Genomic DNA, 56,028 nt, shown 5'->3' with positions numbered 1-56,028 from the left:
ACCGCGCCAATTTGTAAATTTGTCGTGTATGCTTTTGGAAATTTGAGCATGTGGCCCCATTTTTTTGAAGCCTTTTGCGTCAAATCGCCTCTCACCGAAAAGTGTTGGTTGCGCGCCCATGAAGCGTACAAATAAGGCGTCCTGCCACCATATAAAAAAAGTCGCAGGCAATGGCTGCCATGCGACTGTTACCACTCATCACAAGTTCTTCACACCAGCGTCAGCAAGAATCGCCAGTAACTATTTCGCAATCTGCTCCCTAGCTGCTTCGCCAGCGATCCGCCCGGAATTCCAAGCGAACGCACAGCTGATGCCTTCCATCGTTGGATAAGAGGTATCGTACATCCCGTTGGCGTCATTGCCAGCGACATAGGCGCCTGGAATTGGCTTGCCATCTGTGGTCAGCACTTGCATGTGCGCATCTGTGGCCACACCACCGATGGTCCCAAGCGAGGTCGACTGCGCTTTGACCGCGTAGAACGGACCCTTTTCAACCGAAAAACGCAGATAGTCGCTCGGCTTGTAGAAGGTTTCGTCATCCTTCGCCTTCACCGCTGCATTATAATCGGTCACCGCGGCCGTTACTGTAGCAGCAGAGACGCCCAGCTTTGCCGCTAACTCGTCAAGGGTATCTGCATGGCAAGCAGCGCCTTGGGTCTCAGCATCTTCGAGATCGGCAGGAAGATCCGGGAATGGCCCCACTTGGTGCGTCACCGGTGTATGCGCGAGGCTGGTAAAGGTCCGCTCAAACGAGTCGGTCCAATCAAGCTTGTTGGCGCGCAGATAATCGACTGTCGCCTGGTCGAGCACGTAGTAATAGTACCCGCCTTGCGTGTAAGTAATGTTGCCCCACAGCGCGAAATCGTAGCAGATGCTTTCATCCACAAAACGCTCCCCACGCCGATTGAGCCAAAGAAACGGCAGATTAGTCAACGTAAAGATGGTCTGATTGTGCCACTTCGGATCTTTGGTCGATACCACAGAAGCCGCGTGGTTTTCAAAATTGCCCAGCTTGCGCGTATCCGCACCAATCGCGTTGAGCATCTTGATCCCATCACCGGTCGCCTTGCGCTCACCCATGCTATAAAGGTTCGAGGGATCGATCGCGAGGTTTGCATTGACCATCTTTTTACTGCCAATATAACCACCATCTGCGACAATCACGGCCTGGCAGCTGATGGTCCCAGTGCCATTTTTGCCATCGATTTTCACAGCGGACACGTGGCCGTCCGTTGCCGTAATCTCGGTCGCATAGGTCTCCAGCAGCAACTGGCCGCCCTTGTCCTTGAATCCTTGGGCCAGGCGATCGAACCCGGCGAACTTGTCGATGTACTGGTGGTAAACCTTGGGCCGGCCTTGGTGGACCTCTTGGGTATTATTGACCAGCTCGGTGCGCAGCCCGTGAGCCGCCAGCCAGTCGATCGTGTCGGCAGACTTGCTGAGAATGGCCTTCGTGATGGCTGGATCGGAACGGTAATGCGTATAATCCATCATTTCCGTGTAAGCTTCCTTCACGGTAAAGTCACTGCCGGCCTCTTTCTGTGCACGACTGCCAACCGCAAACAGGCCTTGGGCGCCGAACATGCCGGCACCGCCGTACTTATTGCCCTTCTCCAGTAACATGACGTGCTTTCCCGCGTCAGCCAGGGTGATTGCAGCGCCAAAACCAGCGGCACCTGCCCCAATGACAACGACATCTGTTGTATAGTCCATTTCAATGGAACCTCCTTCGCATTACCGGGTTATTGTAAGCGAAACCATTTAAAAATGCGAATACGGTTTCACAGGCAAATGAACCCTCATCAAAAAAAGAGCCTCATCTGAGGCTCTTTCTGGACTAATCTTCTCTTCACGATTCTCTTATTGCTGCCAGACTGCGCTCGGCCTGCCGAATCTTTTCGACAAATTTGTCTGCCTCACCTTTGAGAAAGACACTATTGTAGCTCTCAAAGTACTGCCCAAACTCCGCCTCGTCTACCGAATAACCCCGGTAATCATTGGCCAGTGTGATCAGCAGCGTTGGTTTACCGTCAATCGAGCGTATCGCTGATCCAAAGGCATTTACTAGCTCGCCTGGATAAGTCACGATCCGGAACCCCGGCATGTCGATTACCTCACTCGTGGTCTGAAAATGAGTATGGCCAAAGTACCTGATATGCCGATAGGTGCTCAGAAAACCAGCCAGTTCAGCGCGCCGATCTCCCGTAGCGTTGTCGTAATCGTCGTTGACCTTACGCCACAATGCGTCAGCCTGAGGCGCAGTGATGGGATCATAGTCGCTGCCAAACGGAACAATTTTGACCTGCATTTTTTCCAAAGAGACGCGTTTCTCACGATACGTCGCTAAGCTATCGACCAAGGCTTTGGCTTTAGTGTCGACTTCTGCGAAAGAACTTTCTTTGCGCGTGTAGCGCGTGCTGGTATCCCCGCAATCAGTCAACATAACCAGTGGCCTGATTCCATATACCGCCTGGTAATAATGGCGCACACCGCCAACAAGGTCAGCCGTGATCTGGGTATTTTTGGCATTCATAATGGTCGGATGCGAGCCCAACAGGAACAGGCTTGCCTGAAGCTTTTGATCTGCCGTCAGCACGACCAGCTGCACGATATCTGGGTTATAAGGAAGATCCTGCCGATTCCTGTTGGCATAAATACCTGCCGGCACCTTTGAGACACGCAGCGCCAGCTCCCCTGGGCGAGGATCTGCGGCCGCCCGCTCTGCCGCCTTGACTGCTGCTGCGGTCACCTTAGCCCAATAGCCTTCATCAATGTGGGGACTGTCTAATAGAAGATCTGTGACGGTCGGGCCGGAATGCGTATGAATCGCTGAAATGATGACCTGCTCCGGAGCTAAGTCCATCTGCTCCTGCAGTGCGCGCTTGATCCGGTCAACGCGGTAACTCGGGACCGCCACCATATCTAACGCAATGAACAGCAATCTGGTTGACTGCGCCTCCAAGTACAGCGCAGAGACAGACAAGTCGTCATGAATTCCTGTGGCGAACCGACTCTCGTACCCTTCCATCTCACAGCCAACTTCTGGATTAATGATCTCGTAGTGCGAACCTGCCAGCATTGAGAATGCCTCCTTCATACAAGGACAGTCTAAGCTAACTGAGCAAAAATATCAACTTTAAATTTATACTTGATATTTATATCAGTGCTGATATACTGACGTTGTAAAGGGTTCCAAAAGATGCTAGGAGGCATGGTTATGAAAAGCATGAACCGCTTCTTTGAAAGATTCCAGTCGTTTATGGAAGCGAAAATTGTTCCAGTTGCCAACCGCATCTCAAATCAGCGGCACTTAGCTGCTCTTCGAGACGGTCTGACAAACTTGGTTCCATACACTATCGTTGGTGGTATCGCGTTGATGATCGCAAATCCACCAGTCAACACGCAACTCGTCAAGCCGACCAACTTCTTCAACGATTTTCTGCTGGCTTGGATGAATTGGGCGCACACGTATTACAACGTTCTTACCGTGCCGTTCAACCTGTCGATCGGTGTGATCTCACTTTATGTTGTCCTTGGGGTCTCATTCCAGTTGGCTCGTTCCTACAAGATGGCCGCTTTTCCAAACGCACTGGTTGCGCTGATGACCTTCTTGGCGGTTGTTGCAACACCGGCAACCGTGAAGGGCAAGCTCCAGATCGACACCACGTTGCTGGGTTCGAATTCTATGTTCGCTGCCATTATTATCGGACTTGCTGTTATTGAAGTGAACCGCTTCTTGATCAACCATAAAATCGCAATCAAGATGCCCGCTCAAGTGCCACAGGCCGTCGCGGCACCGTTCGAGGTACTGATTCCGTTGGTCGCAAACATCTTGCTGTTTGGGGCGATCAACGGCATCATGGGCCACTTTGGGACAAACATCGGGACTTTCGTCTTCGCGGTCTTCCAGCCACTGATGCACGCTGGGGCCACGCTGATCTCCATGATGATTCTCGTCGAAGTGGCGTTGATCTTCTGGTTCTTTGGGATTCACGGGGACAACATGATTTCCGCCGTCACCACCCCTATTTTCACCGCCGGTTTGGTTCAGAACCTGCAAGAATACGCGAACCACAAGCCGCTGACCAATATCTTCGTTGGTAACTTTACCTTCATCTTTGGTGAAGCCGCCGTCTACATTGCCATTTTGGTCAGCATGCTGGTCTTTGCTAAATCTGCCAAGTTGAAGTCCCTTTCTCGCTTGGCTTGGCCTGCTACTCTGTTTAACATCAATGAGCCTCAGGTGTTCGGTGTCCCGACTGTTATGAACCTGTTCACCTTCATTCCAAGTTTCATCTGCCTGCTCTTTGATATGCCAATTGCCTACTTCGCCACAACACTTGGCTTTATGAGCAAGACAGCGATGAGTGTTCCGTGGACCCTGCCAGCACCACTGTATGCCTTGATTTCGACGCTCGACTGGCACTCACTGGTGGTTTGGTTCGTCATCTTCGCACTCGACTTTGTGATTGTCGCACCATTCATGATTGCGTACGATCGCCAGTTGATCAAGGAAGATGAGGCCGCTACCGCCCAAGCTGCTAAGTAATTGACGCTTAAGCTGACCGCCCACAAGCCTTGCCGCTTGCGGGCGGTTTAATGCTAGAATGGGGCTATCATTGACGAAGGGTGATAGCGATGGATCTGGAAGAACGTATTGGTATTTATTACACAACACTGACAAAGACTGAAAAGAAGGTCTACCAGGCGGTCTTAGCCAATCCTAAGCCATCTCTGGAGATGTCGATTCAGGATGCGGCAAAAACTTACCGCGTGTCTGTCGCTTCAATTCAGCGCTTCGTCAAGAAAGTTGGGTACCAAGGCTACCCGGAATTCAAACTTGACGTGGCCAAGTTTATCAAAGAAGACGCCCAGACGCCCGTTTCAGAAACCCGGCTTCAGCGCGTCATGCGCGGGTACGTTCAGACCTTCCAGACCCTGGCGACGCTTGACCTTGAGCCGCAATTGACCGCACTGGCAAAAGCGATGCATGCCCACCAAAGCATCAAGGCCATTGGGATCGGCAACACTGGACTGTCGGCGGAGCAGCTGGCCTACTCCATGTATTCCGAGGAGCGCTTTATTGAGCCGGTCACCGACCGGATCCGCGTAGACTATCTGAGCCAGGCGGTAACCGATCAGGACCTGTTGATCATCTTTTCCGTAACAGGTTCCACCGCCTCGTATCAGACTCTTCTGACCGCTGCCAAGCGCAAGCACGCTGCGAGCTTCCTGATCACAATGAATCAAGAAACCCCGCTTCTGCGCCTAGCAGATGAACACATCATCCTGCCCTCAACACACATCAACGATGCCAACAACACCCCGTACCAAGTCGATAACCGCACCATTCTTTACGGGTTCTCAGAGGTCATTTCGTATTACTACGCCACCAGCAAGTCACCCAAACTAAATAGTGCAAAAGCATAGTTAGACGGTGAACACGTGATGCTCAGCCGCTTACTGAGCATCACATGTTCACCGTTGATAGTCCCCTTAGGGCTGTTGGATATCCGTAACTATCCGGCAGTCCTTTTTGGTATGGAAGATTGAAATTTCCAACTTGTTCGAGCAGCTAATGCGCCCCCAGATCCTATCCGCAATGTTTCCCGTGAAACAATAAAAAGGAATCACTGCCGAATTAATTTCAGTGGTGATTCCGATGCCTTTGGTGTAACCATATCGACTAACCGCTACCGGATCAACGCCCCAGTGCCGCCGCCATGGCTGACAAACGCTTCAACCTGCTCAGCGGTTGCCAGCGGACTGTCGCCAATCTGAGCATGGGCCAGTGCGGTGCTGGCAATCGCAAACGCCAGCACCTTATCGACTGCCCACCCAGCATTTAGCCCGTGGATGATGCCGGCCGCATAAGCATCCCCGCCGCCGATGCGGTCGAGAATGGTGAGCTCCTGCTCTGCTGACCAAGTCAGCCCGGCCGGTGTGCACAGGAACCCCCGGATGTAGGTCCGGCCGTCGCGCACACTGCGCTCGGTGCCAGCAAAGGCCTGCAGCTCGTGGTCCCGAACGAACTGACTGAACAGCGTCTCATCATTCTGCTGACGGTCGTAGCCCATCAAATCGGTCAGGTCACGCCGGCTGCCGAAGACCACAGTGCTTGGCTTGAGGATACGCTCATAGTAGGCCTTCATCTGCTCATGCGTGTTCGCAGCGTTCAGCGCGACGCGGTAATTGAAGTCAAAATACACAGGCACGTGGCCCGCCGCGGCTGCATCCGCGAGGGCAAATGCCGCCTCACGTGTGCCTTCACTTAGACTCAGCGAAATGCCGCAGATATGCAGCGCATCCAGCCCGGTTAACACTCCGGCAAAATCATAATCGGCCGTGGTACTGGTCCCAAACGCGCTGGCGAGGCGATTCAGATAAGTCACCTGCTCGGCACGATTGCCAAAGCCCAGCTCCACGAAAAAGCTGCCGATGTGATCGCCGCGCCGAACGATGAAGCGATCGCTCATCCCCAAACGGCGCAGCCCTGCAGCGGCGGCGTCCCCGACTCGGTTGGCCGGCAGCGCCGACACCAGCACCGTCTCGTGTCCGAAGTGCGCCAAGCTGGCCAAAATGTTGACCCCGGTGCCCGTGAAGCTCAGCTGGACCTGGTCAGCCTGCTCCAGGAGCAACTGGTCGGGCACAGTTAGGCGCATCATCACCTCGCCAAATGCCGCAATTTTCATCGCAAATCCCTCCCCAAAGTGACGACGAACGGTTTAGGCATTCGCCAGGACTTTTTTGACGATTTCGTACAGCTTGGCGACGTCTTCCGGCCGCGTATCGCCGGTCGCTTTGTCGATGATCGAGCTGTAAACATGCGGAATGATGCGGCGCACGCCAGCGGCCACGGCAATCTGCAGAATCTCCTCGAAGTTGTCGAGCGAGATGCCACCGGTCGGTTCCAGGTCAAAATCATTATCAGCGCAGGCCTCAGCGACGGCGCGGAACTCGGCCTCGTGGGCCAAGCCCTTCATTGGAAAATACTTGATTGAAGTGCCACCCATGTCCTTCAGCAACGCGATGGCAGTTGCCACTGGGACTTCGGCGGCCGCCTGCTGACTGCTCAGCGGGCCGGTAGCGATGTTGACGGTGCCCACGTGACCCGTCGGGGAGACCAGGCCATTGATCACAGTGTCGCCTTGTCCGAGCGCGGTGCGACTGGCCCCCACGCCGGTGAACACCTGGTTGACATGCTGCGGCTGAATCGCCGCGGCCACCCGGGTCACCATGCTGCTTTGATTCGGGTCGCCAGCGCCGAGGTCAACGGAGACGGCGTTATCGATCGCCTGCTGGTACGGCTTCATGTCGGCGATCGCGGCCTCGTCCGTTGGGTAATTTTTAGTCAACACGCCCAGCACGACGTGACCCTCAGCGGCCTTGTAGCAGGCCTCAGCATTTTCCACCGAGTTAGCCAGTACGTTCAGCGCCACCCGGTCCTGATAGTAATTTGGTTTCAATCCAGCCATTAGTTTTCCTCCATGATTTGGCGTAGCCGCGCAACAATCTGCGCCATCTCGCCTTCGTCGACTGCACGGATGTCGAATTCAATGATGCCTTCGTTGGCCCGGTACTCCCGCGTGTAGATCGCGGGGTTGCCACTCTTTAAAGCCGCCGTCACCGCCTTGGCGTCCAGCGGCGCATCAGCGGCCACCTTCACGCTCGCGCGATATATCTCGCGGCCCGCACCATCCTGGGCCTGAGTCGCGGTCAGCCCGGGCACCTCGTTCAGCGCCGTTAAAAATGGCGCCAGGCGGGCCTTCATGTGTTCACCGTCCTCGGGGCCGTCCTGCAGGTACTGCTCGATTGCGGCGGTCAGCCCCAGGATGTTGTCCTTGCCAATTTTCATTGCCCGGCCGATGCCATGCGTCTGCATTTCGATCCAGTCGATGTACGGCTGCTTGCCAAACACCAGCCCAGAAGCCGGTCCTTCAATCGCCTTGGCACCAGAGAACACGACGATATCGACACCGAGCTGCACGTACTTGCGCAGGTCCTCTTCCGCCGCGGCATCAAGGATCAGCGGCAGCCCGTGCTTATGCGCTACGGTCAGCGCGTCTTCAATCGACAGCATGCTTTTCTGCACGGTGTGGTGGCTCTTCACATACAACACGGCGACGGTTTGGTCAGTGATCATCATGTCAACATGATCCGGCGTGCACATATTGGCGTACCCGGCCTCAACAACTTGCCCGACGCCAAGCTCGATCATGACCTCTTCAGGCGCGCCATAATCGACGTTGTGGCCCTTGGGCATCACGATTTCCCGCTTATTGAACCGCGGGGCGTTCGGGTGGTAAACATGATATTCGCTGCCCTGCCCGATCACGGCCGCGGTCGCCAGCGCCAGCCCGGCAGACGCCGAGTTGATCACCAGCGCGCCTTCCGCTCCCAGGAGTTTGGCGATGTGCTGGCCAGTTTTTTCGGTGAGAGCCGCCATTTCAAAAAAGTTCTGGCCGCCGACCTTCTGCGCCGCCAGCACCGTATTCGAAACTTTTGACACGCCCAGGATCGTCATCTTGCCGCTGGCGTTGATCACGTGCTTGAGTGAGTACCGCTGGTATACATCATCAGTCATGGTTGGCCTCCAATTCGTAGACGCTGCCGCCAACGATTGCATGCGTCGGCACGATCAGCGTGTCGCCGATGCGGTCGTTGTGGTTGGAATCCGTCAGCGTCGTTGTGCCCTTTTTCACTTCAAAAACCGTCACGTCGGCGTCGTAGCCGGGCGCCAAGTGGCCCTTGCTGCGCAGGTTGAAGTTAGCGGCCGGGGCGCTGGTGACCATCGGCACGACCTCGTTCAGTGAATACCCGAGCAGCAGCATTTTCTCCATTGTCGTCGCCATGTCGACCACCGGCCCGTTGGTGCGGTTCGTGTGGTAAATGTCAGTGCTCAAGGAGAACGGGTGCATGCCGGCTGCCTTGGCGACTTCCATGGTGTGGAAGTTGAAGCTGTCCGTGCCGTGGCCGACGTCAAAAATCACGCCACGGTTGTATGCCTGCCAGACAAAATTCTCGATGTTGCCCTGCGCATCCAGCATGCCATTTGGCTTGCCGTTATACGCGTGTGTCAGAATGTCGCCAGGTTCCATGAGCGCCAAGACATCGCTCAATTCCGGCGGATTCGCGCCGACGTGCGTCATCAGCGGCAGGCCGCCCAGTTCCTTCTGGATCCGCTTGCCGGCGATCAGCGGCTTGACGTCGTTGTCGATGACCACCGAGTGGCTCTCGCGCACCTTCATGCCCACGATAAAATCCGAGTACTTGGCCACGGCGTCAAACACCAGCTGGTCCTGGATCGTACTCATGTCGCCGAGCTCGTCCTGCGCCAAGATGCCGGTCTTGGAGACATTGATCATCGCGTACACGTTGGTTTTCTTAGTCTGCGCGATCGCCCGAAAGTCGCCGATGTTGTCGGCGCCGGTCGAGCCCGCGTCGATCACCGTGGTAACGCCGGTTTTGTACCCATCCTCGTCTGGATCGTCGTAGTACAGCGTCAGCTTGGGATAGCAGTGCGTGTGATCGTCGATCCAGCCGGCGGACACATAGTCGCCGTGCACATCAAGCGTGCGTGCCGCTTGAATGCCGTCCAGGTGGGCGCCAACCCCAGTGATCTTGCCGCCGTTGATTGCCAGCTCAATCGGCTCGCCGGCCGCCGTGCGCCCATTTTTGATGTAAAGCTCTGTCATGCCTCATGCCCCTCTTCAAATTGAAATTTGGTCCATGGCTTGATGAAATCCAGCAGCATCAGCTCCGCCGGGGCAATCGCGCCCACCTTGTTCTTGCGCGGATCGCGGTGCGGCGTCAGGACGACCTGCAGCTCATTTTTGTACTTGCCAAAGTCGTCGTTGCCGACCACCACATCCCCGCGTTGGAACTCACCGGTGTTGTCGTGGGCCGGGTTGGCCCGGTCCGCGTACTGCTTGCGCACCTCGGTGGAGCAGATCATGCGGTCCGTGATATCACCGCGGCGAAAATGCTGATTGGCCAGCACGATTTCACGCTCCACGGCGCTGGCACTTGGCAGCATCGTGAGCTGAAAATGTGTCTGGTACCGGTCCAGCTGGCCCAGTGCGGTCAGCTCTTCCTGGCTGGCATACGCATTACCGATGATCACATCATCGATCAGGCCGGTGGCAAACAGGTGCTTAGCCTGCACCACCAGTGGCAGGTGGCGGTGTGCTTCCAGCGTCGGCAGGCCGTCGTTGACACTCCAGGGGCCCAGTGTGCCGCTTTGAGAAGTGATGAACGCCGCCGTGCGCACGCCTTGACGCTTGAAGCGGCTGGTCGCGCTGGCGAAAAAGTCATACGGCAGCCCAGTGCCCTCCTGTGGGTAAAAATTGTGGCAGCCGTACAAAAACGGCACGTTCGCCTGGTAGCTCAAGATGTTATCAAGGTAGGCGACATCGTTGCTCATGTTGAGCTCGATGGCCAGGTGCTGCGGATTGTAGGTCAGCATGGCTTCCTTTTTGCCGTCAAAGCCCTGGTCCAGCCGAATGCCATCCGCGCCCAGCAAGGCGAAGTAGCTCAGGTCATCGTAGGAAATGCCCAACGCTTCGAAAATATTCGGCGCCACATCAAGAATGACTTCAAACCCCAGCTGCTTGGCCTCACCGATCAGCGCCTGATACTTGTGCGTCACCTGGTCCTTGCCCTCGCTGACCTCCAACATACTCATGAAGATCCGCGAGAACCCGGCCTTCGCGGCGCGCTGCAGATAGTCCTGATTAGCGGCAAAGTCGCTGTGATCTGGGTAAAGTGAAATACCGATTCTGCGTGGATTCAAACCTTCTGCCCCTTTTCCATTTTTTCAAACACGTCGCGATACTTGCCGGCGATGACCGAAGCGCCGAACACCGTGACCATGACCGGCAGCTCCCATCCCAGGTGGGCCAGCGTGCTGACAACGATGCTCAAGGCAATCAGGCCCATCTGCTGCAACGTCGTCCCGCTCGCGTTTTGCCGCCGAAGGAAGGCCGGAAACCATTTTTTCGTGACGATGATTTGGCAAACGATAAAGTACAGTCCGAACAACACCATGTAACTCATGAACATGCCTCCTTTGACTCACGCGCAGCGCGGCGACTAATCAGTGACCTTGGTTTTCGCGTCTGCGGCTTCTTTTTCCAGTTGCTGCTTTTCAAAAACCTTGAAGAACGGGTAGTAAACAATCAGGTAAATGAAGAAGTTGATCACTGATAGAACCAGTGCGGTCCAGCTCCAGTTCGTACTCATCATCGCGGCGATCGGCGCCGGAATGGTGAACGGCAGACGCGCCATCATCATTGGCACGATATGCGTCACCGTCGCGACATACGCCAATGTGCCCGTGATCAGCGGCGCAACGATGAACGGAATCCCCAAAAGCGGGTTCAGCACGATTGGCGCACCGAAAATAATTGGCTCGTTAATGTTGAACAGCCCCGGCAGGAACGACAGCTTTCCGAGGTCCTTCAGGTACTTGCTCTTGGAGAACATGAACAGCACCACCAGCGCCAATGTACCGCCTGAACCACCGATCCACACGAACCACTGCAGGAACTGCTCGGTGAAAATCGTTGGCAGATGCGTTGCCGCGGCGCCGGCGTGGAACTGGGACATATTCTCCGCGATACTCATTTCCCAGAACGGCCGGATGACCGGATCCATGATGGCCGCCCCGTGGATCCCGAGGACCCAAAAGCCGCAAATCAGGAAAATCGTGGTCAACCCGCCGAGCAGACTGTTTCCAGCCAGGAAGCCTTTGAGCGGCATGAGGATCATGGACAAGAAGGTGGAGATGTTAAACCCCAGCAAATCACGCACCACCCAGAAGAAAATCAGGATGATCGCGGCCGGGATCAGCGCGACGAAGGAATTAGAGACTTCCGGCGGCACCCCATCCGGCATTTTGATCGTGATGTTGCGCTCTTTTAACCAGCGGAAGATCTCGACCGAAACCAGCGCAGTGACGATCGCCGCGAACAGTGATGATGCGCTGAGGTTGGCGATGTTGAGATACCGCCCAGCGTCAATCACACCTTTAACGTTCTCATTGACCTTGGTGGGCTGCACCGTCGCCACCAGAAACGCCATGGTCGCGAGAATCCCACTCGTGAGCTGGTCCATTTTATAACTAGAAGCTAAGGCCGACGCGATGCCGAATGTGGCATACAATGACAAGATCCCGACGGTGAACCGAAATGGAATATCGAGCATCGCAGAATACGGAGCGAGAAAGTTCGCGACCGCCGTAATCGGCATGTTTTCCAGAATCGTGAAGAAAGAACCGACAATCGTCAGCGGCAAGGTCGCGATGATTCCTTTGCGGATCGCGGTCATGTGCCGTTGCTGACCGAATTTATTGGCTACCGGCAGCACTTTGGCATCCAAGAAGTTTACGAAGCTATCCATGTTTTTCATCCCTTTCTGGAAACGCCATAACATTATAATCTTTGGCTGTAAACGCTTTTCCGGTTAAAAAAGGGCACTCTCATCAATCTCATTGCATCGTCTCAGTCACCGTTAATCCAGCGTTCCTCGCCAATGGACCACAGCTAAATTTACCGGATAAACAAAAACTGACCAAAGGCTTGCGCCCGGTCAGCCGGCATAAATTATAATGTTTTTAGACCTCGTACTCGATCGTGTAAGGGTGGACCGCCGTGTTATAAATCGCCAGCGAATCCTCAACCAGCTCACCGACCTCGTTGTATCCGAGCCGCACCCGCTTCATGGCAGTGGGCTCTTCAAGCTTCAGGATGTCGCAGACGGTCGCCGCGGGCTTGGTCAGCGTAAAGGAGTCCTCAAACCGCGAGACCGTCACGCCCGCCAGCTTTAGCACCTGGTACATCGAGTGCTGTTCGAGAAATTGCGCCGAAATTTTGGCCATGGGCACCCGGAGAAAATGAGTGAAGTAGATAAACGGTTGATCGTTCAACAGATAAACGCGGTCGACCCGGGTGATCTCCTCGTTGGCATCAGCAAACGTTGTCGGCACTTTGGTGAAGCTGCTTGAGGTGACACTCAGCACCTTCTTAGTCAGCTTCTTCCCTTCGCTATCTAGGATCGTTGAAAACGACTCGGCCTTGGAAAGTCGGTTGAAGGGCCGATTGCTAATCACAAACGTGCCCCTGCCGCTTTGCTTATTCAGATACCCTTCCTTGACCAGGATATCGACCGCATTTCGCACTGTGATCTTGCTGACCCCGTACTGCTCACCCAGCTCGTTTTCCGTAGGGATCATGGCGTGCAGCGGATAGGTATCATCAAAGATTTTGCGTTTTATATCATCCGCAATGTCACGGTACAAAATACCGGTTTTTTTCATAATTAAAATTCCTCGTCTTATTTATTGCTTTCACTATACCACAGGCAGTCCACATCATAGTCTTAAACATTATAATCTTTTACATGGAACTTGCCAATTCTAGTTAACATGCCAAATATATTTCTACCACGACCGTCTGGATTACGGTATATTGGCCTTGGCAAAACGTCACCATTTGCGACACTACCCGACTCAAAACATGTTGATAGGCCCCGCGCGAATCTGTTGTCAGGTAATTCTCACAGTATGAAAGGACTTGAACCGATGAGCATTCTAGTTGGCTTGATCAGCCTCCTGTGTGTGATTGCAATTTTCTATGGCATCATCATGGGCATCCGCCTGCGCCACCAGAAAAAGGCGAAGAAGCTGTTCGGCATCGCGACCGCTGGACTCGTGTTACTTTTATTCTCCGGTGCCGCTAGCCTGTACGGTATCAGAAGCGTCCACTCTGCCGACGTTGCGAGAATCGCCAATAAAGCCAAAATCGCGAAGAAGAAAAAACTGGCAAAGAAAGCGGCAGCGGTAAGTAGAAAGAAAGCCGCCGCCTCCAGCCTTAAAGCTGCGGAGGCGGCGTCAGCGTCGAGTCAAAAAGCTGTCGAAGCCGCCGCCAAAAAAGTCGCTGCGGATAAAGCCAAGGCTGAGGCTGCGGCCCAGGTCTCCTCGCCAGTCCAAGCTGCCGCCACTGCGAAAGCTCAGACGGCAAGCGCGTCAACTACTCGGACCACCGGATCCACAGGTAACGTGGGCAACGCGAATCATGGCTCACCCAGACAACCAACAACAACCGATCAGACCTCTGGTTCGCAGACGCAGGCCGCAGAGAATACCCATCCCCACTCATCGCCGACTGGTACTCATAGCATCACTACGGGTACCTATACCGATGAAAATGGGACCCATTACTATCGATCAGACGCCGACATAGAAAGTGACGGAAAGGGTGGTTTTGGCTCCGGTTATGGGACTGGCAGAGTTATATTTAGCGGCAACTAGCCTTTCTAAATCGGGAGCGCTGCAAAGAGCTCGTTGCAGTGATTATTCGCCAGTCAAAAAAACGGATGCCAAGTCGCCTTGGTGTCCGCTTCTTTGATTAACTTTAGACTTGATTTACTTCGCTCCGATCAGCTGCTCCTTAGCGTGTACCAGCTGAGTCAGCAGCGTGCAATACGGGGTGGCGATTCCGTACTTCTTACCCTTGCGCGCAACGGCGCCGTCGATGAAGTCTACTTCGGTGACGCGGTGGTGCTGCACGAGGTCCTGATGCATGGATGGATAGTGATCCGCGATGTCGGCGGTGAAGGTCGCCGCGACGTGGTTATATACCTCGGCCTGATCCAAGTCGACGCCTTCTTGCTTGGCGACTGCGGCGAACTCACCAATGATGGTGTGCAGCAGGTCAGGTGCTTCGCGGGTCTTGCCGAACTCACCGATATTGCAATCCAGCAGCGCACACAAGACGTTCAGCGTGCCGTTAACGCAGGCCTTGCGCCAGATGGAGTACTTCACATTGTCGCTGTACTTCGGGTTCAACCCGGCGCCTTTGAACACGTCGACAACCTGCAGCGCAAAGTCCTTGCCGGCAGGCTCGAAGTTCTGAAGTTCAACTTCGCCATCGCCGACCAGTACCACGTGGCCTGGACCAGTCATGCCGGCGGTCCACATGGTGATACCGAGAATCAGGTGATCTTTGGCGACAAACTTTTCCAGGACGTCTTCGTGACCAATGCCATTCAACAGGCACAGCACGTAAGTATCAGGATGAATCAGTGCCTTGACCTGCTCAAACATGCTTTCCAGCTGATTGGATTTCAGAAATACAACGATCAAATCCGCAGTAATGCCGCTTTGATCGATCTCAGACGGCGAATAAACTGGCATTTTAGCCGTTACCGGCTTGCCGTTGAACTCGGCCTGGATCCCGTCCTTGCGAATCGCATCGACATTTGCCTGCCAGCCGTCTACTAGCGTTACATCATTGCCGGCATTGTGCAACATAATGGCGAAGCGGCTGCCCATGCCACCGACGCCTAATACTGTAATTTTCAAAACTGCCATCTTCTTTCATTCTCAATTCTACGCCGATCAGAGACTCGCTTCAAAAGCGCCAGCCCCTGCCAGCAAAAAGAAGTACCCGAAAACACAGGTACTCCTCTTTGAAAAACTAGTCTGCAACCAGCTCAACTTCCACCAGCGCATTCGCCGGCAGAGCCGTCACCGCAAAAGTAGAGCGGGCGGGTTTACTGCTGGCATACTGCGCATAGATATCATTGAACGTTGTAAAGGTGCTCATGTCTGTCAGTAGGCAGGTTGTTTTGACCACATCATCAAATGACTTGCCGGCTGCCTTTAAAATGGCCGCCAGGTTGATCATGACTTGCTTTGCCTGCGCCGCGACATCATCCCCTGCCATTTTGCCGGTAGCCGGGTCCAACCCGATTTGGCCGGACACGTACAACGTGCCGTCGACCAGCTTAGCTTGTGAGTAAGGGCCGATTGGTTCCGGCGCCTGATCTGTGTAAATCGTCTTCACTGCCATGTCTTATTCCTCCTTCAACGCGTGAACCGCCTTGGCGAGCCGATTCAGCCCGTCCTCGATCTTGCTCTTTGGCGCGCCCAGATTGAACCGCAGGTAGTTGTGCCCACCATTGCCGTAGACACTACCGTCCATGATCGCAACTTTTTGCTGCGTGACCATCTCGTGCTGCAGCGTTGTCATGTCCAGTCCAAGCGGCGCGATATTGATCCAGCCAAGGTACGTGGCCGCCGGAATCTGGTAATCCAGGTTGAGTTCATCAGCCAAAAATTGCTTGGTATAAGCGAAATTCTGATCGATGTACGCACTGAGCTGGTCCAGCCAGTCCTCCTGATTGTTGTAGCATTCGATGGTTGCGAGCATCCCCAAGTACGGGACCGACGACAGCGCATTTTTCTGCTTCAAGCTGAACAGGAACTGCTCACGGTCAAGTGCGTCGGGCAGCAACGCGTATGAGCAGCCCAATGCGGGAATGTTGAACGCCTTGCTGGCGGAAGTCAGAACGGCTTTCGGGACACTCAACTCGTGGAAGTACTTCGCTAACGTGTTGACCTGGGTCCCCTTGCGCACCACGTCCATGTGGATCTCATCGCTGATGATCGCCACGTGGTAGGCGTCGCACAGCGCGACAATGCGCTGCATATCCTCATCAGACCAGGCCACCCCCAGTGGGTTGTGCGGGTTGCATAGCAAGAAGATCGCTGGGTGCTCTCGAGCAAACAACTGCTCAACCGTCTGCCAGTCCACTCCCGCATCGATATTGTATTGCACAAGGACCCGGTTATTGGCCGTCACCGTGTTGATAAACGCGTCATAGCAAGGACTGAAGGTCAGGACCTTTTGCCCTGGTTGACTGAATTGTTCCAGCAACTTGGCGAGACTGAAAATGACACTCGGACTGTACACGATACTAGCTGGGTCAATCACTGTGTCATAGCGCCGCTTGAACCAATTCGTGATGGCACCCTTGAACTCCGGATTGTTCCAGCGCGTGTAGCCGAACAGGCCGCGGCTTGCCGCCTTGGTCAGTACATCGCTGACGCCTTGTGGGGCCTTGAAGTCCATATCGGAAATCGTGAAAGGCAGCAGATTCGCTTCACCGAACCGATCCTTCACGTAATCCCACTGAGTCGAATAAGTCCCGTAACGATCGACCACTGTGTCGAAGTCGACTTTTCCCATTATTCTCCGCCTCCGTTAAAGCTCGATCATGTGCTCCGGTGAGTGTGTCATCAGTTCTGGCTCACCGTCATCATTGATCCAGACATCATCTTCGATCCGGCAGCCGCCGTGATCTTCAAGATAAATCCCAGGTTCAACCGTGTACGTCATGTGCTTCTGCAGTTTCTCAGTACTGTCACGGTTAAGCAGCGGATACTCGTGAACTGTCAGGCCCAACCCATGGCCGGTACCGTGAAGGAACTTATCGCCGAGCCCTTCTTTAGTGATATAGTCGCGCGCTGCCTTATCCAGGTCCTTGAGCGGCACACCCACGTGACTCGCGCGAATCGCGGTAAGTTGTGCTTCTTGTGTGACATCATAAATGTGCTTGAGTTCATCGTCGACATGACCCAACACAATGGTCCGGGTAATGTCTGAGAAGTAACGGTCCTTTTCAAACCCGAAATCGAGAATGATCATCTCATTATTCTCAATCACCTTGTTTGAGGCATGCCCATGTGGGAGCGCAGAGCGCTTGCCAGAAGCCACGATGGTCTCGAAAGCCCGGGCATCGGCACCATGATCCAACCCCCAGCTATCAATTTCATTAGCCACTTGCTTTTCGGTCATGCCCGGCTTGATATAGGTCAAAATGTGCTTGAATGCAGCATCTGCAATTGCCCCGGCGGCTTGAATCTTCGCCTTTTCGTCGGCACTCTTGATCATGCGCTGACTTTCGATCCAATCTTGAGTCGGCACCAGCTCAGCACCGTTTTCACCCGAGGTCAAAGCCAGATACTCAGTCACGTTCATTTCATCCGTTTCAATCCCTACCCGGTGGTAGCCATGGTCCGCCAGTAGCTGACGAATCGTACTTTCCATGCGCATCTGATTGTCGACGACTTCGAAGTCAGGTGATTGCGTCTTAAGCTGTTCAAAGTACCGGCCATCTGCGATTACATACTGCGCATCGGGAGCGATGAATACCTGGCCATAAGTCCCCGTAAAACCGGACAAGTAATAACGATTCGGCTTACTGTTAATCAGAAAACCATCAAGATTATGCTCTTTCATCTTGTTACGTAATGCTGTCAAACGTGCTGTTTGCACAATAACGCCTCCTGTTATTATTTCGCTGGTTTCGCAACAACCATCGTGCCCAGGGCCCAGTCGTGTAAGGCCAGATGTTTCTTATTCCAAAAAACTAACACCATGGAGATAATCGTAATCACCGTCCAGACTGCCGTGAAATAACCATCGACGTAAAACTTGGTTGCCAGGGTGATAAACACCTTGACGTAGGTCGACGTCGCCGTGGCCAAGCCCTCGATGCAGACAAGGAAAACAAATTGCCGCAGGATCAATAACCCCAAAGTCAACGGCTTACCATCACGCCGAACGATCTGAACATGATTTAGGTGCTTGCCCACAGTCTGCCCGGGATAGATACGCCAAGGCACGATAACGTAGTAGAAAAAGCCGAAGAGTAGGCAAAGCGCTGTTGTCGCAAGTGTCGCGCCATCGCTGATGCCAGCAGCGTGAAACATATACATACTGGTCATCGGTTTACTTTTACCGCTCAAAACTGCGTAGATAAGCACCGCTGGCAAGCCACTGACAATCCCACCAAGCACCCAATCTAAGACCCCGGACAAGACACGCGCATTCCCGTGGTCAGGAGCTAACACCGGTTCTGGGACCTGATTCGGCCCTGCGTTTGGCCGGTCTTTTCTTTTTCTCTTCGCCATCGTGATCTCTCCTTTAACAAATAAATCAGGCAGGTTGCCCTTGCCTGATCTATGTCAATCCGTGTTAGAAATCAAGGTGCAGGTCATCAAGCAAGGATTCATCTTCATCAGAGATAACATCCTTCTTCTCTGCCCGATGCTTCTCGTTCTCCAACTCTTCTCGCTCTGCCATTTTGCAGAATGGGTACCAAATTAGGATCGAGAACAGCATCTGTGCACCATTGACGATCAAGCCCCGCCAGTCGAATGTGGCTAGATAGCCTTCTAGGAAGACCCCCACATACGGCGGCGTGAAGACCGACATTTTCAGCCAGCCAAAGTGCATTGCCCAAGCCCCAAAGGAAGCAGTGATTGGGCCGATGATCGCGAACGGAATGAAGAACATTGGGTTCAGGACAACCGGTGCCCCGAAGAGAATTGGCTCGTTGATCCCAAACAGTGCTGGAATCAAGGCAATCCGACCAATCTTCTTCTGTGCCACAGCCTTAGAGAACATGAACCAGAATACCAACCCGAAGGTGATCCCAGTCCCGGTGAAGTTACCAAATGCAGAGTCTTCGCCTGGGGTGAAGAAGTGAGTCAGGGCCAGGCCGTTCTTCGCGTTAGCAATATTCTCGGCCAGGAACTGCGTGGAAATTGGCGCAGTGATTGGCGAGAGAACAGCTGGGTGAATCCCGAAGAAGAACAGCAGCGCCTGCAGGAACTTCAGGAAGGTGTAGGCGAATGGGTTGTCCATTGAACCAACCAGCGGTGCCAGGATGTTGGTGAAGATCATCGGTGGCAGTGTGTGCAGCCAGTTGACGCAGATGACCCGAATGATAACGAAGGCACCAACCGTAATGACAGAAATCGGAATCATTTCAAATGACTTAGAAACAAAATCTGGAACGGTGTCTGGCATCTTGATGGTAAAGTTACGCTTTTTGCACCAGCCAAAGATTTCAATGGCGAGGATACTGCCAAACATGGAAACGAACAGGCCTTTTGTGCCAAAGTAGGTCACATCAACGGCACCCTCTTTGGTGAAGTCAACGGCCAAAATCAGGAAGCTCATGACGGCCATTGAAATACAGCCAGGCACATCGAGCTTTTTTGAAACCGCCAAGTGATAAGCAATAATCGCCGACACGTACAAGGCCATCATGCCCATCCCAACCGTCGAAGGAATCGTGATCACCGAACCATACTTGATGATCCACTCCGAAAGGAAGTTATTCTTACCGATCATGTTAGGAATCGCATCAGGAATCAACGCGAAACTACCAATAATCAGCAGCGGCGTCATCGCGACCATGGCCTTCTTGATTGCACTCAGATAGATATTGCGATCCATCCAATTGGCAACGGGGGTAAAGTACTTGTTCATGAAGGCTTCGAATTTATCGAACATCAATTACTCCCCCCTTCTTGTTCCTTCTGGTTCTTAAGTTCTTGTTTGCGCTGTGCGATCAAAGCCTCCTTTACTACTGTGGCTCCGTCCATTGCGCCATATGTCTCTTTAGGAATAACGACATACGGGATATTACGTGGCTTGGTGACAGACTCAACAAAATCCTTCTTGTAGGAAATTTGTGGGGCGAGCAAGACAACGTCTGTCCCTTCGATTTCTGCGGGCAGTTGTTCTGCAGGGATCGCCTTAAGTTCAAAGGTACTTTCGTCAAGCGCTTTGCTATCCTTGATGACTTTCTTCATGCTGTCCATCATCATGGTCGTTGACAAACCGGCAACGCAGGCTAAAACGATCTTCATTTCGATTGCTCCTCTCTATCTCTTTCTTGGAAAATCTTGATTAGTTCTTCAATCAAATCCCGCGACAGTTGAGCTGTCATGTAATGATCCTGAGCGTGCACCATCAGCAGCGTGATCTTGTTTGCATCACTCCCTTCACTGAGTTCTTTTTGAATCATCTTCGTCTGAATGTTGTGTGCTTCAACATCCAAGTCATCGGCTTCTTTTAACAGCTTGTGGGCCTCATCGTAATTGTGGCTGCGCACCTGCTGCAGTGCCTCAAATGCTTTAGATCGGCTTTCGCCTGACGACGAGATCAGGCCCATAATGTCTTTTTCTGATTCATCCATCTTCATTACCCCTTATCAAAAATTGTAGATTTCAGTTACCGCTGCTCGATCGACCTTATGCGCCAACTCCTGAACCAGCTTGCTCATGGTCTCTAAGTCCCTCTTGGACGCCAGGGAATATGGATTGTGGCAGTACCGCAGCGGCAGACCCAGAACGGCGGAAGCGGTCCCATTATTTTCCAAGTGAGCAGTGCCGGCATCAGTCCCGCCGCCTTTGAACATGTCCTTCTGATAAGGAAGCCCCGCGTTATCAGCCACTTGCCGAAGAAGCCGAATCAGCTTAGGGTTTGGCACCATCGTCTTGTCGTAAAATTCAAACATTGGCCCCTGACCGATCTTACGAGTGTTCATGAAACCACGGTCCAACTCTGGGTTCTTGGCGACATCGATGGCAAAGAACAGGTCCGGATCAACGATGTGCGAGGTGAGGCGCCCGCCGCGGGTGCCAACCTCTTCGCTGCCCGTGAAAGCTGCAACCACATTGACGGGCAAGTCCTCGTCCTTGAGAGCCTGCATGGCCCGAATCAGTGAGAAGCAGCCAGAGCGATCATCCATCGCCTTGCCAGCTACCACGCCTTCAGGAGTCAGCTCGCGATAGTCCGACGCGAAGACCACCATATCTCCAACGTCGAGGCCAGAGGCGAGAAATTCTTCCTTGGAGTTAAAACCGAAATCTACATAAGTTTGGGTAATGTTACCAGCAGCGTCTTGAGTCGAGTTGAGAACGCCTTCGATTTTCTTACCGCTGGCTGTGGTTGCCCGCACGATCTCACTGTGCTTGGCGCGATCTTCCACGCCGCCCAGCGCCTGCAGGTACGCCATGCCGATATCGGAGATGTAGCGGATCATGAAGCCAACCTCATCCATATGGGCGGCAAACATCAATGTCGGCGCATCTTTTTCCTTGCTCGGCTTGGTCACCATCAAACTGCCGATTCCATCGAATGTAAATGTATCTCGATAATCGGCCGGTTCTTCCTTGATAATTGCCCGCACGGCTTGCTCGTTAGAGGCAACCCCGTCGGCATTCGAGAGCTTTTCCAACAATTTAAAATCCATGATTAATCTTCCAGTCCCTTCAGAGTGGCGACCAACGTGGAAAGCGTTGGGTCGTTGTAGACTTGACTAATTCTTGGTTCGCTTTGCATCAGTTGAAAGATGCTATTCGAGATGCTGCTGTAATACTGAAAATCTTGTTTAGCTAGACAGACCATAAAGACTAAGCAAACAATCTTGCCCTGCTCCCTCACCTCTGGCTTAACGATGCTCACAGCAATCGCACTCGCCTTGCCTTTCATCTCAATCGGGTGCGGCATGGCGATACCATTGTTATAAACAGTGCTCATGTACGCTTCTCGCTTGAGCACATTCTGCTCGAAGTCTGAATCGCCAAAACCAGTTGCGCTCATTTCACGTGCCATAGCCTGAATTAACTTCTGGTAGCTATCGATTGACTGCACGTGAAACAGCTGGGGTTTGATCAAATCGAGATAATCATTGGCCACATCGATTCGCGTCGGCTCACCGCTCGGCACTCGATCGATGAATAGGGCGCGTTTGATGTTATCAATATCACGATTTGTCAGCAGTTCTTTGATGTATAGCGTTGGCACTTTCGGTTCGCGCTTTAACGGTACAACGGAAAATATCAGGTCAGGCTTGAACGCTTCTAGGTCTGCCTCTTCCCAGAAAGAGAATGACTTAACCGTAGACTGTGGAAAAATGCCGACGATTTGTGTTCTGATCAGATTAGAGACCCCACCACCAGTCGTGCAAATCACCGCCACTCGACGATACTGGCGGGCTTGACGATTTTGCTCAGTTGCCAGGTGATTCAGAAAGTGGATTGCAATGAAGCCCAGCTCATCGTTTGAGACCTGCACCTGGAATTGACTTTCCAGAAACTGTGAAAACTTAAGCACCAGGTCAAAAACCATTGGGTAGCGAATGCACAGTTCAAGAAGCAGCGGGTTTTTGTAGGTGATTTTCTTATCAAGACGTTCCAGCAGGAAGGTCAGATGCGTGGTCAACCCTTCAATGAACGCATCATCCTGTGCGTACCGAGTATGATTCTTTGCGTCGGCGGCGGTGAAGAAAGTCCTTAAGCTATCTTTGATGAAAGTCTGATTGACTCCGGTGCGCGGCGCCTCTTGCCGCTGTAGTGACTGCTCGACCAACGACTGAAACTCATCCACAACGTCTTCGTCAATGTCGATTTGGAAATGCCCAATCACCTCCTTAAGGACCTGATTCATGCAACTATTAATTGCGTCATGTTGCTCAACCGCCACGCTTTTCCGTTGCATGCTAGGATGCAATGTCGCGTATACAACTAACACCCTGAGCCAATCCATCAGTACTTGGAATTCGTAGTAGCCAATACGCAGTTGGTTCTCGCGGATGCAATCCTCAGCAATCCGCTCGTATTCGTCAAACGTCCCGACCCTCTCATCCACTATTGTCACGATGTAGTTGTCACCTTTGAGGTAAAGCTCCAACATAAGCTGACGGATGGCCCGGCTGGTGCCGACGAGACGGATCCCATAATGGCTTTTGCGCTCTAGGCGAAGTCCGAACGATTCAACAAAGTTATCAACGGTGTTCAGTTTGGTGTAAAGAAGCGTGCCGCTTATTCCCATCTCCTCGGCTAAATCACCCACCGCAGTATACGGCTGGTCACTAGTCAGTACGTGCCCGAGAATGTCGACGACCAACTCTTCTTCATTGAGTACCGCATCGTCAGAGGACAATGCCTTCAAAAATGCGTTCAAGAGGTCTTTGTCCATCACCTCCAGTGCATACCCCTTGCCATAGGCGTTGCGTAATTGATAACCGTGGTCATGACCCGCTCTTTTGATGAAGGCCAGCTCATTTTGGACCGTACGCTTTGATACCTTAAGATCATCCATAAAATAATTGAGGGACAGGTACGTATCTGCTTGAGCTAATGCTTTTAGAATTAGATATGTCCGCATCTGCTGTCGACTCCTTTATTTATTTCTATGGTAAACAACAATTACTAATATTAACAGAAAACTCTTTGCATTAAAAAGTGCAGCGTATACAATGAATCACACAGTTGGTTTATAGAAGACTTATCAGCTGATTGACTTATACTAATTATCGACTGAGATTGCTAATAATAACATTACATGTTAGTCTTTGATACGTTTAACTTGCGCCCCCTCAAAAGATTTCCCTGTAACCATACAAAAATCACCCGAACGAGCGCGCAAATTGCGTGGCCGTTCGGGTGATTAGGTAACGATTCGTATGAACTAACTAGTTCTGATTCTCTTTCAAAATGGCTTCCGTCTTCTTCTGCAAGGCATCAAACGCATCCTTGCCGGAAGTCCCCTTGGAGATGGTGCTGTCGACGGTATCCATCAGGTCGTTACGGTAGTCACCGTAGCCGGCGAAGACGGTCGAAGCAAAGGCGGTGTCGGAGGCATCGACGGCCGCCTTAAAGGTCGGATTGGCCTTCAGGTAGTCCCGGTAGGTCGCGGACTGTGTGGCGCTCTTGGTGATCGGCACGTAGCCGGACTTCTTAGCCCAGTATGCCGCGTTCTGCTTTTTCAGCAGAAACTTCTGGAAGGCCCAGGCGCCTTGCTGCTGGGCCTTGCTTGCACCCTTGAACAGCACGTTGTCGTTCCCGTTGAGTGGCTCGGCGACAGAATCGTTGGCGAAGCTCGGCACGGTCGCGGTGCCCCACTGCATGCCCTTCGGCGCCTGCACGGAGCCGATGGAGCTGGAGCTGCCGATGCCGAACACGGCCTTTTGCTGGCTGAAGGCAACGGTGAAGTAGTAATCAGTGCCCGCCGTCTTGACGTACCCGGCCTTGCGCAGGCTGAGGATCTTGTCGACCGCGGCCAGTGTGGTCGGCGCGTTCAGGTTGGCCTTGCCGTCCGCCGTGATCAGCTTGTGGCCGGCCTGCATCGCCATGCCTTCAAGCTGCACGTCGTAAGACTGGTCCATCGCCAGCGTGGCGAGGCCCTCTTTCTTGAGGGCCGGACCCATTTTTTCAATGTCATCCCAGGTCTTCGGCATGGCCAGGTTGTACTTCTTCATCAGGGTCTCGTTGTAAAACAGGACCTGCGTGGATTCGGAGTACGGCAGGCCGTAATACTTGCCCTTATACTCGCCGGCCTTCAGGAAGCTCGGGTAAATGTCGCTGAGCTGCGCTGCGGACAGCTTGTTGCTGCCGTGAAGCATCTGCGAATCCCACGGGATCAGGAAGTCGTTCTTGACGTAATCGCCAATGTTGGTGGTCGGCGCCTGCGCCATGACTGGCAGGGTCTTGCTCTTGGCCGCCGCCATCAGCTTTTGCTGCAGGGCGTCATAGCTGCCCTGGCTGGTCGCAACGACCTTGTACTTGCTTTGACTCTTGTTAAAAGCATCAATGGTCTTCTGCTGGGCCTTGTTCCAGGCCCCGGTCATGCGGTGCCAATACGTGATCTTCACCGGCTCCGACTTGGACTGACTGCCGCTGTTGCCGCAGCCCACCAAGCCAACTGTCAAAAGTGCGCCAAATGCTAACGCGAGCACACGGCTCATGCGTTTAGTCATGTTAAACTCCTCCAAATATGAAATAATATGGTGTCTTGTCATTAGACATTATGCAGACTTTTGCCCGAAATTGAAAGGGATATGCTCTCATTCGTGAAATTTTTTCCAAACATTGACCCTTTTGCGCTCGGGTCCGAGCTGAAAACTGGTCAGGAACAGTCAGGTTAATTACTGAAAGCGTCACCATTTCGGGTCACTCGCCGCGACCACGTATGGGCACGCTGTAAAAATAACATATTGGCTGCCAGCACGCAGGTCAGTTTTCGATAATGCCGGCGCGAGATAATGGGCGTATGCTAGCGGAAAAAGGAGGCGCCACATGCCAGAAACTTACGGCTACATCAAAGCAGTTCGCGCGAAGGTCGGCCACATGCCGCTGATCCTCAACTGCGCAGCCGGCATCCTGCTGAATGAGCAACGCGAGGTCCTGCTCAACCACCGCACCGACAATGGGACCTGGAGCCTGCCGGGTGGCTACATGGAATACGGCGAGACGTACGCGCAAACGCTGATCCGCGAATACAAGGAAGACAGCGGCCTGGACGTCGCCATCGTGCGCCAGCTTCACTGCTTCGACCAGGGCGAAACGATTTATTCCAACGGCGATGTTTGCCAAACCATCGCCATGCTGTACGAGGTCAGGCAGATTGGCGGCAGCTTTGAAGAGGCCGACCCGAACGAAACCACGGAAATGAAGTATTGGCCGCTGGACGGCCTGCCGCCGCTGCTCAACCAGCAAAACGCGGACATGATCGCTTACGCCGCCAAGCACTGCTAAGCGTACACGCAAACGCACCGCCCGAATTTTTTCGAGCGGTGCGTTTGTGTTTCACTGCGCCATGTTGCGCCGTGAATTAGGCTAAATAAGACTGGTTGGTCATCGTGACCAGATTTTGCAAAAGAAAACCGTCAATCATTCTTTCGCATTCCGTCTGATCCCTCAGCTGCATTTGAGTTGCCGCATCAATCATTGGCTGCTCGTTTGCTTCCGCCATGTCTTTCGCTCCCTTTCTCAGGGTCTACTGGCCGTTTTTTAGGTAGTCCAAACATCTCGGTACAATCCCACCATACCACATCACCCGGGAAATGATCGCCCCGCGGCACAGTTTTACATCAGCTGCCCGATGCCGTAGTGGATGATCATCGTGATGATACCGACGACCACGTTGCGGATCATCGCGTTTTTGACCAGGCCGTTGCCGAGCTTCGCGGACAGGTAGCCGGTCAGAGACACGGACAGGATAACGGCGAGAATGGTCGCCGGCCACTGCCAGGCCACCGGCGCGACCGTCATGGCGAACAGCGGAAAAATGCCGCCAGACGCCGCGGAGACCAGGGACGCAAACGCGGCGTACCACGGGTTCATGTAGTGGTTCTTTTTCAGGCCGTACTTCACGCGGATCACTGTGCCCAGCGCATCTTCGTGCAGCAGCTGGTCGGCGATTTGCCCCGCCGTTTCGGCTGTGACCCCGCGCGCGACGTAGTAGTCCGTGACCGCCTGTTTCTCGCCGGCCGGGTCGGTTTCAAGCAGCCGCGACTCCTCAGCCACGACCGCCTTTTCGGTGTCCTTTTGCGACGATACCGACGCGTACTCACCAGATGCCATGGAAAAGGCGCAGGCCAACAGGTCCGACAGCCCCGCGATGAAAATCGTGAACTGGTTGGTGGTCGCCGCCGCCACGGAGAACAGCACACCGACGACCGTCAAGATGCCGTCATTAGCGCCCAGGACCCCGGCGCGCAGCGTGTTCGCACGCTCCGCCATGGTCTGTTTTTCTTTGGTTTTTGGCGTATGCATTGTCTTCATCATGATTGACCGCTTCCTTTAGTGGGCAAACAATGTGCCGATCCAGTAGGTCACGGCCATCGTCAAGATCCCTGACACCACGTTGCGCAGCGCCGCCTTCCAGCGGTTCGCGTTGCCCAGCGCCGCGGCGATGTAGCCGGTGATGGTCAACGCGATCACGACCGCAACGACCGTCGCCCAAAGCTTGATGGCCGCCGGAAACAAGGTGATCGCCACCAGCGGCAGGATCGAGCCCGTCGGGAAGGCAATCATGGAGGACACCGCAGCCGCAACCGCGCTGGTCGTCTCGCCGGAGTCGAACCCGAACCGTTCGCGCACGGCCACGTTCAAGGGGTCGCGGCTCAGCATCTCGCCGGTGGCCTTTTTTGCCAGGTCGCCGGAGATGCCTGTCTTCATATATTTGTGCTGGATGAAATCAAACTCACCCTGATAGTCGTCGTCAAGTGCCCGGCTTTCTTCAGTGATCGCGCGCTTTTGCCCGTCGCGCTCGGCGTTCACGGAGACGTACTCGCCCATCGCCATGGACACGGTGCCGGCAAGCATGCCGGACAGGCCGGAAATCAGGATCGCGTAATTGTTGGCGGTCGCGCCGGCCACGCCGATAACGATCCCAGCCACCGACACGATGCCGTCGTTGGCGCCCATGACACTGGCGCGCAGCACGTTGACCTTTTCTGATAGCTTCATGGTTCCACCCCACAATTTATAACCATTCTAATATGTACATAAGCAAGTCTAAATCTCACCTTCCCCATTGTAAAGCATTAAGCTGGTTTTGTTTGGGTATCCTAAATAAACTGGTTGGCGGGTTCTCGTTGATTTACGATAATTCTTCCATATATGCCCATGCACGGGCAACCATCTCGGTATTTTCAAGCTTTTCATTCACCGAATATTCTCTCTCGCGTATTGATGAATCACTTTTACTGTCTTTTTGTTAGGGACACAAAACTAACTAAAGTGCCTAGAATCCCTGGCATTATGGGCATATTCAGCATATTTGCATGCATGCGTCAAGAACTTTTGTTAGGTAATCCTAACAAAATGCTTTACAGAGAAAACTTCAGCGGTATACTGAGAGTGATTTCAGAAAGGATTGGGGATATTGAAAGAAACAGATGCAACACCCAAAAAGCGCAAACTCATTGAGTACGCGAATGGGCCCTCACTGGAGGAGATCAACGGCACCGTCGAAGTGCCAAAAGGCAAAGGCTTCTGGCGTACGCTACTGGCTTATTCAGGTCCCGGGGCTTTGGTTGCCGTCGGTTACATGGATCCAGGTAACTGGTCGACCAGTATCACCGGGGGGCAAAACTTCGGGTACCTCCTGATGTCCATCATCCTAATTTCAAGTTTAATCGCGATGTTGCTTCAAAATATGGCGGCTAAACTTGGCATTGTGACGCAAATGGACTTAGCCCAGGCGATTCGGGCCCGGACCAGCAAAGCACTTGGCATTGTCCTGTGGATCATGACCGAGCTCGCCATTATGGCGACTGATATCGCGGAAGTCATCGGCGCGGCCATTGCGCTGTACCTGCTCTTCGGCATTCCGCTAGTCATTGACGTGTTCATCACCGTTTTTGATGTTCTGCTCTTATTGCTGCTGACGCGCATCGGCTTTCGTAAAATCGAGGCTATCGTGGTCGCGCTGATCATGGTGATCCTGTTCGTCTTCGCCTATCAAGTCGCACTGAGTCGGCCAGATTGGATCGGTGTGATCAAGGGCCTGGTGCCATCGGCTGGCACAATCGCTGCGCACCCAACGGTCAACGGCATGACGCCGCTGTCTGGGGCGCTTGGCATCATCGGCGCCACGGTCATGCCGCACAACCTGTACCTGCACTCGGCGATTTCGCAGACACGTAAAATCGACCACGACGACGAGGAACAAGTTGCGCAATCGGTGCGCTTCAGCCAGTGGGATTCCAACATCCAACTGTCCGTCGCGTTCATCGTGAACTCGCTCCTGCTGATCATGGGCGTGGCGGTGTTCAAAAGCGGCGCGGTGAAGGATCCGTCCTTCTTCGGTTTGTACCAGGCACTGTCTGACACCTCCGTCTTATCCAACGGCATTTTGATTGCCGTCGCCAAGTCCGGGGCGCTGTCAGTCCTGTTCGCGGTCGCCCTGCTGGCGTCCGGTCAGAACTCAACCATCACTGGCACACTGACCGGTCAGGTCATCATGGAAGGCTACATTCACATGCGCATGCCGCTGTGGGCGCGCCGGCTGGTCACTCGCCTGATCTCCGTGATTCCAGTCCTGGTCTGCGTGTGGATGACGCGCAACCTGTCGCCAGTCGCCGAACATGAGGCGCTGAATGACCTGATGAACAACTCACAAGTTTTCCTGGCGTTCGCACTGCCGTTTTCGATGCTTCCGTTGCTGCTCATGACCGACTCCAAGGCCGAAATGGGCAAGCGGTTTAAGAACTCCACCTGGGTCAAGATTTGCGGCTGGATCTCCGTCATCGGCCTGACCTTCCTGAACATGCTGAACCTGCCGGATGCGTTTGCCGGCTTCGTCAGCCCCAGCATGGAAACCGAAGCCCACATCGCCGCGTATGTGGCGATTGCCCTAATCATTTTGCTGCTGGCATGGTGCCTGTATGACATGTACAAAGGCAATCAGGCCCTCGTAGCGTCCGGCATGGCCCGCGACCAGTTAATCGCGGCCGGAAAGTCTGCCGACGAAATGGTCAAGCAGGAGCGCGCTGAAGAAACTGCTGAAGATCAACAGAAAAAGGAGGATAATCGCTGATGTCACCAGATGACTATCAAAAAATCCTCGTGGGTGTCGATGACTCGGCCGACGCCTTGGCCGCGTTTCAGTACGCGATCCACCGCGCCCGTGTCGACGGGGCCAGCCTCGTGATCACCACGATCATGGAAAGTGACGAGATGAACGTGTACGAGGCCCTGTCGAAGGACTACGTGCACGGCGAGCGCAAGGACCTCGAACAACACCTGTCCGAATACGTCCAACTCGCTGAAAAAGCCGGCATCAAGGATGTCCGCGCCGTGATCGGCGAAGGCGACGCTGGGGAGACTATCGTCAAAACGCTCATTCCCAAGTACCAGCCGGATCTGCTGGTGATTGGGGCCGCCGCCAAAAAAGGCATCGCCCGGCACTTCGGCTCGCAGGCGGCCTACATGGCGAAGTACGCGCCGTGCTCCGTGCTGGTGGTGCGCGAGTAACGCAAACATTGCCCGGGAAATTTTCGGGCTTTGTTTTTACTGGACATATGCAACATAAAACATATAACAAGTTAGGAAGTCGCTTATGAACTACTGGCTCCTCACGCTGACTTTTCTCAGTGTGAACTTAGACTTTTTCTTCATGCTGCTGTTTCTGCTGAAGCGCTATTCGCGCGGCGCAGTGATCCTGGGCTACGTGCTCGGCGTCACCGTGCTGATGACGCTGAGCTTTGCGATCGGCAAAACACTTGCACTGCTGGTCCCCGAATGGGCGCTTGGCGTCCTCGGCGTCCTGCCCCTGTACATGGCGCTGCGGCAAGATCACGATGCGGATCAGCCGCGAACGCAAAGCTCGGCCGTCGCCTCGGTGTTTCTGACCTACCTGTCTGTGTGCGCCGGCTGCAACCTGTCGATTTTCCTGCCGGTCTTGGCCGGCGAGACGCTGGCCCACTTCGGGGTCACGCTGATCTTCATTGCGCTGCTGGCCGTTGCGGTGGTCCTGGTCATCAACCTGATCGGCCGCCTGCCGCAGGTGGCGGCAGTGATGAAGGCCCATGGTGAAGCGCTGATGCGCGTGTGTTATGCGGCCGTGGGGCTCTGGGTCTTTTGGGACAGCGGTTTGATCGCCCACTTGCTTGCCTTCGTCTAGGAGATGGCCAAATGAATGCGCAACAATTGGCGGAAGCGGTGAAGATCTTCAAAGTCCTCAGCAACGACACCCGCGTCCGCATCCTGTATTTCCTCAAAAATCGCGAGGCCGATGTCACGACCATCGTCGAAGGGTTAGACATCGATCAGCCGCAGGTTTCGCACCAGCTGGCGATGCTGTATCAGTATCGGCTGGTTTCACGCCGCCGAGTCGGCCGCCACGTGTATTACATACTGGACGAGCCACACGTGCTGACGGTGGTCGACGCCATGTTGGCGCACGTTTCACGTGAAACCGCCGGCCAGCCCGTTAAACTATGAACCAACCAAATTGAGACCGCGTCATCCCCTCTGCCTGAGGCGGTGACGCGGTCTGTTTTGGTTGCGCAAATTCGCCCCACCTGATATGCTTAGATTGAGAAAAGTTTAGCCACGCCTAAAACCAAGGAGGGGTTCCATGTTTCAACTCACGGACCTCACCGTTGCTTACGATGCCACACCAGTGTTCACTGATGCGACCGTCACCTTCGACGAGGGCAAAATCACTGGCATCATCGGTCCCAATGGTGCAGGAAAATCAACGCTGATCAAGGCCGCTCTCGGCCTGATCAAAAAGCAACACGGCACAGCCACGTTCAACGGCCGCCCACTCAGCGTCTTCAAGCGCCGCATCGCGTACGTCGAGCAGCGCAAGGACTTGGACCTGACATTCCCCATCAGCGCCTTTGACGTCGTCTTGACCGGCACGTACGCGCGCCTTGGCCTCTTTAACCATCCCGGACGCGAAGAAAAAGCCCAGGCCAACGCCGCGCTGGACCAGGTTCAGCTGGGTGCGTTTGCACAGCGTCAAATCGGCAACCTGTCGGGCGGCCAGCTGCAGCGGGTGTTCGTCGCCCGCGCAATTGTGCAAGACGCGGATCTCATCATCCTCGACGAGCCGTTTGTCGGCATCGACCTGCAAAGCGAGGCCACCATCATGGCGATCCTGAAACAGTGGCGCGACGCCGGCAAAACCATTATCATCGTGCACCACGACTTGAACAAGGTCTTCCAGTACTTTGACGACCTGGTCGTGATGAACCACGGCATTATCGACTACGGGCCAGTTGCGCAGGTTTACACCGCGGCCAACATTACCCGCGCCTTTTCCCCAGACTTGTCGGCGGTCCTGTTCGACCAGCAGGAGGTGGCGCAATGACGACCATTACCGAATTTATCACCGCACTGGGACGTTACGGCTTCCTGCAAAGCGCACTGCTGGCTGCGATCATGGTCGGCATCATGTCCGGCATTATCGGGGCCTTCATCATCCTGCGCGGGATGTCGCTGATGGGTGACGCAATTTCCCACGCGGTGCTGCCAGGGGTTGCCATCGCCTACATGCTCGGCATCAACCTGCTGATTGGCGCCTCGGTGTTCGGCATTATCGCGGCGCTGCTCATTGGTTTTGTCTCGACCCACAGCAAACTCAAAACCGACACGTCGATTGGCATCGTGTTCTCCGCGTTTTACGCGCTGGGCTTCATTCTGATTGCCGCGGCCGGCAGCGCGGTGAACTTGAACCACATTTTGTTCGGGAACATCCTCGCCGTGTCGGACGGCGACATCATGACCACCGCCGTGGTACTCGGCATCGTGCTGCTGTTTGTGGTGACCTTTTACAAAGAGCTGCAGATCACCTCGTTTGACCCGGTGTTCGCGCAGACTTACGGCCTGAAAGTCCAAGTCATCCACTACAGCCTGATGCTGGTGCTGACGCTGGTGACCGTGTCCGCGCTGCAAACCGTCGGCATCATCTTGGTGGTCGCGATGCTGATCACGCCAGCGGCCACCGCGTTTCTCTGGACGAACGGGCTGGAGGTGATGCTGGGGCTCTCGGCGGCAATCGGCGCCGTCTCCGCCACCGTCGGCCTGTACCTCAGCTACACCTTCAACTGGGCGTCCGGCCCGGCAATCGTGCTGGTCGCCGCCGCGCTGTTCCTGCTGTCCTTCGTCCTGGCGCCCAAGCAGGGCTTCGTGCGGTTAAAAACGCGCATCTCCCGCCCGCGCCGCCAGGCAAAAACGGCCCACGGGCTGGCCGACGAGGAGGTGCTGTAAATGCGCCGCTTTTGGCTCACGCTGTTCAGTGTCACCGTCATGATTGCCGGCGTCGCCATGTTTTTGACCACCCGGACCGACCGGCCGCATGCCGATGCACCGACTGGCAAGTTGCGCGTGGTCACCACCAATTCGATTCTCGAGGACATGGTGCAGCAAGTCGGCAAGGATCAGGTCGAGGTTTATTCAATTGTCGCGCGCGGCACCGACCCCCACGAATACGAACCGCGGCCTGCCGACATCGCCGCATCCGCTGAGGCCGACGTGCTGTTTCACAACGGCCTGAATCTGGAAACCGGCGGCAGCGGCTGGTTCACCAAGCTGGTCGAGACGTCAGGCAAGCACTTTGACCAGGAAGTTTTCGCCGCCAGTGCCGGTGTGCGGCCCCGCCACCTGACGACCAACCCCAAAGAACAAGATCCGCACGCGTGGCTCGATCTGGCCAACGGCATCCAGTATGTGCAAACCATCACCACTATTTTGGCTGAAAAAGACCCGCAAAACGCCCCCTTTTATCAGCAAAACGCCGATGCCTACACGAAAAAGCTCGCAGCCTTGCACGAAAGCGCCCAGCGCCAGTTCCAGGACCTGCCGAAAGACCGCCGCGTTCTAATCACTTCAGAAGGCGCGTTCAAGTACTTCGGCGGCGCCTACGACCTGACCCCAGCCTACATTTGGGAGCTGAACTCCGAGTCCCAGGGATCGCCTTCGCAGATGAAGGCTGTGCTGGCCAAAATCGCCGAAAGCGACGTGCGCAGCTTGTTCGTCGAGACCTCGGTGTCCCCTAAGTCGATGACTAAAATCGCGCAGGACACCGGCCTGCCGATCCACGCCCAGCTGTTCACCGACTCGCTGGCCAAAACCGGCAGGACTGGCGACACGTACTACGACATGATGAAGTGGAACCTGGAAAAGATCCACGAGGGCCTGAGTAAGGCGTAACGCAAAAGAGGCCTCTCAGGGCCTCTTTTTTTTGCATTCAACTACTACTTCTGATCATCATCCTTGTTAGCAAACACGCTCGGATCGATGCGCGAGTCGAGTCCATCATCCTGGGTGAAGCCGTCATGCGAAACTGGCAGCGGCTTGGACGGCAGCAGCGCCAAGATGATCATGGACAGCAGCGCCGCCCATTCCACCAAACTCTGCGCGGTCGAGCCGCTTTTCAGCAGCTGCGCGCCGCCGTACACAATAAGCTGAATGGGAAAAATCCACCACGGGATCCCGCCGTCACGGTAGCGCCGAACCGTCAGGCCAATGCTCGGCAGAATCACGGCGACGTAGAACACGACCACCAGCACCAGAAAAATCACCAGGCCCGCCCCAAGGCTGGCAAACAGTTTCTTGGGATCGATCCCGCTGGAACTGCCCGCAATGGCGCCGATCACCGCCCCGAGAAAGGCGATCATCACGACGATGGATAAAATGGTCTGAAACAGCGTGATCCACCAGTATTCACTCCGGCTGGACCGCCCCTTGAAATTCACATAATTGCCAAAAAACGCCTTGATCGACGTGAAGCCGGTCGCGCGGTAGTACCGATTGTGCGCCGCGGCTTGCTCGGCTTGATTGGATTTGATTGCCATTTCCCTACCCCCTTCTCTAATGGTGACGAAAGAATCATAGCACGGGCGATTGCCTATCACAATATAATTAACATTATTAACCAATATTCGTTCGCTGCTATACCAATTTCACAGTTGTGCTTCTGGGTATGTGCTGCCAGACCTAGTCGTCACTGAACACTGTCCTCCTTGCCGGGTGCTCAAATTGGCACCATGGGGCGCAGTGAGTTTTTCCTGAAGTCATTAAAAAACGGCCAGCCCCTGTACGGAGCAAGCCGTTATTTGTGCTACTGCAATTCCTTAGGCCGCGGCGCCAGGACCACGTTGGCCCCCATCGACATCAACCCATTGAACGTCTCTTCGCAGTCGGTCAGGTCAAAGCCTTGCTTGCCTGTCGGCTCCGGAAATCTCACGGTGGTGATCGGTGCCACTTCATTCAGGTACTCCAGCGCGGCTGGGGTGTCGGTTTTCAACCCATCGTCCCACCAGAACAGCACCGGGTTCTTGCTGACCATCAGACTGACCTTGAACTCCATGTGACTCGTCCCCTTCCCATTGGTGAAAGCGCTTCATCCATTTCTAGGATAACGCATGTTAGGGTTAAAATGCGAATCATATGCTCAGGGTGCTGGCGTTTTTTTTAGCTCGCGACGGCCTCGGCCTCGCGCAGCCAGCCGTCCTGCATGTTGTACAGGTGGTCGGCAAACGGCATCAGCCGCGTGTCATGGGTCACGACCACCACCGCCTTGTTGTGCTTGACAGCCAGGTCCTTGAGCAGCGCGCCGACGACTTCGACGCGGGCACTGTCGAGCGCCGCGGTCGGTTCATCGGCCAAAATAATCGCCGGATCTGGGTACAGCGCCCGCGCGATCGCGACCCGCTGCTGCTGGCCGCCGGAAAGCTCGCCGGGGTACTTGTGCACCAGGTTCTGAATGCCTAGTGTTGCCAGCACTTCATCAAGCTGTTCCTTCGACAAATTCCCGTTCGGCTTGACCTTGTCGACCAGCTTGAACTGGTCGGCGACAGTTAAGTACGGCAGCAGGTGATAGGCCTGGAGCACAAAGCCGATGGCGTCTAGGCGCAAGGCGTCGCGCTGCTTCTTCGAGCGCTCGGTATACTTGACGCCGTTGACCTCAACGCTGCCGCTCGTCGGTGTCAGCAGGCCCCCCGCAATCGTGAGAAACGTGCTTTTCCCGGAGCCGGATGGCCCCATAATGAGACTCAGCGACCCGGCATCGGCCTCAAAACTGACGTCGTGCAGCGCCTCGACCCGCGCCGTGCCGGTGCCGAACACCTGGCTCACGTGTGAGACTGAAAATGAATTTTTCATGCGACTTAACCTCCAATAACGGAAACGGGATCAACGCTGAGCACCGACTTAATGGGAATGAGACTCCCAAGCAGCGCCATGACCAGCAGGCCCAGGCCCACTTCGGTCAACGCCGGAATGTCAAAGGCCATCGGCACGGCGCTCGGCATCACGGCCGCCGTCGCGATGGTCAACACCGTCGCCAGCACTAGGCCAGACAGCACCAGCAGCAGCGACTGCGACACCGTTGCGCCGACCAGCACCTTGCTTGGGATTCCCTGCGCGCGCAGCACCGCGTAATTCGGCAGTTTCTGCATCGTCAGGATGTACAGAAACACCGCGATGATGATCAGCGAGATCACCATCAAAAACCCGATCATTAGAATGAAGGTCGCGTTTTGCGCAGAGTACCCGGGCAACTTATTGATGACCTGCTGCTTGGTGTATGTTTTCACGCCGGTATTCGTATTTTTGTAGGCCTTGCTTTGCGAAATCACCGCCGAGCCGACCGGGCCCGCAACGATGCCGCGCAGCGCGGACCAGCTGCTCAGGCGGCCGTAAACCACTGGCGCGATGTTCAGCTTGGCCTTATCGGTGAAACCGACAATGGTGAACTTATCCTTGTAGTCGTTCAGCTGCAGCTTGTAGCCCAGCTTGTAGCCGGCGTTCTTGAACGCGGTGTCGACCACGACCTCGTTGGCTTTTTGCACGTTGCGGCCGGCTGTCAGCTTCAAATTTTTGTAGATGAACTGACTCGACTTCAGCCCCAGGAACACGGCAGACTGCTGCTTTTGGCCCTTAGCCTTGGCGACCACGCTGGTTTCGCCCAGCAGCGCCTCCTTGTTCGACAACTTGCCGACCTGCTTTTGGGACAGGAACGACTGACGCATGTCGGTGTTCGCGTCGGCGTTCAGCACGATGCGCTGCGCCTGCCAGCCATTGATGGCGTCGGTGTTTTGCTGCGCGAGGCCCAGCGCCAGGCTGGTCAGGATGAAAATCAGATAGCCGATCAGAACGATCATGAAAATGATCAGCCCCGAGCGCAGGTTTTCTTTTTTGATTTCTTTGAGTGCTAAAAACATGACCTCATTCTCCTTCACTGCCGCGCGTCAAGGCGATGCGCAGCTGCGCGATCCGGGCCTCAGCGGTTTCCGGCGCTAACATAATGTCTTTGACAGTTTGGTGATACAGTACCGTGAACGCCCACTGCTTAGCGTCGCCGCCCGGAATCAGCCGCGTTGGCGCCTCGCCCAGGTAGCCTTCGTTGTAGCGAAAATGCTGCTGAATCAGCTCGCGGTACTCGCACTGGTTGGTGGTTTCGACAAACTGACGCAGCGCGGCGATGTACTCGTCGACGTTGCCGGCGGTCGGCCGCTTGGGCATCCCCTGGTGGATCTCGCGCATCGCGATGCCGAACAGGTACCGGTACGCGTCGGTCAGATCGGTGAAGTACTTGTAAAACGCGCCGCGCGCAATGCCGGCGTCCTTTACGATCCGCGCCACCTGGGCGTCCGCCAGCGGGTAATGGGAAAATTCATTCAGCAGCGCCTGGCGGACGCGCGCCTGCTTTTCTTCATCTAAATGTTCAAAAGTGGGTAATACCAAGGCTAGTCCTCGCTTTCTGCGGTGGTGACGCCGTGTCACCACATGCCGATGTTGATTAGTATACGCGCCGGTGACACCGTGTCAACTTTTTTCGCTTATTTATTTTCAGAGGACTTGTGAAAAAGTGAGTTGACACTCACTTTTTAGTCAGGTATAGTGATCGGCGTTGAGTGAGTCACCACTCACCAAGGAGACGATACGAATGACAACTAGATTAATTGATTTGAAGCACCTGCAAAAGAAGTTCGGTAAGCAAACCGTTCTGGCGGACGTTTCGCTGCACGTGGACGCAGGCCAGATCCTCGGGCTCATTGGCCCGAGCGGCGCCGGCAAGTCCACGGCGATCAAAACCGCGCTGGGCATGGAAGTCGCGGACGGCGGCGAGGCCCTCGTGCTCGCCACGCACATGCCTAACCGCGCACTTTTGGGACAAATCGGGTACATGGCCCAAGACGATTCGCTGTACGACGCCCTCACCGGCGAGGAGAACCTGCGCTTTTTCGGCCGCATGAAAGGCGTCAAAAAGGATGCACTAGCCGCTAACATCGCGCATGTCACCGACGTCGTGGACCTCACGCCCGACCTCAAAAAGCGCGTTTCCGGCTACTCCGGTGGCATGCGGCGCCGGCTGTCGCTCGCCATTGCCCTGCTCGGTGACCCCGAGCTGCTGGTGCTGGACGAGCCGACTGTCGGCATTGATCCGGCGCTGCGGCGCAAGATCTGGCACGAGCTGCATCAACTGCGCGACGCCGGCCGCGGCGTGCTCATCACCACGCACGTGATGGACGAGGCCGAACTCACCGACGAGGTCGCGCTGCTGCTCGACGGCAAGGTCATGGCCTACGATGCGCCGGCCAAGCTCGAGGCACAGTACCAGGTCAAGACGATCGAAGAAGTCTTCTTAAAAGCGGAAGGGGTGGCTTAATATGCGCGCACTGTACATTGCCCGGCGCGTCGTCACCGAGCTGATCCGCGACAAACGGACCCTGGCGTTGATGTTCGTGGCGCCGGTTTTGATCATGTTTTTGATGAAGCTGATTTTTACGCAAAGCGCGACGACAAGCGTCAAAGTCGCCACAGTCGGACTGAACGATAATGTCCGGACCGCGTTAAACGACGTCAAGCACGTGAGCGTGACCAAAAAGACCAGCAATGCCAGCGCGCAACATGCACTGAAGAATCAAAAGGTCGACGCCGTGATTCACGAAACCAGCGCCAGCCATTACACCATCACCTACGCCAACACCGATGCCACCAAGACCAGCCTCGTCAAGGCCGGCTTCAATGCGGCTCTGACGCAAAACGGCATGAAGACACTGAAGCAAACGACCGTCAAGCTGAGCAAGACCGTCAGCCAAATGGCGACCACCATCGCCAAGCTGTCCCCGCAAGCGGCCGCGGCCATGAAGCATCCCAAAGCCAAGGCCCAACCGCGCACCAAGATCAAGAGCCGCTACAACTATGGCGATAAGAACACCGGCTTTTTTGACAAAATCGTGCCGATACTGATGGGCTTTTTCGTCTTCTTCTTCGTGTTCCTGATTTCCGGCATGGCGCTGCTCAAGGAGCGCACGACTGGCACGCTGGACCGCCTGCTGGCCACCCCGGTGCGCCGCGGTGAGATCGTGCTGGGCTACATGATCAGCTATGGCATCCTGGCCATGATTCAAACCGTCATCATCGTGCTGACCACAGTTGGCTTCATGGGCGTTGAAATCACCGGGACGCTGGGTGCGGTCATGGTCATTAACTTCCTGCTTGCCCTCGTCGCGCTGGCGTTCGGTATCCTGATGTCGACGCTGGCGGAATCCGAATTCCAGATGATGCAGTTTATCCCCATCATCGTCATCCCCCAAGTCTTTTTCTCCGGCATCGTGCCGCTGGATTCGTTGGCGAGCTGGGTCAAAGACATCTCCTACGTGCTGCCGCTGACTTACGCCGGCCACGCGATGACGCAGATCATCATGTACGGCTCCAAGCTCACGAGCCTGGGGCTCGACATCGGCGTGCTTCTGCTTTTCCTGCTGGTCCTGACCGGCCTGAACGTCCGCGGCATGCGGCGGTATCGCAAGGTGTGATAAACTGATCGCAGCAATAAGGAGGTCGCCATGCAAGTCAATTCAGTCGAGACATTATTGGCCAACAGCCTGGCACAGTCAGACTTGTCGGAAAAACAGCAGAACGTGCTGAAGGCCTGCCTGAAGCTTTTTTCCGAGCAAGGCTACGATCGCACCACGACCGCCGACATCGCAAACCTGGCCGGCGTGTCGGAAGGCACCGTGTACAAGCATTTTAAAAATAAGCGCGAGATCCTCGACGCCTTGCTCGAGCCGCTGAAGGCGAGCGTGCTGCCCGCCGTCGCCGACGAATTCGTCGCGGAAACAGGCAAGCAGCATTTTGACTCGCTGGAAGCCGCCCTGCGGTTTCTCATCAGCGACCGCATGCGCTTTGTGGTGGATAACCGGCTCATCATTCGCGTCTTTCTGCAAGAGGTGCTAGTGAACACCGACTTGTTCGACAGTGCCCTGGCAATGGCCAAGCAACGCTTTGTCCCGGCCGTCCTGCCCATGCTGGCAAACTTCAGCCAGCCCCAGCATCCCCTCACCCTCGAGTCCTTTCGGCCGATATTCGGCCTGATGCTGACGTACCTGTTGCCGGTTATCCTGAAACCGGCACTGCAGCTCGATGTGGATCAGGCCACCGCCAAGATCCTCACCAGCGTCATGCCGGCCCTAACCTAGAAATCAACAACAAAGAACCACCGCACGCTCTTCATTCAAAGCGCGTGCGGTGGTTCTTTACGGTATGGGCAAATTCAACAGCCAGTCAACACTGCTGATAACCGTTCAATCTGCAGTTGTTCCACGTGAAACCGATCAATTCAACTCTAGGTTAGCTGGTCAAACCGCGCTATTTTTGCCCGTAGTACGCGTTCTTGCCGTGCTTGCGATAGTAGTGCTTATCCAGCAGGTACTGCGGCACGTGATTGTCCTTAGCGCTCAGCGTCATGGTCTGGTAATCGATCTGGCTGACGACCTCGAGCACCTTGGCGTTGTACACGGCCTTGGCCGGCGTCGCTCCCCACGTGAACGGCCCGTGCCGACTGACCAGCACCGCCGGCACCGCGTCGTGGTCCAGGTGCCGGTCGGCGAAGGTTTTGACGATCACCTCGCCGGTTTCCTCTTCATAGGCGCGCTCGATTTGCGCCTTAGACAGCGGCTCTGACACCGGCACATCCCCGTAAAAGGTATCGGCCGCAGTGGTGTTCAGCGCCGGGACATCCATATTCGCACTGGCGAAGGTGACGGCGTACGGTGAGTGCGTGTGCACGATCCCGCCAATGTCCGGAAACGCGTTGTAAAGGACCACATGCGTTGGCGTGTCGCTGGACGGTCGCAGCTTGCCTTCAACCACCTCACCCTTCAGGTTAACGACCACCATGTCGCTGGGCTGCAGCGTTTCGTACGGCACCCCGGACGGCTTGATCACAAACAGCCCGGCGTCACGGTCGATCCCCGAAACATTGCCCCAGGTGAACGTGACCAAGTCGAGTTTGGGCAGCTGCATATTGGCCTCGTAGACTTCCTCTTTGAGTTTTTCTAGCATGCTAGCCTCCTACTCAATCACGATTGCCTTCACACCAAACAGCGTCGCCAGGTCCTTGATCTGGGTGGTGTTGATGCTGAAGGATAAAACCGTGTGGTGACCGCCGCCGTTTTGGATCCAGGCGGTCGCGCCTGCCTTCAGCCCCACCTTTGGCGTCCAAAGCTGACTGGCGACGGGCAGATGCGGCAGCGGCTTTTCGGCCAAGGCTGCGTTAACTGGGTAACCGATGAACTTGAAGCCGTCGCGGAAGTCCGCCAGGGTCACGTCAACCGCGTCGCCAGCAGAGCCGTTAAAGACTAGGCGGGCCGGATCGGCCTTGCCACCGATGTCCAGCGGGTGCACTTCGATCCGCGGCTTGTCAGAGGCGATGGAAGGATCAACTTCCAGCATGTGTGAGCCCAAAATGGCTTCGTGCCCTGGACGCAGATCCAGCGTGTAGTCCTCCATGAACGAGGTCTTCTGGTTATGCGCAAGGACCTTCAGAACGTGGCTGAGCGCAGACGTCTTCCAATCTCCTTCGGCGCCGAACCCGTAGCCTTCCGCCATCAGCAGTTGCGCCGCCAGTCCAGGCAGCTGCTCGAGTCCGTGCAGGTCCTCGAAGTTGGTCGTGAAGCAGTTGTAGCCGCGGTCATCCAGAAACTTTTTAATGCCCAGGTATTCGCGGAGCTGGTAGCGCACTGCGTGGTCATACTTGGCCGCATCATTCTCGCCGCGTACCACAGTGTACTTGGCGGTCAGGTCTTCGTATGCTTGATCGATGTCGGCTTCACTCACGGCATCGATTACCTCAACGACATCGTGCAGTGCGTAGTAGTCGACGGTCCAGCCAAACTTGATCTGGGCCTCGACCCGGTCGCCATCGGTCACCGCAACGTTGCGCATGTTATCACCGAACCGCGCCACTTTAGTCTGAAAACTCTCGGCGTAAGCCACGGCCACGTCTTCCCAGTCAGCGATTTGCTGCTGGACCTCAGGGGTTGCCCAGTGCCCATACACGACCTTATTATGAATGTCCAACCGCGCGTTAATGTAGCCGTACTCGCGGTCGCCGTGCGCGCTCTGGTTCAGGTTCATGTAGTCAAAATCGATTGTTTCGTAAGGAATATCATTGCGGAACTGTGTCGCCAGATGCAGCAGTGGCTTTTGCAGAAGTTTGGTGCCGCGGATCCAGTTCTTCGCCGGTGAAAAAGTATGCATCCAAGTGATGACGCCGGCGACCTGATCGCGGTAGTTGGCCTCCTTCATGAAGGCCGTGATCCCATCGGCCGTCGTCAAAACGCCCTTGAACACAACGGGATAAGGCAGCGTGCCACTTTCGTTCAGCTTGGCCGCGATGGTCTTGCTGTCGGCTTCGACCTGTTTCAGCGTCTCCTCACCGTACAGGGCCTGACTGCCCACGGCAAACCAAAATTCATATTGTTGTGCTAATTTCATTGTGAAGTCCTCCATTCAGATTTTCTAATCAACGAGACTGCCGGCCTGGCGCGCCAACGGCAAGGCCTTTTGGTAGCGGGCAAGAAAATGCTGGTAAGCTTCGCGTCCGCTTGGCTCTGGCGCGAGTGTGGTCGCCGTCGTCTCCTGAAACACCTCAGACTGCAGATATTTCGCGAGATCGCCGCCACCGACCGCAGTAAACTGTGCGAGCACCGCCATCCCAAACGGACCGCCGACACTGGCGTTCGTCATGACCGTGATCGGCAGGCCCAGCGCATTAGCCAGCACCTGCTGCGCGATCTTAGGGGTCTTAAAGAGTCCGCCTTGCGCGACCATCGTGGACTCCTTCAGCGTGACCAGCTCGTGCAGCTTTTCCATGCCGACCGCCAGCGGGGCAAAGGCCGCGTCCAGCTGTGTCGCCATAAAATTGGCCAGCGTCATCTGCGTGCTTGACGTGCGGACCTGAATCGGTCGGCCCTGATCGACCTGGGTGATGTTCTCACCGGACACATTTGCAAAAGCGAGCAGACCGCCCAGGTCGGCATCCGCCTTTGGGACTGCGACAAAAAGCCGTTGGTACAAGTCGTCAGGGGTCTCACCGGTAACCGCGGCGATGGCATCCCCCATCAGACTGATCCAGGCGTTGAGGTCTGAGGAACAATTGTTGGCGTGGACCATCGCGACCGGCTGACCAGTTGGCGTCGCCACAATATCGATTGCCGGATCCCAAGAGTCGGGAAGCTCAGGCAAAATAGTCATCGTGAACGCCGACGTGCCTACAGAGATGTTGCCTGAATTGACCGCCACACTATTCGTGGCGACCATCCCGGTGCCGGCATCCCCTTCCGGCGGCGCCATCACCGCCCCAGGCTGCAGCTCACCGCTTGGATCCAGCCGCGCAGCCCCGCCTTCGCTCAGGCGCCCAGCTGGTGTCCCAGCCAGCAGCGGCGCTGGCAAGATCTGGCGCAGTTGCAAGTGGTGCGCCTGCACGGCCGGCAAGGTATCAAAGACCACCAGCTTCATCGCGTCGTACTGATCAGTGGCCGGATCAATGGGAAACATCCCTGAGGCGTCACCGATCCCAATCACCCTTTGCCCGGATAACTGCCAGTGCACATAACCCGCCAGTGTCGTCATAAAAGCAATCTGATCGACGTGGTTTTCACCGTTTAAAATCGCCTGATAAAGGTGGGCAACACTCCAGCGCTGCGGAATGTTGAAGTGAAACAACTGCGACAGCTGCTCCGCGGCCTGGCCCGTGGTGTTATCACGCCAAGTCCGAAACGGTGTCAACAGCTGGTCGTCGGCATCAAACGCCAAGTAGCCGTGCATCATCGCGCTAATGCCGATCGCCTTGATCTGCGTGATGGGAACGCCGTACTGCGCCTTCACGCGCGCCGCCAAATCCGCGTAGGCGGCCTGAATCCCAACCCACACCTGATCCAGTGAGTACGTCCAGTGCCCATCAGCCAACGTGTTCGTCCAGCCATAGGCGCCCGTGCACACCGGCGTCAAGTGAGCCGTTAGCAGTTCCACTTTGATTTGCGTCGATCCCAGTTCCAGGCCAAGCGTGAGCTGACCGGCTTCAATCGCCGCTTTGATTGCGTTGTCCATCTGATCCCTCCTGCCCATAAAAAAAGAAGTTGCGATCTGTTCGCAACTTCAAGGTAAGCGGTTTATTTGTCGTCATCAAATTGATTCAATTGATTCGACACAATTCAGCTCAGTTTCTTAATCGAGCGCCGCATCACAAGCTCTGCCGGATACTGAATTGAAGCCGGCGTCTGGTGCGCGATCGCCTGAAGCACTGCCCGGCCAGCCGCCTCGCCCATGCGTCGTTTAGGATGAACTGCGGTGGTGAGCCCCGGGCGCGAATAGCGACTCATCTCATAGTCGTCAAACCCGACCAGCGAAATATCGTCCGGCACCTTGATCCCCGCTTCACCCAGCCAGGAAATCAGGCGAATAGCCAGTTGGTCATTGTAGCAGGCAATCGCAGTAGGCCGTGAATCCCCATTCACAACATCCAGAATGCGGGCCTTCAGGTCAGCAAGGTGATCGCCGGATTGGTACAGCATGACGTTCCCGGTAGATAAGGTCGGCTGGTTCGCCTGATAGGCCTGAACAAATCCCTGCATGCGATCGACGCCCTGCTGGTCATCGATTTGAAAAAGGCCAAGGATCTGGCGGTGCCCCTGCTTGAGCAGCGTCTCGATCAGCTGGCGCTCCCCACCTGCGTCATCAACCGTCAGTGTCGGAAAGTCGGTGAGACCGGTGTAGCCGGCATTGATAAAGACCACTGGGATCCCCGCCAGTGCGATGCGCCGATAAAGCGCCAGATTGGGATTAGCCATGGCGCTGCGCGTCGGCTCGATAATGAGCCCAGCGACTCCGGTATCCATCATTCGGATCAGGCTGCGCTGCTCGTTTTCAAATTCGTTGTGCGTATTGCTCAGCATCAGGCCGTAGCCTGCCTCGCTCACAACACTGTCGATGCCAGAAATAATCGGCGGAAAAATGTAGTCTGCCAAGTGCGTTGTAATGACGCCGATAATTTTCCGGGCGGCCTGCTTACGCTGCTTATTGCGCGGATCCGCCACGTAAAAGCCGCTGCCCTGCACCGCTCGGATCAACCCTTCATCTGCTAGCGCCTTCAGGGCCTGACGCAGGCTGTAACGCGAGATGTCAAATTGTGTCAGTAGCGCTTGTTCTGTTGGCAGTTTATCGCCGATCGCATAGCGGCCGGCCATGATGGCTTCTTTTAGTGCCAGACGTACCGCTTCTTTGGTTTGCATGTTCCCACCCCTTATTGATTACAGTAAACCGCCTTTGAAAAATTTATTCAAATCAATTTTCGCCGAATCAGTGCGGTGAGGCCTAAAAATGCCGGCGCAACCGATTGCAATTATGTGTCAAATGACCACTTTCCTAGACTTCTTTCGGGGAACCCATCCGCCACGGTCAGCAATGATTACTGACCGCTTGTCGACCCTGGCTCTTGTTGAGACGTCGGCTGATCAGAAAGGATCGTGCCAATCAGTCGGCGTACTGCTTCGGTGCCGAACTGTGCCGGCAGCTGCGACTTGGGGTCCACCGCCTCCGTGTTCAGATGTGTTCGGCTCATAGACGCTCTATATGCACTTGGAGAAACGCCGACGCGCTGTTTAAAGGTGTGCATAAACTGTTTGGAATCGCCGAAGTACGCCTTATCCCCAACCTCCGCCACCAGTAGATTGGTCGACGCAAGCAGATACTTCGCGTAGCTGATCTTCATATCCAATATGTACAACTTGAGCGACACGCCCATTTCTCGCTTAAATAATCGACTTAAATAACTCGCATTCAGTTCGAACTGATTGGCCACGTCTCGCACCGTGAGTGATTTCGAGATGTTGGTCCTCACCCACTCCGAGATCTTTGTTGAAGCCAAGGATTCTGGCTTCTGGACTGGCAAAGTCTTCATAAAATCAGTGCTAACTTGGCACAGTAGATACGCAGTAAAGAAATCGTTTTGCCGTTCGCTGACCGGGTTTTCATTGACCGCCTGAAGCAGCTGGTGAAACAGCAACAGTAGGCCTTGCGGATCATCGGCCTGATAGACCGATGGGATCAGCGCATATTGATTTAAAGCAGTCGCGGTGTTGCCCGCTAATCGCTGACGATTTGCGGTGCTGATCTGCGAATCAGCATCCGAAATGGGCTGAATAACCGCAAAGAAATGAATCCAGAACAGTGATACTGCTTCCGTGGTAGCCTGCGTGCCTTCAACGGTTGCATCCGGGGGGATTAATAACGGTTGCCCAGGCCTTAAGGTCACTGGTTCACCGTTTACGCTTAAGGACAATGTGCCCTTTTCAAGTAGCATCAGCTCAATATCCGCTGAGTGATGATTACGCCGGTGCTTCCAAGCCGAACCAGCCTTCTTGACAAGGTGGCCTGACCACACATGAATAATTGGATCATTAAGCGAAATTAGATACCTCATCATCCACCGCCTTAGGTCAAATTTTCACACCCATTGTACATTAAAAACGGTTATAAGATGGCTCGTGCCGGTGTATTCTTCATTGTGGTCCGCGATATCAAGGCACAGGCCAAACAATAATGCCAGTTTTCTTGAAAAGGAAGTGTGGTTTATTGACCGCAAAATCTAAAGTGACCGTCACTGAACAGGGCGTTTCAAGCCTTTCACAATCTGTCCAAACGTCTGCCTTTCAACAGGTGATTGACGCCTGTGCCAGTGCTGGCGGTGGCGTTATCGAAGTGCCGGCTGGCAGGTATGTGATCGGCAGCATCCGCTTACGGTCAAACATCACGTTAAGACTAAACGCCGGGGCCGTGCTCGTCGGCAGCGCTAACCTCAATGACTACACCGACTTCAACGAGGCCAACCCGGTCGACTATGTGCATGATCCTTTTTATATTAAAGAATGGCACTTACCAGATCATTACTTCGCGGCACTGATTAGCGCGTATCACGAGCAGAACGTCCAGATTATTGCTGAAAGCGGCAGTGCGATCGACGGGTCCTCGCTGACGGACCCGCGAGGGGAAGAAGGGTTCCGTGGGCCGATGGGAATCGCCATGGTGGGAATCAGTCACCTGACCCTTAAAGGCTACACATTCGTCAATAGCGCCAACTGGTCACACGCCATTCTAGGCTGCCATCATGTCACAATTGACGACGTGCAAATTCGCGGCGGCCACGACGGTTTCAATCTACATCACTCACGGGATATCCGAATTAGTAACTGCGGCGTCTACTCTGGTGATGACACTATCGCTGGCTACGACATTCATCAGCTGACGGTTCGTCATTGCTTGCTAAACACGGCATGCAACAGTATGCGAATCGGCGGTCAGGAGATTCAATTCGACGACTGCACATTTAGCGGTCCCGGACTGTACCCTCACCTTGCCAAGCAAACCAATTACACCCATGCATTTTTTAAGTATTACGCAATCGACGCGGATAAAAATCAGCAGCCATCTGAGAACATTACCATCAAGCGTTGTCTAATCAATGATATCGGCCGGCTGATCAGCTACAATCGCGGCGACAAATCTGTAATGCAAAACGGCTCTTACATGCGGACACTGACTTTTGACTCTTGCGTGATCGATCACGTCTCGGCGCCGTCCGTCATCCACGGCAACGGGACCGCGTTGACCGTCACCTTCACCCACGTTCAATTTGGACATAACGAAGCGACTGAGCTATTCCAGCTGGATTCGTCAGTCAAAGTTGTCCTAGAAGCCGTCACTTTTCTTGAGCCAACAATGATTAAGCAAGGCACTGATACATGCTCGCTGTGCGGGCATGTGACTCGCATGGTACTGTCCGATAATGGCTAACTGGCATTCCTCAAAATAGTCAACAAGCACCATCAGCCCTTTCTCTCAACCAAAAGGGCCGGTGGTGTTTTAGTATCAGGCGGATCTCTGTTACACGTGAAACTTGCGGCCTGCTTCACGATTCGGTCGTACACCTGCGGCTGGGGTTACACATGATCACCTGGAGAGCGGTAAATTACTGCAGCCGAACCGGCTGTGAAGGCGTATGATAAAACCCAATAAAGTGCAAGCGCACACTAGGATCAAAGGAGTCTTACCATGACCGAAACCCAAATCATCCCCGTCACCGAGTCTCAGATCCCCACGCTGGTGAACCTGGCCCGCACCACTTTTGCCGATACGTTCAACGCCAATACGGCGCCAGCCGACATGGCGGCCTTTCTAGACACGGCGTATTCGCCTGAGCAGCTCACCCAGGAGCTGCACACGCCAGGCACGACCTTCTGGTTCATCACGGTCGACGGCACCCCGGCCGGCTACCTTAAGCTCAATGTCGATGGCGCGGTAACTGCCGATGTGCAGGCGAAAAACGCGCTGGAGCTGGAGCGGATCTACATTTTACCTGCGTACAAGCACCAAGGCCTGGGCAGCAAGCTCTACGCTCATGCGTTAAAAATGGCGCAGAGCCTGCACAAGGACACCATCGCGCTCGGCGTCTGGGAACATAACGAGCCGGCCAAGGCCTTTTACGCCGCACGCGGCTTCCACAAAGTCGGCGAGCACGCCTTTGTCGTCGGCAGCGACCCACAGCACGACTGGCTGATGGAAGCGGCGGTGTAGCACCATCCCCCTACCCATCTTGCGGAATTAAATTAAACAGCGCTCCTCACGTTTGCGTACTTCTGCAGACATGGGGAGAGCTTTGTTATTAAATGAATTTAGTTACCGCTTAATGGAACGTGATGGGAATGCTGGTGATCCCGCGAGGGAGGTTCTCGCGCCGTAGTACCTTCTTATTCTCTTGCAACCTACGCGAAGAACCAGTTGCTGGCGTCTGCGTAAACTTTCTCGACTGTCTCAGGCTTGTCGTCGCCTGGCAGATCTGCACTGCTCTTGAGGCCGGTCCGGGCCAGGACGTAGCACAAGCCCTGGTAGCTTTCGCGGTATGAAGCCAACTCCTGCGTGTCGATCTGAATAGGCTGGCCAGGGACGACCGGGACCAACTCGTCGCGTTCGTAAATGCAATCGCCGGACAGAATCTTCCAGACCCCGTTTTGCTTCTCCAGCCGGGTGAAAATGCGTGCGTAGGAGTGCAGATCAACGGCCTGTCCATTCAGCTTGATGCGCGGCGACAACATCATCACTGTCATTTCACCGATGGCCTTGCTGCCATTGACCCAGACGGTAGTGTAATTGATTTTGTGCTTCGACCCGCCGCCGTTGGCCTGCGCCAATTTTTCAAAGTAACCCTTTGCCGGGCCGTCATACCAGGAGACGTGAATCAGGGCGTCATCACTGTAGCAGGCTGCTTCTTGGGCATACAACCCGTTGTCCCGCGTGTAACGCTCGTACTCGAGCAGTTCGCGGATCTCGGCTCGGTCGGCGAGCGCTTGCTTATCGGGTTGGTCCAACGGGGTATCATAGAATTTTTTATCAGTCATCACAAAAACCTCCTAAATGTTGAGTGAATTATACATAATCACAAACGGCGTACCAGCGATTTGGTGGGTGCGCGGGTGCATGGTGTCACTATCGGTGACCGGTCCGGTCGGCATCTGCGTGATCGGCGTGTCGGTCTGGTCGCCGCCCGCCTTGATGTCGGCGACGCCTTGAAGCAAAGTACTCAGCACGTGCGGCGGAAACGCGTCAACGCGGTGACCACTGTATAGCTGCGCGTCATCCCCCACCACGTGTTGAAGCTTAGCTAAACCCTGAGCCCACACAGTGAGCGAGGCACAGCGCGCATCGTAAAGCTCACTCATGGTCAGGGTGGCCAGGCTGTCGCCGGTAAAACCCAAGTGGCGGTCAGCATCGACGAACACCATGCTGCCAGCAGAGTGGCCTGGCAGAGCTAATGCGGTCAACGTGGTGCCGCCAAGGTCGAAGGTGTCGCCCCCTTTGACTGGCTGGTAATCAAGACTGGCGGCTTGCGGTTCTTCGGCCTTCATATGATTGACTAACGCTTCATTATGCCCACTGGCCACATCGATGGCATGGAGGCGGAAACGGGGATCAAAACTAGCTTTCATCACCTTGTCGTCGGCGGGATTCATGTACACCTGATCGAATAGCTCTGCCCCGCCGGTATGGTCGGGGTCACCGTGCGTCAACAGGCAGATGACCGGAAGTTGGGTAATTTTACGAATTTCCGTCAGCAGATCGCGGTCAATGCCGAACCCGGCATCGATCATTGCGGCGCGTTTGTTGCCAACCACCAGCTGCTGGGAGAACTTGATGGGGCGATCTGTGATGTTTTCGCTGATATTGTAGACGCCAGGGTCAACTTGCGTCACAGTATATAGTTTTTCCATGAGGCGCCTCCTTAGTTCAAATGCAGCAACGCGGCCGCATTTTGATTGGCGATTTTTTCCTGATCCGCTTGCGTCAAGTCAGATTCGGTCAGAAACTTCTGCGCGTCCGCCGGGTGATTGTAGGGGTAATCCAGCGAGTACAACAGGTGATCGGCGCCGACCTCGGTCATGCCCAAGGTCAGCTGCGCCGGGAAGAACATACCGCTTGGCGTGATGTAAAAGTTGTCGCGGTAGGTTTGACTGATGCTGCGGTCAAGGTGAACGGTCAGGCCCAGCGTCTGGTCCATCCGCTCAAGGAAGTTCGGCACCATTTCGCCCCAGTGGCCGGTGATGATCTTGAGGCGAGGGTGGCGATCAAACACGCCGGCGAGGATCAGGCGGATCATCTGCACGCCGAGGTCTTCATGCCAGCCCCAGCCGGCGCCGGCAAAGGTGAAGGCAGTCAGTTCCGACCAGCCTTGCCCCTGATAGTAGTGCTCACTGATGGCGGCGGGGATCACGGCCGGATGGAAGTACAGCGGCACATCGAGTGCTTCAGCCTTGGCGAAAATTGCCTCGTACATCGGGTCGTCGAACATGTGCCCATCGTAGTAACCGTGAATCATTGCGCCTCGCAGGCCGAGCTGCTTGACGGCGCGTTCGAGTTCCGCGGCGGCCGCTTCGGGATCGCCAACCGGCAGCGTCGCCCAGCCGCCAAGGCGGTCGGGATGGGCGCTGATGGCCTTCGCTAAATCGTCATTCGCCATTTTACAAAGGCCAATGGCCACCTTCGGATCCAGATTCTGTGGCGTGTCGTCGCCGTAGCCCATGATCTGCATCTGAATCCCGTTTTGATCCATGAAGGCCAAGCGTTTATCGTCCGCGCTGATGAGCTCGGTGTTGTCGCGCTTGGTCTTCGCAACAAACTCTTCAATGCTGTGATCATCCGGATTTTTGTGCGGATTGGTCGGCTTTGGCATGTACGGCTTGGCAGCGTCATTGACGCGCTGTGATTCCCAGTGTTCTTCTAGTGTGATTAATTTCATGTTGGTTGCCTCCTGATTGAATAACCACATTCTAGGAGGCGGCGACCATTAAAAATAGCCGTGTTTGTTGTCAAACACGGCTATTCTGTCATTTTTCTTCGAACTGGGGCTATAGGCCGCGGAAAATCTTGGCCGGCACCGGCAGCATCTTCTGAAAAATCGTGATCAACTGACTACGGCTCAGCTCAGGGTGTTCGTTGACGACATCGGCAAAAGCGAGATACATGCGCGCCAGCAGGTCGATCATGACCCCCTTCATCGGGATGTTGGTCCCTTCAATACTGCTCACGCGCCGAATCTCGCGGCTGAGATACGCAACGATGAGATCCCCGGCGTGGGCCCAGCGGACCATGGCGATCAAATCGCGATGCGCGAGCAGCAAATCGACCGTCAAAGGCGCCCCTTCATCACTGGGATCGAGGGCTTGATCGGCTTTTTGCAGGGCCGAATTGATGACCCGTGAGACGGTCACTTCGATAATTTCGCCAATACTGTCGTAATGCTGATAATAGGTCTGGCGGGCGAGCTTGGCCGTTTGACACAAGGCGCTCACGCTGATGTTGGCAAACGCCTCACCGGCCTCGAAGTGCTGCTTCAAAGCGGCGAACAGCTTGTCCTGGGTCGCCTGCAGGCGCTTATCAGGGGCCTGATAATAGGCGACTGGAATGTGGACTTTGCTCATAGCATGCTCTCCTTTGTTCTCCAAAACGGCGAAGATTGAGGCAACACAATAGGTTTGCCCGTGGTCTGTCCAAGAACACCGATGTGGAAGTATACCGGTGCGTCTATCATGAGGCCAACACCACCTATTGCCACATCCAGATTAGTGGCGCCGGTTAGGACACAACTTCAATGCGTGTTAGCGATAATTGTGGGCTTCAAAACGCGTTGCCGCTGCTCACCCTTGTTTCCAGCAGCGTGACTCGCCAAATGCCCGCTGAGGTAACTGATTCTCCATCCGGCTACTTTTTAAACCGGTTGAGGTAATGGCCAGCAAATAATTTATGAAACTTGACCCCCAAGGTGGGGTTGGCCGCGTCAATATCGGCGTACATCGCATTCGTGATCTTCGTCAACAACGCATACAACTCATCCTGCTCAGCTTCAGTGAGCGCCTGCAAAAATGGCGGGACTTCCTGGGCAGCAGACGCAATTTCTTCCCGCCCCTGGGGGGTTAAGCTGACCAGATTGACCCGGCGATCCTTAGTCGACTTAGCCAAGGTAACCAGATCGCGTTTCGCTAGCTTGGCGACAAACTCGCTGGTCGATTGCGGCGACATGGCCAAGCGTGACGCTAGCTGATGCTGCGATTGGTGATCCTCATCCGCTAACGCCAACAGGATCTTGCCCTGACCCTCAACGGTCATGCGCGGCCGTGCTTGCTTGACGATGTCGTCGTAGATTTTGCTCAGCTGTTCGTATTCTGCAAGTTTGCCGGCGGCCAGCTCGGCCTTAACTTCATTTGCCACCATTCATCAGTCCTCATCAGTCGTTTTCTCCAGTATACAGCAGATTTAATCAGGGCACTTGACTTATTAGTCAGGGGGCCTTATTGTATTTTAGTCAGGTGGCCTGATTAAAAATTGCAGGAGGCTCATATGAATAACGATGATGTGATTCAAGTTAGCAATATCTCAAAACACTTTGGCAAGAATGCCGCGGTCCGAGATGTTTCTTTTAGCGTCAAGAGGGGGGAGATCTTTGGCTTACTAGGTCCCAATGGTGCTGGCAAAACCACGTTGATCAGAATGATGACGACCCTACTGCACCCAGATACCGGCCAGATCCTGATCAATGGCTTTGATACGCAAACACAGGGCCGCAACGCGCGCCAGCAGTTCAGTGTCACGGGTCAAACAGCAGCCATCGATCAAGATCTGACGGCGCGCGAAAATCTCATGATTTTCGCGCGTTTGTCAGGGCTGGCGATACCCGCCGCCCGCAGCCGGACAACTGAACTGTTAAAGGCGTTTGACTTAGTTGCTTCAGCAGATCGAACACTTGAAACTTTTTCTGGGGGCATGCGGCGAAGGCTGGACCTTGCCGTAAGCCTGGTAGGCAAGCCAACGATTTTATTTTTAGACGAGCCAACGACCGGCCTAGATCCGCGCACGCGCGCTCAGATGTGGCAAGTGATCCAAACCCTAGTCGCCGACGGGTCAACCGTCCTGCTCACCACCCAGTACCTGGAAGAGGCCGCGCAATTCGCTGATCGCATTGCCTTGATCGATCACGGGCAAATGAAAGCTATCGGCACCCCAGATGAACTGACTAGGCGCGTTGGGGGCAAGCGATTGCGCCTCCAAGTCGCGGCGGAACAATCCCTAAAAGGGGCTCAGGTCATCCTGCAAAAAACTGAAATGCATCCTGTTCAGGTCAGCGAACGAACCTTGACGGTGCCACTGGATGAAGGTGAGGTGGGGCAAACCGCAGCACTGCTTCAGCAATTTGACGAAGCTGGCATCGCCCTCAGCCAGTTTGCTATCGAACCGCCATCGCTCGACGATGTCTTTTTGCAAATGACGGTTGGCAAGAACTAAGGAGGCTCCACAAATGAATATCGAGACAAGCAACACTCATAACTTAAAAAATATAATGACCATGACTCATCGTAATCTCTTGAAGACCCTGCACAACCCGGACAACTTTGGCGATGTCATTATGGAACCGGTTATTTTCACCTTGCTATTTGGATTTTTGTTTGGCGGCGCCATTGCCGGGAGCGTGCAGGCTTACCTGCCTATCCTGGTGCCTGGCATCCTGATTCAAAGTATTCTCAATGCCGCATCAGGATCAGGGTAGCAGCTCCGTGAGGATATTAATAATGGCGTTTTCGCTCGTTTCAAGACCTTGCCAATCGCGCCAATCGTGCCGCTTGCCGGGCAATTGATCGGGGACATTTTTCGACTGCTGGTGGCAGGATCGATGGCCTTGATCACGGCCTTTCTCATGGGCTGGCGCCCGGTCGTAGACCTGCCAATGGTCGCAGCCGCGCTGGGCTTGGCGTTGTTCATCGGCTGGGCCACTTCTTGGATTTTTGCCTTGGTGGGGCTCGTAGCCAAAAACGCGGAAATGATCGGCAGCCTATCCATGATGATCATTTTAGTGTTGACCTTCTTGTCCAATGCCTTTGTGCCCACTAAGACCTTGCCAAGGTTCATTCAGACGATCGTGAATCTAAATCCGGTTAGCTACACCGTCACGGCGATCCGGTCGCTTTTGCTAACCGGAACGTGGAATCTGCATGCGACGGTCGCCTTGCTTTGCGGACTCCTCATTATTTCGATCTTCATGCCGCTCAGCTTAATGGCCTATCAAAAGCAAAACTGACCCAAAAACCAGGCGCCTAGCGAGTTTTTCGCCAGGCGCCTTTGGGCACAAGTCCGTTACTATTTGGTCAGTCCCATGATCACTCAAAACAGCAGGCGATTGCGCGGCGCATTCCCCAGCACAGAGCGGTACAGGGCCAGGTTGGCGAGAGTCACCCCGATGATGATGATGCCGTAGAAAACTTGCCCCCCACGCTCATGACGTGAGCTGAGACGATCCGCGTCGCATAGGGCACCAGCGAGCTAAAAAACAGCAACCCGATGGCCAGCCACGGGGCACCCCTGTGGATAACAGCTAGCCGCTCAGTCTGCCCAGACCTCACAAGAAAACAGGCGACCCCAAAGGACCGCCTGAGTGAAACTTGGTATTTTCATCAAACTTGTACTTTTAATACTTACCTTCGTTGCTGAACAAATAATAGATCAGCATGCCTGCACCAAGCAGCGCGCACACCCCACCGATGATAGGAACGACTTTGCCAAACTGAGTGACCGTCATAATGATGGCGCCGCCCACGAAGAGGAAGCCGCCAGCCTGCAAGTTTTTCATAATGAGCCCCTTTCAGGTTAGTACCCAAAGCTTATCATAATTGTTTATCAATCCGCACCTGGAAAAAATTTATTCCCGCGGCGACGACCTCGCGGAGAAAAAGACAACGAAGTTCAAGCCCTCAACCCATGCGTTTGATTTCAATCTAGTGTTATAACCACTTAACCTAGCCTCCGAGTTGCGTCATCCCGGTCACATTGAAAAGAAGAAATGCTGGGGCAAAATTAGTTAAACTATTGGTTACGCAGTAGATCTACTGAGCGTCAATTTTCTTAAGTTGTGAGACCCAAGTCTCAGCATAACTGTCTGACGCTTCGGTGACCTCTGTTGTTTCGATCAAATCTGAGTGCTAGCATGAACACGTGTCTTTATCACTAAATAAGGAGAAACAACAATGATTATCAAACTAAGCAAAAAAATCAGCGCTTCAACTTTGATAGGGGGTGATAACTAACAGTCAGGTACGAAAGGAAAACTCTTTTGAATAAATATCGTCTGCAAGCATTTGTATCCTGGATTATTCATAGAATTTCAAAAAAGCAGCGCAATCCCACGATTCACACGGGACTGCGCTGCTTTGGTGTTTCACCCATTGGGTGCGCCTATATGCTAAGGTTGAGTCGACGAA

Annotated in this window: 57 protein-coding genes and 1 pseudogene; 18 read left to right on the top strand and 40 right to left on the bottom strand. The window is 54.6% G+C overall.

The window, feature by feature from the left end:
- Positions 1-240: 240 nt before the first annotated feature.
- Together JUF21_RS03955 and JUF21_RS03950 are read right to left on the bottom strand one after the other, a co-directional pair.
- Positions 241-1,713, bottom strand: a complete 1,473-nt coding sequence (locus JUF21_RS03955) for an FAD-dependent oxidoreductase (protein ID WP_203623656.1) — start codon at positions 1,711-1,713, stop codon at positions 241-243.
- Between the two features lie 136 nt (positions 1,714-1,849).
- A complete protein-coding gene (locus tag JUF21_RS03950) occupies positions 1,850-3,079 on the bottom strand; it encodes a neutral/alkaline non-lysosomal ceramidase N-terminal domain-containing protein (RefSeq protein WP_203623655.1) in 1,230 nt (409 codons plus the stop codon).
- Positions 3,080-3,217: 138 nt separating this feature from the next.
- Here JUF21_RS03950 and JUF21_RS03945 point away from each other — a divergent pair, with 138 nt between their 5' ends.
- The gene (locus JUF21_RS03945; protein WP_203623654.1) at positions 3,218-4,549 is read left to right on the top strand and encodes a PTS sugar transporter subunit IIC; all 1,332 of its coding nucleotides are present in this window, start codon (positions 3,218-3,220) and stop codon (positions 4,547-4,549) included.
- 89 nt (positions 4,550-4,638) lie between these two features.
- Entirely contained in the window at positions 4,639-5,430 is a 792-nt protein-coding gene (locus tag JUF21_RS03940) for a MurR/RpiR family transcriptional regulator (protein ID WP_203623653.1), read from the top strand.
- Positions 5,431-5,693: 263 nt separating this feature from the next.
- Here JUF21_RS03940 and JUF21_RS03935 read toward each other — a convergent pair whose 3' ends face one another.
- The 8 genes from JUF21_RS03935 to JUF21_RS03900 form a co-directional block, all read right to left on the bottom strand.
- On the bottom strand, positions 5,694-6,692 hold the full coding sequence (locus tag JUF21_RS03935; RefSeq protein WP_203663159.1) for a sugar kinase: 999 nt from the start codon (positions 6,690-6,692) through the stop codon (positions 5,694-5,696).
- A gap of 33 nt (positions 6,693-6,725) precedes the next feature.
- Positions 6,726-7,475, bottom strand: a complete 750-nt coding sequence (locus tag JUF21_RS03930) for a KDGP aldolase family protein (RefSeq protein WP_203663157.1) — start codon at positions 7,473-7,475, stop codon at positions 6,726-6,728.
- A complete protein-coding gene (locus tag JUF21_RS03925; protein ID WP_203663156.1) occupies positions 7,475-8,584 on the bottom strand; it encodes a DgaE family pyridoxal phosphate-dependent ammonia lyase in 1,110 nt (369 codons plus the stop codon). The genes JUF21_RS03930 and JUF21_RS03925 overlap by 1 nt, the downstream gene beginning before the upstream one ends.
- Positions 8,577-9,695 carry an amidohydrolase/deacetylase family metallohydrolase gene (locus JUF21_RS03920; RefSeq protein ID WP_203623649.1) on the bottom strand — a complete coding sequence of 373 codons (1,119 nt, stop codon included), beginning with the start codon at positions 9,693-9,695 and terminating at the stop codon, positions 8,577-8,579. Before JUF21_RS03920 ends, JUF21_RS03925 begins: the two co-directional genes overlap by 8 nt.
- Positions 9,692-10,792 (bottom strand): DUF871 domain-containing protein, encoded by a 1,101-nt coding sequence (locus JUF21_RS03915; protein ID WP_203663154.1) that lies wholly within the window; start codon positions 10,790-10,792, stop codon positions 9,692-9,694. Before JUF21_RS03915 ends, JUF21_RS03920 begins: the two co-directional genes overlap by 4 nt.
- The gene (locus JUF21_RS03910; protein WP_203623647.1) at positions 10,789-11,055 is read right to left on the bottom strand and encodes a hypothetical protein; all 267 of its coding nucleotides are present in this window, start codon (positions 11,053-11,055) and stop codon (positions 10,789-10,791) included. Before JUF21_RS03910 ends, JUF21_RS03915 begins: the two co-directional genes overlap by 4 nt.
- Positions 11,056-11,091: 36 nt before the next feature.
- Entirely contained in the window at positions 11,092-12,399 is a 1,308-nt protein-coding gene (locus tag JUF21_RS03905) for a PTS sugar transporter subunit IIC (protein ID WP_203623646.1), read from the bottom strand.
- Between the two features lie 214 nt (positions 12,400-12,613).
- Positions 12,614-13,315: a GntR family transcriptional regulator gene (locus JUF21_RS03900; protein ID WP_203623645.1), complete on the bottom strand. Its 702-nt coding sequence runs from the start codon at positions 13,313-13,315 to the stop codon at positions 12,614-12,616.
- 264 nt (positions 13,316-13,579) lie between these two features.
- Between JUF21_RS03900 and JUF21_RS03895 the strand changes: the two genes are divergently transcribed.
- Positions 13,580-14,308 carry a hypothetical protein gene (locus JUF21_RS03895; protein ID WP_203663152.1) on the top strand — a complete coding sequence of 243 codons (729 nt, stop codon included), beginning with the start codon at positions 13,580-13,582 and terminating at the stop codon, positions 14,306-14,308.
- A gap of 114 nt (positions 14,309-14,422) precedes the next feature.
- Here JUF21_RS03895 and JUF21_RS03890 read toward each other — a convergent pair whose 3' ends face one another.
- From JUF21_RS03890 to JUF21_RS03840, 11 genes are all read right to left on the bottom strand, one after another.
- Positions 14,423-15,361: a 2-dehydropantoate 2-reductase gene (locus JUF21_RS03890; RefSeq protein ID WP_203623677.1), complete on the bottom strand. Its 939-nt coding sequence runs from the start codon at positions 15,359-15,361 to the stop codon at positions 14,423-14,425.
- A 115-nt stretch (positions 15,362-15,476) separates the two neighbouring features.
- The gene (locus JUF21_RS03885) at positions 15,477-15,851 is read right to left on the bottom strand and encodes a Rid family detoxifying hydrolase (protein ID WP_203623643.1); all 375 of its coding nucleotides are present in this window, start codon (positions 15,849-15,851) and stop codon (positions 15,477-15,479) included.
- 3 nt (positions 15,852-15,854) lie between these two features.
- Positions 15,855-17,030 carry a MalY/PatB family protein gene (locus tag JUF21_RS03880; protein ID WP_203623642.1) on the bottom strand — a complete coding sequence of 392 codons (1,176 nt, stop codon included), beginning with the start codon at positions 17,028-17,030 and terminating at the stop codon, positions 15,855-15,857.
- A 15-nt stretch (positions 17,031-17,045) separates the two neighbouring features.
- The gene (locus JUF21_RS03875; protein ID WP_203663150.1) at positions 17,046-18,119 is read right to left on the bottom strand and encodes a Xaa-Pro peptidase family protein; all 1,074 of its coding nucleotides are present in this window, start codon (positions 18,117-18,119) and stop codon (positions 17,046-17,048) included.
- 17 nt (positions 18,120-18,136) lie between these two features.
- Positions 18,137-18,757 carry an RDD family protein gene (locus JUF21_RS03870; RefSeq protein ID WP_203663148.1) on the bottom strand — a complete coding sequence of 207 codons (621 nt, stop codon included), beginning with the start codon at positions 18,755-18,757 and terminating at the stop codon, positions 18,137-18,139.
- A gap of 64 nt (positions 18,758-18,821) precedes the next feature.
- The gene (locus JUF21_RS03865) at positions 18,822-20,147 is read right to left on the bottom strand and encodes a PTS sugar transporter subunit IIC (protein ID WP_203623639.1); all 1,326 of its coding nucleotides are present in this window, start codon (positions 20,145-20,147) and stop codon (positions 18,822-18,824) included.
- The gene (locus tag JUF21_RS03860) at positions 20,147-20,506 is read right to left on the bottom strand and encodes a PTS sugar transporter subunit IIB (RefSeq protein ID WP_203623638.1); all 360 of its coding nucleotides are present in this window, start codon (positions 20,504-20,506) and stop codon (positions 20,147-20,149) included. The genes JUF21_RS03865 and JUF21_RS03860 overlap by 1 nt, the downstream gene beginning before the upstream one ends.
- Positions 20,503-20,835 (bottom strand): PTS lactose/cellobiose transporter subunit IIA, encoded by a 333-nt coding sequence (locus tag JUF21_RS03855; protein ID WP_203623637.1) that lies wholly within the window; start codon positions 20,833-20,835, stop codon positions 20,503-20,505. Before JUF21_RS03855 ends, JUF21_RS03860 begins: the two co-directional genes overlap by 4 nt.
- A 15-nt stretch (positions 20,836-20,850) precedes the next feature.
- Entirely contained in the window at positions 20,851-21,894 is a 1,044-nt protein-coding gene (gene ypdE, locus JUF21_RS03850) for an aminopeptidase (protein ID WP_203663146.1), read from the bottom strand.
- Between the two features lie 2 nt (positions 21,895-21,896).
- The gene (locus JUF21_RS03845; protein ID WP_203663145.1) at positions 21,897-23,810 is read right to left on the bottom strand and encodes a transcription antiterminator; all 1,914 of its coding nucleotides are present in this window, start codon (positions 23,808-23,810) and stop codon (positions 21,897-21,899) included.
- 307 nt (positions 23,811-24,117) lie between these two features.
- Positions 24,118-25,401 carry an ABC transporter substrate-binding protein gene (locus JUF21_RS03840; RefSeq protein ID WP_203663143.1) on the bottom strand — a complete coding sequence of 428 codons (1,284 nt, stop codon included), beginning with the start codon at positions 25,399-25,401 and terminating at the stop codon, positions 24,118-24,120.
- 319 nt (positions 25,402-25,720) lie between these two features.
- On the opposite strand from JUF21_RS03840, the gene JUF21_RS03835 reads away from it, so the two are divergent.
- Positions 25,721-26,179, top strand: coding sequence for an NUDIX hydrolase (locus tag JUF21_RS03835; protein WP_203623633.1), 459 nt, complete (start codon positions 25,721-25,723; stop codon positions 26,177-26,179).
- A gap of 76 nt (positions 26,180-26,255) precedes the next feature.
- Here the strand turns inward: JUF21_RS03835 and JUF21_RS03830 are convergent, their stop codons facing one another.
- From JUF21_RS03830 to JUF21_RS03820, 3 genes are all read right to left on the bottom strand, one after another.
- On the bottom strand, positions 26,256-26,396 hold the full coding sequence (locus tag JUF21_RS03830; protein WP_156314368.1) for a hypothetical protein: 141 nt from the start codon (positions 26,394-26,396) through the stop codon (positions 26,256-26,258).
- 113 nt (positions 26,397-26,509) lie between these two features.
- Entirely contained in the window at positions 26,510-27,208 is a 699-nt protein-coding gene (locus JUF21_RS03825) for a VIT family protein (RefSeq protein ID WP_203623676.1), read from the bottom strand.
- An 18-nt stretch (positions 27,209-27,226) separates the two neighbouring features.
- A complete protein-coding gene (locus tag JUF21_RS03820) occupies positions 27,227-27,895 on the bottom strand; it encodes a VIT family protein (RefSeq protein ID WP_203623632.1) in 669 nt (222 codons plus the stop codon).
- 418 nt (positions 27,896-28,313) lie between these two features.
- Here JUF21_RS03820 and JUF21_RS03815 point away from each other — a divergent pair, with 418 nt between their 5' ends.
- The 7 genes from JUF21_RS03815 (at position 28,314) to JUF21_RS03785 (ending at position 34,093) form a co-directional block, all read left to right on the top strand.
- The gene (locus JUF21_RS03815; protein ID WP_374706434.1) at positions 28,314-29,969 is read left to right on the top strand and encodes an Nramp family divalent metal transporter; all 1,656 of its coding nucleotides are present in this window, start codon (positions 28,314-28,316) and stop codon (positions 29,967-29,969) included.
- Entirely contained in the window at positions 29,969-30,406 is a 438-nt protein-coding gene (locus tag JUF21_RS03810) for a universal stress protein (RefSeq protein ID WP_203623631.1), read from the top strand. Before JUF21_RS03815 ends, JUF21_RS03810 begins: the two co-directional genes overlap by 1 nt.
- A gap of 85 nt (positions 30,407-30,491) precedes the next feature.
- Positions 30,492-31,055 (top strand): cadmium resistance transporter, encoded by a 564-nt coding sequence (locus JUF21_RS03805; RefSeq protein WP_203623630.1) that lies wholly within the window; start codon positions 30,492-30,494, stop codon positions 31,053-31,055.
- A gap of 11 nt (positions 31,056-31,066) precedes the next feature.
- Positions 31,067-31,375, top strand: a complete 309-nt coding sequence (locus tag JUF21_RS03800; RefSeq protein ID WP_203623629.1) for a helix-turn-helix transcriptional regulator — start codon at positions 31,067-31,069, stop codon at positions 31,373-31,375.
- Between the two features lie 136 nt (positions 31,376-31,511).
- Positions 31,512-32,252, top strand: a complete 741-nt coding sequence (locus tag JUF21_RS03795) for a metal ABC transporter ATP-binding protein (RefSeq protein ID WP_203623628.1) — start codon at positions 31,512-31,514, stop codon at positions 32,250-32,252.
- Positions 32,249-33,151, top strand: a complete 903-nt coding sequence (locus tag JUF21_RS03790) for a metal ABC transporter permease (RefSeq protein ID WP_203623627.1) — start codon at positions 32,249-32,251, stop codon at positions 33,149-33,151. Before JUF21_RS03795 ends, JUF21_RS03790 begins: the two co-directional genes overlap by 4 nt.
- Positions 33,152-34,093, top strand: coding sequence for a metal ABC transporter solute-binding protein, Zn/Mn family (locus JUF21_RS03785; protein WP_203623626.1), 942 nt, complete (start codon positions 33,152-33,154; stop codon positions 34,091-34,093).
- A gap of 44 nt (positions 34,094-34,137) precedes the next feature.
- Here JUF21_RS03785 and JUF21_RS03780 read toward each other — a convergent pair whose 3' ends face one another.
- The 5 genes from JUF21_RS03780 to JUF21_RS03760 all read right to left on the bottom strand — a co-directional run bounded on the left by JUF21_RS03780 (position 34,138) and on the right by JUF21_RS03760 (position 37,630).
- On the bottom strand, positions 34,138-34,737 hold the full coding sequence (locus JUF21_RS03780; RefSeq protein ID WP_203623625.1) for a DUF805 domain-containing protein: 600 nt from the start codon (positions 34,735-34,737) through the stop codon (positions 34,138-34,140).
- Between the two features lie 266 nt (positions 34,738-35,003).
- The gene (locus JUF21_RS03775; RefSeq protein ID WP_125755118.1) at positions 35,004-35,252 is read right to left on the bottom strand and encodes a hypothetical protein; all 249 of its coding nucleotides are present in this window, start codon (positions 35,250-35,252) and stop codon (positions 35,004-35,006) included.
- Between the two features lie 104 nt (positions 35,253-35,356).
- Entirely contained in the window at positions 35,357-36,046 is a 690-nt protein-coding gene (locus tag JUF21_RS03770; RefSeq protein ID WP_203623624.1) for an ABC transporter ATP-binding protein, read from the bottom strand.
- Between the two features lie 5 nt (positions 36,047-36,051).
- Positions 36,052-37,107: an FtsX-like permease family protein gene (locus JUF21_RS03765; protein WP_203663141.1), complete on the bottom strand. Its 1,056-nt coding sequence runs from the start codon at positions 37,105-37,107 to the stop codon at positions 36,052-36,054.
- Between the two features lie 4 nt (positions 37,108-37,111).
- Positions 37,112-37,630, bottom strand: a complete 519-nt coding sequence (locus JUF21_RS03760) for a TetR/AcrR family transcriptional regulator (RefSeq protein ID WP_203663139.1) — start codon at positions 37,628-37,630, stop codon at positions 37,112-37,114.
- 202 nt (positions 37,631-37,832) lie between these two features.
- Here JUF21_RS03760 and JUF21_RS03755 point away from each other — a divergent pair, with 202 nt between their 5' ends.
- The 3 genes from JUF21_RS03755 to JUF21_RS03745 are packed head-to-tail and all read left to right on the top strand — an operon-like array spanning position 37,833 to position 40,371.
- Entirely contained in the window at positions 37,833-38,555 is a 723-nt protein-coding gene (locus tag JUF21_RS03755; RefSeq protein ID WP_203663137.1) for an ABC transporter ATP-binding protein, read from the top strand.
- A 1-nt stretch (position 38,556) separates the two neighbouring features.
- Positions 38,557-39,708 (top strand): ABC transporter permease, encoded by a 1,152-nt coding sequence (locus JUF21_RS03750; protein WP_203663135.1) that lies wholly within the window; start codon positions 38,557-38,559, stop codon positions 39,706-39,708.
- 30 nt (positions 39,709-39,738) lie between these two features.
- Positions 39,739-40,371: a TetR/AcrR family transcriptional regulator gene (locus JUF21_RS03745; protein ID WP_203663133.1), complete on the top strand. Its 633-nt coding sequence runs from the start codon at positions 39,739-39,741 to the stop codon at positions 40,369-40,371.
- Positions 40,372-40,540: 169 nt separating this feature from the next.
- Here JUF21_RS03745 and JUF21_RS03740 read toward each other — a convergent pair whose 3' ends face one another.
- From JUF21_RS03740 to JUF21_RS03720, 5 genes are all read right to left on the bottom strand, one after another.
- Positions 40,541-41,236: an L-ribulose-5-phosphate 4-epimerase gene (locus JUF21_RS03740; RefSeq protein WP_203663131.1), complete on the bottom strand. Its 696-nt coding sequence runs from the start codon at positions 41,234-41,236 to the stop codon at positions 40,541-40,543.
- A 9-nt stretch (positions 41,237-41,245) separates the two neighbouring features.
- Positions 41,246-42,670, bottom strand: coding sequence for an L-arabinose isomerase (gene araA / locus JUF21_RS03735; protein WP_203623617.1), 1,425 nt, complete (start codon positions 42,668-42,670; stop codon positions 41,246-41,248).
- Between the two features lie 24 nt (positions 42,671-42,694).
- The gene (locus JUF21_RS03730; protein ID WP_203623616.1) at positions 42,695-44,284 is read right to left on the bottom strand and encodes an FGGY-family carbohydrate kinase; all 1,590 of its coding nucleotides are present in this window, start codon (positions 44,282-44,284) and stop codon (positions 42,695-42,697) included.
- A gap of 104 nt (positions 44,285-44,388) precedes the next feature.
- Positions 44,389-45,465, bottom strand: a complete 1,077-nt coding sequence (locus tag JUF21_RS03725; protein WP_203623615.1) for a GntR family transcriptional regulator — start codon at positions 45,463-45,465, stop codon at positions 44,389-44,391.
- A 176-nt stretch (positions 45,466-45,641) separates the two neighbouring features.
- Entirely contained in the window at positions 45,642-46,655 is a 1,014-nt protein-coding gene (locus JUF21_RS03720; protein WP_203663124.1) for an AraC family transcriptional regulator, read from the bottom strand.
- A gap of 152 nt (positions 46,656-46,807) precedes the next feature.
- Between JUF21_RS03720 and JUF21_RS03715 the strand changes: the two genes are divergently transcribed.
- Both JUF21_RS03715 and JUF21_RS03710 read left to right on the top strand, forming a co-directional pair.
- Positions 46,808-48,025 (top strand): glycoside hydrolase family 28 protein, encoded by a 1,218-nt coding sequence (locus JUF21_RS03715; protein WP_239061350.1) that lies wholly within the window; start codon positions 46,808-46,810, stop codon positions 48,023-48,025.
- Between the two features lie 258 nt (positions 48,026-48,283).
- The gene (locus JUF21_RS03710) at positions 48,284-48,805 is read left to right on the top strand and encodes a GNAT family N-acetyltransferase (RefSeq protein ID WP_203663122.1); all 522 of its coding nucleotides are present in this window, start codon (positions 48,284-48,286) and stop codon (positions 48,803-48,805) included.
- A gap of 188 nt (positions 48,806-48,993) precedes the next feature.
- Here JUF21_RS03710 and JUF21_RS03705 read toward each other — a convergent pair whose 3' ends face one another.
- The 5 genes from JUF21_RS03705 to JUF21_RS03685 form a co-directional block, all read right to left on the bottom strand.
- Positions 48,994-49,626, bottom strand: a complete 633-nt coding sequence (locus JUF21_RS03705) for a nuclear transport factor 2 family protein (protein ID WP_203624889.1) — start codon at positions 49,624-49,626, stop codon at positions 48,994-48,996.
- A gap of 12 nt (positions 49,627-49,638) precedes the next feature.
- Positions 49,639-50,496, bottom strand: coding sequence for an MBL fold metallo-hydrolase (locus JUF21_RS03700; RefSeq protein WP_203663120.1), 858 nt, complete (start codon positions 50,494-50,496; stop codon positions 49,639-49,641).
- Between the two features lie 11 nt (positions 50,497-50,507).
- A complete protein-coding gene (locus JUF21_RS03695; protein WP_203663118.1) occupies positions 50,508-51,521 on the bottom strand; it encodes an amidohydrolase family protein in 1,014 nt (337 codons plus the stop codon).
- A 109-nt stretch (positions 51,522-51,630) separates the two neighbouring features.
- Positions 51,631-52,203, bottom strand: coding sequence for a hypothetical protein (locus tag JUF21_RS03690; protein ID WP_203624839.1), 573 nt, complete (start codon positions 52,201-52,203; stop codon positions 51,631-51,633).
- Between the two features lie 280 nt (positions 52,204-52,483).
- Positions 52,484-52,993, bottom strand: a complete 510-nt coding sequence (locus JUF21_RS03685) for a MarR family winged helix-turn-helix transcriptional regulator (protein WP_374706433.1) — start codon at positions 52,991-52,993, stop codon at positions 52,484-52,486.
- A gap of 126 nt (positions 52,994-53,119) precedes the next feature.
- Between JUF21_RS03685 and JUF21_RS03680 the strand changes: the two genes are divergently transcribed.
- Both JUF21_RS03680 and JUF21_RS03675 read left to right on the top strand, forming a co-directional pair.
- Positions 53,120-54,061 (top strand): ATP-binding cassette domain-containing protein, encoded by a 942-nt coding sequence (locus tag JUF21_RS03680; RefSeq protein ID WP_203624838.1) that lies wholly within the window; start codon positions 53,120-53,122, stop codon positions 54,059-54,061.
- 13 nt (positions 54,062-54,074) lie between these two features.
- Positions 54,075-54,851: pseudogene (locus JUF21_RS03675) on the top strand (ABC transporter permease).
- A 387-nt stretch (positions 54,852-55,238) separates the two neighbouring features.
- Here the strand turns inward: JUF21_RS03675 and JUF21_RS03670 are convergent.
- On the bottom strand, positions 55,239-55,400 hold the full coding sequence (locus JUF21_RS03670) for a hypothetical protein (protein WP_164506147.1): 162 nt from the start codon (positions 55,398-55,400) through the stop codon (positions 55,239-55,241).
- Positions 55,401-56,028 lie beyond the last annotated feature (628 nt).

This window comes from Lacticaseibacillus sp. 53-4, from assembly GCF_016861805.1.
Lineage (GTDB): Bacteria > Bacillota > Bacilli > Lactobacillales > Lactobacillaceae > Lacticaseibacillus.
This window is presented reverse-complemented; position numbering and strand designations above follow the sequence as displayed.

Bases quoted from the DNA above. Each gene is read 5' to 3' on its own strand.
- JUF21_RS03835 (WP_203623633.1), top strand. From the start codon at position 25,721: ATGCCAGAAACTTACGGCTACATCAAAGCAGTTCGCGCGAAGGTCGGC.
- JUF21_RS03830 (WP_156314368.1), bottom strand. From the start codon at position 26,396: ATGGCGGAAGCAAACGAGCAGCCAATGATTGATGCGGCAACTCAAATG.
- JUF21_RS03885 (WP_203623643.1), bottom strand. From the start codon at position 15,851: ATGGCAGTGAAGACGATTTACACAGATCAGGCGCCGGAACCAATCGGC.
- JUF21_RS03780 (WP_203623625.1), bottom strand. From the start codon at position 34,737: ATGGCAATCAAATCCAATCAAGCCGAGCAAGCCGCGGCGCACAATCGG.
- araA (WP_203623617.1), bottom strand. From the start codon at position 42,670: ATGAAATTAGCACAACAATATGAATTTTGGTTTGCCGTGGGCAGTCAG.
- JUF21_RS03860 (WP_203623638.1), bottom strand. From the start codon at position 20,506: ATGAAGATCGTTTTAGCCTGCGTTGCCGGTTTGTCAACGACCATGATG.
- JUF21_RS03825 (WP_203623676.1), bottom strand. From the start codon at position 27,208: ATGAAGACAATGCATACGCCAAAAACCAAAGAAAAACAGACCATGGCG.
- JUF21_RS03840 (WP_203663143.1), bottom strand. From the start codon at position 25,401: ATGACTAAACGCATGAGCCGTGTGCTCGCGTTAGCATTTGGCGCACTT.
- JUF21_RS03820 (WP_203623632.1), bottom strand. From the start codon at position 27,895: ATGAAGCTATCAGAAAAGGTCAACGTGCTGCGCGCCAGTGTCATGGGC.
- JUF21_RS03920 (WP_203623649.1), bottom strand. From the start codon at position 9,695: ATGACAGAGCTTTACATCAAAAATGGGCGCACGGCGGCCGGCGAGCCG.
- JUF21_RS03720 (WP_203663124.1), bottom strand. From the start codon at position 46,655: ATGAGGTATCTAATTTCGCTTAATGATCCAATTATTCATGTGTGGTCA.
- JUF21_RS03670 (WP_164506147.1), bottom strand. From the start codon at position 55,400: ATGAAAAACTTGCAGGCTGGCGGCTTCCTCTTCGTGGGCGGCGCCATC.
- JUF21_RS03770 (WP_203623624.1), bottom strand. From the start codon at position 36,046: ATGAAAAATTCATTTTCAGTCTCACACGTGAGCCAGGTGTTCGGCACC.
- JUF21_RS03790 (WP_203623627.1), top strand. From the start codon at position 32,249: ATGACGACCATTACCGAATTTATCACCGCACTGGGACGTTACGGCTTC.
- JUF21_RS03795 (WP_203623628.1), top strand. From the start codon at position 31,512: ATGTTTCAACTCACGGACCTCACCGTTGCTTACGATGCCACACCAGTG.
- JUF21_RS03725 (WP_203623615.1), bottom strand. From the start codon at position 45,465: ATGCAAACCAAAGAAGCGGTACGTCTGGCACTAAAAGAAGCCATCATG.
- JUF21_RS03750 (WP_203663135.1), top strand. From the start codon at position 38,557: ATGCGCGCACTGTACATTGCCCGGCGCGTCGTCACCGAGCTGATCCGC.
- ypdE (WP_203663146.1), bottom strand. From the start codon at position 21,894: ATGGATTTTAAATTGTTGGAAAAGCTCTCGAATGCCGACGGGGTTGCC.
- JUF21_RS03800 (WP_203623629.1), top strand. From the start codon at position 31,067: ATGAATGCGCAACAATTGGCGGAAGCGGTGAAGATCTTCAAAGTCCTC.
- JUF21_RS03745 (WP_203663133.1), top strand. From the start codon at position 39,739: ATGCAAGTCAATTCAGTCGAGACATTATTGGCCAACAGCCTGGCACAG.
- JUF21_RS03755 (WP_203663137.1), top strand. From the start codon at position 37,833: ATGACAACTAGATTAATTGATTTGAAGCACCTGCAAAAGAAGTTCGGT.
- JUF21_RS03730 (WP_203623616.1), bottom strand. From the start codon at position 44,284: ATGGACAACGCAATCAAAGCGGCGATTGAAGCCGGTCAGCTCACGCTT.
- JUF21_RS03925 (WP_203663156.1), bottom strand. From the start codon at position 8,584: ATGACTGATGATGTATACCAGCGGTACTCACTCAAGCACGTGATCAAC.
- JUF21_RS03705 (WP_203624889.1), bottom strand. From the start codon at position 49,626: ATGACTGATAAAAAATTCTATGATACCCCGTTGGACCAACCCGATAAG.
- JUF21_RS03905 (WP_203623646.1), bottom strand. From the start codon at position 12,399: ATGGATAGCTTCGTAAACTTCTTGGATGCCAAAGTGCTGCCGGTAGCC.
- JUF21_RS03700 (WP_203663120.1), bottom strand. From the start codon at position 50,496: ATGGAAAAACTATATACTGTGACGCAAGTTGACCCTGGCGTCTACAAT.
- JUF21_RS03945 (WP_203623654.1), top strand. From the start codon at position 3,218: ATGAAAAGCATGAACCGCTTCTTTGAAAGATTCCAGTCGTTTATGGAA.
- JUF21_RS03955 (WP_203623656.1), bottom strand. From the start codon at position 1,713: ATGGACTATACAACAGATGTCGTTGTCATTGGGGCAGGTGCCGCTGGT.
- JUF21_RS03810 (WP_203623631.1), top strand. From the start codon at position 29,969: ATGTCACCAGATGACTATCAAAAAATCCTCGTGGGTGTCGATGACTCG.
- JUF21_RS03765 (WP_203663141.1), bottom strand. From the start codon at position 37,107: ATGTTTTTAGCACTCAAAGAAATCAAAAAAGAAAACCTGCGCTCGGGG.
- JUF21_RS03695 (WP_203663118.1), bottom strand. From the start codon at position 51,521: ATGAAATTAATCACACTAGAAGAACACTGGGAATCACAGCGCGTCAAT.
- JUF21_RS03880 (WP_203623642.1), bottom strand. From the start codon at position 17,030: ATGGGAAAAGTCGACTTCGACACAGTGGTCGATCGTTACGGGACTTAT.
- JUF21_RS03870 (WP_203663148.1), bottom strand. From the start codon at position 18,757: ATGGCGAAGAGAAAAAGAAAAGACCGGCCAAACGCAGGGCCGAATCAG.
- JUF21_RS03845 (WP_203663145.1), bottom strand. From the start codon at position 23,810: ATGCGGACATATCTAATTCTAAAAGCATTAGCTCAAGCAGATACGTAC.
- JUF21_RS03685 (WP_374706433.1), bottom strand. From the start codon at position 52,993: ATGGTGGCAAATGAAGTTAAGGCCGAGCTGGCCGCCGGCAAACTTGCA.
- JUF21_RS03740 (WP_203663131.1), bottom strand. From the start codon at position 41,236: ATGCTAGAAAAACTCAAAGAGGAAGTCTACGAGGCCAATATGCAGCTG.
- JUF21_RS03940 (WP_203623653.1), top strand. From the start codon at position 4,639: ATGGATCTGGAAGAACGTATTGGTATTTATTACACAACACTGACAAAG.
- JUF21_RS03710 (WP_203663122.1), top strand. From the start codon at position 48,284: ATGACCGAAACCCAAATCATCCCCGTCACCGAGTCTCAGATCCCCACG.
- JUF21_RS03900 (WP_203623645.1), bottom strand. From the start codon at position 13,315: ATGAAAAAAACCGGTATTTTGTACCGTGACATTGCGGATGATATAAAA.
- JUF21_RS03855 (WP_203623637.1), bottom strand. From the start codon at position 20,835: ATGGATGAATCAGAAAAAGACATTATGGGCCTGATCTCGTCGTCAGGC.
- JUF21_RS03950 (WP_203623655.1), bottom strand. From the start codon at position 3,079: ATGCTGGCAGGTTCGCACTACGAGATCATTAATCCAGAAGTTGGCTGT.
- JUF21_RS03680 (WP_203624838.1), top strand. From the start codon at position 53,120: ATGAATAACGATGATGTGATTCAAGTTAGCAATATCTCAAAACACTTT.
- JUF21_RS03935 (WP_203663159.1), bottom strand. From the start codon at position 6,692: ATGAAAATTGCGGCATTTGGCGAGGTGATGATGCGCCTAACTGTGCCC.
- JUF21_RS03910 (WP_203623647.1), bottom strand. From the start codon at position 11,055: ATGAGTTACATGGTGTTGTTCGGACTGTACTTTATCGTTTGCCAAATC.
- JUF21_RS03865 (WP_203623639.1), bottom strand. From the start codon at position 20,147: ATGTTCGATAAATTCGAAGCCTTCATGAACAAGTACTTTACCCCCGTT.
- JUF21_RS03805 (WP_203623630.1), top strand. From the start codon at position 30,492: ATGAACTACTGGCTCCTCACGCTGACTTTTCTCAGTGTGAACTTAGAC.
- JUF21_RS03785 (WP_203623626.1), top strand. From the start codon at position 33,152: ATGCGCCGCTTTTGGCTCACGCTGTTCAGTGTCACCGTCATGATTGCC.
- JUF21_RS03895 (WP_203663152.1), top strand. From the start codon at position 13,580: ATGAGCATTCTAGTTGGCTTGATCAGCCTCCTGTGTGTGATTGCAATT.
- JUF21_RS03930 (WP_203663157.1), bottom strand. From the start codon at position 7,475: ATGGCTGGATTGAAACCAAATTACTATCAGGACCGGGTGGCGCTGAAC.
- JUF21_RS03775 (WP_125755118.1), bottom strand. From the start codon at position 35,252: ATGGAGTTCAAGGTCAGTCTGATGGTCAGCAAGAACCCGGTGCTGTTC.
- JUF21_RS03690 (WP_203624839.1), bottom strand. From the start codon at position 52,203: ATGAGCAAAGTCCACATTCCAGTCGCCTATTATCAGGCCCCTGATAAG.